54 protein-coding genes (1 of these 54 running past the window's edge) are annotated in these 57671 nt (G+C 36.0%); 39 read left to right on the top strand and 15 right to left on the bottom strand.

Annotated elements, in window-relative coordinates; translation table 11 throughout:
• The 3 genes in view from J3U09_RS09590 to galU are tightly spaced (at most 30 nt apart) and all read left to right on the top strand, a layout consistent with a single transcriptional unit that may run on beyond the window.
• Positions 1-341 carry the 3' portion of a hypothetical protein gene (locus tag J3U09_RS09590; protein WP_267358038.1) on the top strand. 157 nt of this gene lie to the left of the window's left edge, so 341 of the gene's 498 nt are visible here — the last part of the coding sequence; its start codon lies off the left edge, out of view; its stop codon occupies positions 339-341.
• 10 nt (positions 342-351) lie between these two features.
• Positions 352-849, top strand: a complete 498-nt coding sequence (locus tag J3U09_RS09585; protein WP_267358036.1) for a DUF2569 domain-containing protein — start codon at positions 352-354, stop codon at positions 847-849.
• Positions 850-879: 30 nt separating this feature from the next.
• Positions 880-1794 carry a UTP--glucose-1-phosphate uridylyltransferase GalU gene (gene galU / locus J3U09_RS09580; protein WP_267358034.1) on the top strand — a complete coding sequence of 305 codons (915 nt, stop codon included), beginning with the start codon at positions 880-882 and terminating at the stop codon, positions 1792-1794.
• Between the two features lie 80 nt (positions 1795-1874).
• Here the strand turns inward: galU and J3U09_RS09575 are convergent, their stop codons facing one another.
• From J3U09_RS09575 to orn, 5 genes are all read right to left on the bottom strand, one after another.
• On the bottom strand, positions 1875-3296 hold the full coding sequence (locus tag J3U09_RS09575) for a cation:dicarboxylate symporter family transporter (protein ID WP_267358032.1): 1422 nt from the start codon (positions 3294-3296) through the stop codon (positions 1875-1877).
• Between the two features lie 122 nt (positions 3297-3418).
• Positions 3419-4744, bottom strand: coding sequence for a CoA-disulfide reductase (locus J3U09_RS09570; protein WP_267358030.1), 1326 nt, complete (start codon positions 4742-4744; stop codon positions 3419-3421).
• Positions 4745-4898: 154 nt separating this feature from the next.
• A complete protein-coding gene (gene hemH, locus J3U09_RS09565; protein WP_267358028.1) occupies positions 4899-5876 on the bottom strand; it encodes a ferrochelatase in 978 nt (325 codons plus the stop codon).
• Positions 5873-7150, bottom strand: coding sequence for a lipid IV(A) 3-deoxy-D-manno-octulosonic acid transferase (gene waaA, locus J3U09_RS09560; RefSeq protein ID WP_267358026.1), 1278 nt, complete (start codon positions 7148-7150; stop codon positions 5873-5875). The genes hemH and waaA overlap by 4 nt, the downstream gene beginning before the upstream one ends.
• 2 nt (positions 7151-7152) lie before the next feature.
• Positions 7153-7707, bottom strand: a complete 555-nt coding sequence (gene orn / locus J3U09_RS09555; RefSeq protein WP_416379918.1) for an oligoribonuclease — start codon at positions 7705-7707, stop codon at positions 7153-7155.
• A gap of 81 nt (positions 7708-7788) precedes the next feature.
• On the opposite strand from orn, the gene rsgA reads away from it, so the two are divergent.
• Entirely contained in the window at positions 7789-8814 is a 1026-nt protein-coding gene (rsgA, locus tag J3U09_RS09550) for a small ribosomal subunit biogenesis GTPase RsgA (RefSeq protein WP_267332375.1), read from the top strand.
• A gap of 81 nt (positions 8815-8895) precedes the next feature.
• Here the strand turns inward: rsgA and J3U09_RS09545 are convergent, their stop codons facing one another.
• Both J3U09_RS09545 and dauA read right to left on the bottom strand, forming a co-directional pair.
• Positions 8896-9447: an HdeD family acid-resistance protein gene (locus J3U09_RS09545; protein WP_065561805.1), complete on the bottom strand. Its 552-nt coding sequence runs from the start codon at positions 9445-9447 to the stop codon at positions 8896-8898.
• Between the two features lie 176 nt (positions 9448-9623).
• Entirely contained in the window at positions 9624-11297 is a 1674-nt protein-coding gene (gene dauA, locus J3U09_RS09540; protein ID WP_267358024.1) for a C4-dicarboxylic acid transporter DauA, read from the bottom strand.
• Between the two features lie 185 nt (positions 11298-11482).
• Between dauA and J3U09_RS09535 the strand changes: the two genes are divergently transcribed.
• Complete coding sequence (locus J3U09_RS09535; RefSeq protein ID WP_267358022.1) at positions 11483-12850, top strand: histidine-type phosphatase; 1368 nt, start codon at positions 11483-11485, stop codon at positions 12848-12850.
• A gap of 3 nt (positions 12851-12853) precedes the next feature.
• On the opposite strand, the gene dtd is transcribed toward J3U09_RS09535, so the two are convergent.
• The 4 genes from dtd to rpsT form a co-directional block, all read right to left on the bottom strand.
• Positions 12854-13288: a D-aminoacyl-tRNA deacylase gene (dtd, locus tag J3U09_RS09530; protein ID WP_065561808.1), complete on the bottom strand. Its 435-nt coding sequence runs from the start codon at positions 13286-13288 to the stop codon at positions 12854-12856.
• A 17-nt stretch (positions 13289-13305) separates the two neighbouring features.
• Entirely contained in the window at positions 13306-14139 is an 834-nt protein-coding gene (locus J3U09_RS09525) for a virulence factor BrkB family protein (protein WP_065735210.1), read from the bottom strand.
• A gap of 12 nt (positions 14140-14151) precedes the next feature.
• Positions 14152-14736 (bottom strand): SPOR domain-containing protein, encoded by a 585-nt coding sequence (locus tag J3U09_RS09520; protein ID WP_267332370.1) that lies wholly within the window; start codon positions 14734-14736, stop codon positions 14152-14154.
• Between the two features lie 117 nt (positions 14737-14853).
• On the bottom strand, positions 14854-15117 hold the full coding sequence (gene rpsT, locus J3U09_RS09515; protein WP_025316521.1) for a 30S ribosomal protein S20: 264 nt from the start codon (positions 15115-15117) through the stop codon (positions 14854-14856).
• 229 nt (positions 15118-15346) lie between these two features.
• On the opposite strand from rpsT, the gene pgk reads away from it, so the two are divergent.
• From pgk to J3U09_RS09350, 33 genes are all read left to right on the top strand, one after another.
• Positions 15347-16510 (top strand): phosphoglycerate kinase, encoded by a 1164-nt coding sequence (gene pgk, locus J3U09_RS09510; RefSeq protein ID WP_065561811.1) that lies wholly within the window; start codon positions 15347-15349, stop codon positions 16508-16510.
• 73 nt (positions 16511-16583) lie between these two features.
• Positions 16584-17663, top strand: coding sequence for a class II fructose-bisphosphate aldolase (gene fbaA / locus J3U09_RS09505; protein WP_065561812.1), 1080 nt, complete (start codon positions 16584-16586; stop codon positions 17661-17663).
• Between the two features lie 169 nt (positions 17664-17832).
• A complete protein-coding gene (gene rplK / locus J3U09_RS09500) occupies positions 17833-18261 on the top strand; it encodes a 50S ribosomal protein L11 (RefSeq protein ID WP_034884321.1) in 429 nt (142 codons plus the stop codon).
• A gap of 3 nt (positions 18262-18264) precedes the next feature.
• On the top strand, positions 18265-18966 hold the full coding sequence (gene rplA, locus J3U09_RS09495) for a 50S ribosomal protein L1 (RefSeq protein WP_065561813.1): 702 nt from the start codon (positions 18265-18267) through the stop codon (positions 18964-18966).
• Between the two features lie 223 nt (positions 18967-19189).
• Positions 19190-19687: a 50S ribosomal protein L10 gene (gene rplJ, locus J3U09_RS09490; RefSeq protein WP_065561814.1), complete on the top strand. Its 498-nt coding sequence runs from the start codon at positions 19190-19192 to the stop codon at positions 19685-19687.
• Between the two features lie 58 nt (positions 19688-19745).
• Positions 19746-20114 (top strand): 50S ribosomal protein L7/L12, encoded by a 369-nt coding sequence (gene rplL, locus J3U09_RS09485; RefSeq protein WP_065561815.1) that lies wholly within the window; start codon positions 19746-19748, stop codon positions 20112-20114.
• A gap of 243 nt (positions 20115-20357) precedes the next feature.
• Entirely contained in the window at positions 20358-24386 is a 4029-nt protein-coding gene (rpoB, locus tag J3U09_RS09480; RefSeq protein ID WP_267331018.1) for a DNA-directed RNA polymerase subunit beta, read from the top strand.
• Positions 24387-24476: 90 nt separating this feature from the next.
• Positions 24477-28694 carry a DNA-directed RNA polymerase subunit beta' gene (gene rpoC, locus J3U09_RS09475; RefSeq protein ID WP_065561817.1) on the top strand — a complete coding sequence of 1406 codons (4218 nt, stop codon included), beginning with the start codon at positions 24477-24479 and terminating at the stop codon, positions 28692-28694.
• An 80-nt stretch (positions 28695-28774) separates the two neighbouring features.
• A complete protein-coding gene (locus tag J3U09_RS09470; RefSeq protein ID WP_065735208.1) occupies positions 28775-29086 on the top strand; it encodes an antibiotic biosynthesis monooxygenase family protein in 312 nt (103 codons plus the stop codon).
• A 436-nt stretch (positions 29087-29522) separates the two neighbouring features.
• A complete protein-coding gene (locus J3U09_RS09465) occupies positions 29523-30119 on the top strand; it encodes a LemA family protein (protein WP_065561819.1) in 597 nt (198 codons plus the stop codon).
• A 370-nt stretch (positions 30120-30489) separates the two neighbouring features.
• Positions 30490-31416, top strand: coding sequence for a TPM domain-containing protein (locus J3U09_RS09460; RefSeq protein WP_267358020.1), 927 nt, complete (start codon positions 30490-30492; stop codon positions 31414-31416).
• A 181-nt stretch (positions 31417-31597) separates the two neighbouring features.
• A complete protein-coding gene (locus tag J3U09_RS09455) occupies positions 31598-32506 on the top strand; it encodes a TPM domain-containing protein (RefSeq protein ID WP_267358018.1) in 909 nt (302 codons plus the stop codon).
• 321 nt (positions 32507-32827) lie between these two features.
• Positions 32828-33157 (top strand): PRD domain-containing protein, encoded by a 330-nt coding sequence (locus J3U09_RS09450; RefSeq protein ID WP_065561825.1) that lies wholly within the window; start codon positions 32828-32830, stop codon positions 33155-33157.
• 45 nt (positions 33158-33202) lie between these two features.
• Entirely contained in the window at positions 33203-33571 is a 369-nt protein-coding gene (locus J3U09_RS09445) for an SFCGS family glycine-rich protein (protein ID WP_065561826.1), read from the top strand.
• 13 nt (positions 33572-33584) lie between these two features.
• On the top strand, positions 33585-33881 hold the full coding sequence (locus J3U09_RS09440) for a DUF4312 family protein (protein ID WP_065561827.1): 297 nt from the start codon (positions 33585-33587) through the stop codon (positions 33879-33881).
• A gap of 15 nt (positions 33882-33896) precedes the next feature.
• Positions 33897-34649 (top strand): DUF4311 domain-containing protein, encoded by a 753-nt coding sequence (locus tag J3U09_RS09435; protein WP_065735203.1) that lies wholly within the window; start codon positions 33897-33899, stop codon positions 34647-34649.
• An 18-nt stretch (positions 34650-34667) separates the two neighbouring features.
• A complete protein-coding gene (locus tag J3U09_RS09430; protein ID WP_065561829.1) occupies positions 34668-35321 on the top strand; it encodes a DUF4310 family protein in 654 nt (217 codons plus the stop codon).
• A 49-nt stretch (positions 35322-35370) separates the two neighbouring features.
• A complete protein-coding gene (locus J3U09_RS09425) occupies positions 35371-36507 on the top strand; it encodes an amidohydrolase/deacetylase family metallohydrolase (RefSeq protein ID WP_267358017.1) in 1137 nt (378 codons plus the stop codon).
• Positions 36485-37624, top strand: coding sequence for a DgaE family pyridoxal phosphate-dependent ammonia lyase (locus tag J3U09_RS09420; RefSeq protein ID WP_267358015.1), 1140 nt, complete (start codon positions 36485-36487; stop codon positions 37622-37624). The genes J3U09_RS09425 and J3U09_RS09420 overlap by 23 nt, the downstream gene beginning before the upstream one ends.
• Positions 37624-38364 (top strand): 2-dehydro-3-deoxy-phosphogluconate aldolase, encoded by a 741-nt coding sequence (gene dagF / locus J3U09_RS09415; protein WP_267358013.1) that lies wholly within the window; start codon positions 37624-37626, stop codon positions 38362-38364. The genes J3U09_RS09420 and dagF overlap by 1 nt, the downstream gene beginning before the upstream one ends.
• 3 nt (positions 38365-38367) lie before the next feature.
• Positions 38368-40287 carry a BglG family transcription antiterminator gene (locus J3U09_RS09410; RefSeq protein ID WP_267358011.1) on the top strand — a complete coding sequence of 640 codons (1920 nt, stop codon included), beginning with the start codon at positions 38368-38370 and terminating at the stop codon, positions 40285-40287.
• A 296-nt stretch (positions 40288-40583) separates the two neighbouring features.
• Positions 40584-41093: a 23S rRNA accumulation protein YceD gene (gene yceD, locus J3U09_RS09405; protein WP_267358009.1), complete on the top strand. Its 510-nt coding sequence runs from the start codon at positions 40584-40586 to the stop codon at positions 41091-41093.
• A 4-nt stretch (positions 41094-41097) separates the two neighbouring features.
• Positions 41098-41265 (top strand): 50S ribosomal protein L32, encoded by a 168-nt coding sequence (rpmF, locus tag J3U09_RS09400; RefSeq protein WP_267358007.1) that lies wholly within the window; start codon positions 41098-41100, stop codon positions 41263-41265.
• 33 nt (positions 41266-41298) lie between these two features.
• A complete protein-coding gene (gene plsX, locus J3U09_RS09395; protein ID WP_081303428.1) occupies positions 41299-42345 on the top strand; it encodes a phosphate acyltransferase PlsX in 1047 nt (348 codons plus the stop codon).
• Positions 42346-42349: 4 nt separating this feature from the next.
• A complete protein-coding gene (locus J3U09_RS09390) occupies positions 42350-43303 on the top strand; it encodes a beta-ketoacyl-ACP synthase III (RefSeq protein WP_065561835.1) in 954 nt (317 codons plus the stop codon).
• Between the two features lie 35 nt (positions 43304-43338).
• Positions 43339-44274 (top strand): ACP S-malonyltransferase, encoded by a 936-nt coding sequence (fabD, locus tag J3U09_RS09385; RefSeq protein ID WP_065735198.1) that lies wholly within the window; start codon positions 43339-43341, stop codon positions 44272-44274.
• 18 nt (positions 44275-44292) lie between these two features.
• A complete protein-coding gene (gene fabG, locus J3U09_RS09380) occupies positions 44293-45027 on the top strand; it encodes a 3-oxoacyl-ACP reductase FabG (RefSeq protein WP_065561837.1) in 735 nt (244 codons plus the stop codon).
• A 150-nt stretch (positions 45028-45177) separates the two neighbouring features.
• The gene (gene acpP / locus J3U09_RS09375; RefSeq protein WP_025316503.1) at positions 45178-45411 is read left to right on the top strand and encodes an acyl carrier protein; all 234 of its coding nucleotides are present in this window, start codon (positions 45178-45180) and stop codon (positions 45409-45411) included.
• 153 nt (positions 45412-45564) lie between these two features.
• Positions 45565-46809, top strand: a complete 1245-nt coding sequence (gene fabF / locus J3U09_RS09370; RefSeq protein WP_065561839.1) for a beta-ketoacyl-ACP synthase II — start codon at positions 45565-45567, stop codon at positions 46807-46809.
• 231 nt (positions 46810-47040) lie between these two features.
• Positions 47041-48132 (top strand): glycerol dehydrogenase, encoded by a 1092-nt coding sequence (locus J3U09_RS09365; RefSeq protein ID WP_267358005.1) that lies wholly within the window; start codon positions 47041-47043, stop codon positions 48130-48132.
• 166 nt (positions 48133-48298) lie between these two features.
• Entirely contained in the window at positions 48299-51778 is a 3480-nt protein-coding gene (gene dnaE, locus J3U09_RS09360; protein ID WP_267358004.1) for a DNA polymerase III subunit alpha, read from the top strand.
• Between the two features lie 220 nt (positions 51779-51998).
• Positions 51999-52958: an acetyl-CoA carboxylase carboxyl transferase subunit alpha gene (gene accA / locus J3U09_RS09355; protein ID WP_065561842.1), complete on the top strand. Its 960-nt coding sequence runs from the start codon at positions 51999-52001 to the stop codon at positions 52956-52958.
• An 18-nt stretch (positions 52959-52976) separates the two neighbouring features.
• Complete coding sequence (locus J3U09_RS09350; RefSeq protein ID WP_416380065.1) at positions 52977-53348, top strand: diacylglycerol kinase; 372 nt, start codon at positions 52977-52979, stop codon at positions 53346-53348.
• A gap of 69 nt (positions 53349-53417) precedes the next feature.
• On the opposite strand, the gene J3U09_RS09345 is transcribed toward J3U09_RS09350, so the two are convergent.
• The 4 genes from J3U09_RS09345 to metK are packed head-to-tail and all read right to left on the bottom strand — an operon-like array spanning position 53418 to position 56524.
• Positions 53418-54260, bottom strand: coding sequence for a 23S rRNA (adenine(2030)-N(6))-methyltransferase RlmJ (locus J3U09_RS09345; RefSeq protein WP_267358001.1), 843 nt, complete (start codon positions 54258-54260; stop codon positions 53418-53420).
• Complete coding sequence (locus J3U09_RS09340) at positions 54254-54871, bottom strand: hypothetical protein (RefSeq protein ID WP_267337634.1); 618 nt, start codon at positions 54869-54871, stop codon at positions 54254-54256. Before J3U09_RS09340 ends, J3U09_RS09345 begins: the two co-directional genes overlap by 7 nt.
• 14 nt (positions 54872-54885) lie before the next feature.
• A complete protein-coding gene (locus tag J3U09_RS09335; protein ID WP_267357999.1) occupies positions 54886-55389 on the bottom strand; it encodes a SprT family zinc-dependent metalloprotease in 504 nt (167 codons plus the stop codon).
• On the bottom strand, positions 55373-56524 hold the full coding sequence (metK, locus tag J3U09_RS09330) for a methionine adenosyltransferase (protein ID WP_065561847.1): 1152 nt from the start codon (positions 56522-56524) through the stop codon (positions 55373-55375). The genes J3U09_RS09335 and metK overlap by 17 nt, the downstream gene beginning before the upstream one ends.
• A 205-nt stretch (positions 56525-56729) precedes the next feature.
• On the opposite strand from metK, the gene murI reads away from it, so the two are divergent.
• Positions 56730-57557, top strand: a complete 828-nt coding sequence (murI, locus tag J3U09_RS09325; protein WP_267357996.1) for a glutamate racemase — start codon at positions 56730-56732, stop codon at positions 57555-57557.
• Positions 57558-57671: the final 114 nt, after the last annotated feature.

The following is a 57671-nucleotide window of genomic DNA, read 5'->3' as shown; positions in this document are numbered from 1 at the left end:
ATATTTATCTTTCACAAAGTCGAGCTAGTCGACACTTACCCATGAGTTATGCTGGCTTAAAAGGCAAATTAACAGGTCAAACTTTTGAGCGAGATTATCCAAAAGAGACTTTTTGGCGTAGTACTAATATATTTGAAAAAGCATCAATGTATGATGATGGTTATGATGATCTTTACATTAGCGCCAAACAGAAAGAAGAACGCGATCGTAAAGCAAAGTTTGTTGTTAAAGAAGCTGTGTTAGAAACGTGTCAAATTGTTTATATTTCCATTGATTCTTTAGCTAAAGACAGTGATAATTCGTCATTAATTAAATTTAATGATTTATCTATTATTAATTAAGGATCTTTATATGACGGATAATCCAAAACTTAAGGGAATAGGTGGCTGGCTTATAGTTATTGCAATATTTATCATATTTTCGATTGTAGTAAATCTATTCGCTATCGGTTTTATTGTTATGATTTTCAAAGACCATTGGGGTGATTTTATCAATCCTGCTTCTGAATATTATATTCCTAATTTTAGTTGGGTTTTACCAGTGGAATTAGGTCTTAACGCGATTTTAATTCCTTTTGCCCTTTATTTGCTTTATCTTTTTTTTACTAAAAACTATAAATTTCCTTATTATATGATTGGTTATCTAGTAACTTCATGTACTTTTGTTCTTTTGGATCAATTTTTTTCTTATCATTATGTTAAACTTCCGATTGAAACAAGCGATATAGCTAAAATAGTAAGACAACTCATTTGGAGCGGTATTTGGGCTGCTTATATATTAAGATCAGAGCGAGTTGCAAATACCTTTGTTGAAGGACAATGTAAAAGTCATAACAATATAATTAATTAATTTATCATTTTATTATTTTAAGGAATTAAAATGCCATTAAATTTTGAATCATCTGTTAAAGGAAAAGTTAAAAAAGCAGTTATTCCTGTTGCTGGTCTTGGCACAAGAATGTTGCCTGCAACCAAAGCGATTCCTAAAGAGATGTTACCTGTGGTTGATAAACCACTTATTCAGTATGTTGTCAAAGAGTGTATTGCGGCAGGGATAACTGAAATTATTTTTGTAACGCACTCGTCTAAAAATTCTATAGAAAATCACTTTGACACCAGTTTTGAGCTTGAAGCTATGCTTGAGGCCCGAGTTAAACGTCAACTTTTGCAAGAAGTACAAGGGATTCTGCCAAAAAACGTGACGATTACTAGTGTTCGCCAGGGGTTAGCAAAAGGACTTGGTCATGCTGTGCTTTGTGCTTATCCTTTGGTTGGTGATGAGCCTTTTGCTGTAGTATTACCGGATGTGATTATTGACGAGTATGATAGTGATCTTGCTCAAGATAATTTAGCGGCGATGATTAATAATTATCATAACACTAAACATAGCCAAATCATGGTCGAACCTGTGCCAAAAGACCTTGTTTCATCTTATGGTATTGTTGACTGCCGTGGTGAAGAGTTATCAGCTGGTAATATAGCGCAAATGTATAGTGTAGTTGAAAAACCGTTAATTGAAGAAGCTCCATCTAACCAATCAGTTGTTGGGCGTTACGTTTTATCTGAAAAAATTTGGCCACTTTTAGCTAAAACGCCTTTAGGTGCTGGAGGTGAAATCCAATTGACTGATGCAATTGCGATGTTACTTGATGAAGATCGAGTGGATGCATACTGTATTAAAGGCCGAAGCCATGACTGTGGTAATAAATTGGGTTATGTACAAACTTTTGTACAATACGCAATGCGTCACAAAAGTTTGGGTGATGATGTTAAAGCATGGTTAAAAACCATTTAGTTTTGTTTTTCCGCTGATATAAAAAGACGCCAATTGGCGTCTTTTTGTTAATTAAATTAAACTGAAAATTATCTTTATTGTTAAACTTCAGACTGTTCATTATCCAAAGTCACATTAGGATCATTATAAATATCCATATTCATTAATTCAACTTCATGATCGGTTGCTATTGCAGCGGTCATTGCTCCAGATACATTAGCTAACGTTCTGGCCATATCAATGATTGGATCGACGGCTAAAACCATACCAATTAATGGGAAGTATTCAGCCATACCCATGCCTGAAAGTACAACAGTCGCTGCAACTGTTGCAGTGCCTGGAATACCTGCGATACCAATTGATCCGATAACTACCACAATGACTAGCATTATATAGAATTGAATATCAGTATTAATGCCTACCATATGAGCAACCATAACCGCGAGTAAGGCTGGGAAAAAGCCAGCGCAGCCATTCATTCCCATTGTACTTCCGAGTGAGCCAACTAGATTCGCTGTACCTGTATTGACGCCCATTCTGACGGTCAATGTTGAGATAGTCATCGGTAATGTACCAACAGATGAGCGGCTAGTGAAAGCAAGTAACCATGTGCCAAGTGCTTTTTTGATAAATACGATAGGTGAAATTCCATGAAGCATGACAATCACAATATGCACAACAAGCATTATTATGGTTGCAAGGTAAATCGCTAATACAAAGCTTGATACATCAATAATTGCTGGGATACCGTTTGAAATAATTGTACGAGCAAGTAAAGCAATCACCGCATAAGGCATATATTTAATAACCGTCATGGCAATTGACATGATAATTTTATAAAGCGCTTCAATAAAGGTTTTAAAAAGAGCAATAGGTTGTGGATTCTTTTTTTCCATTCGGTTTGCGGCAAGTCCCATCAATGCTGAAAAGATAACTAAGCCTACAATATTCTCTTTTACCATAGAGCCGATGATATTACTTGGAATAAGATTCACGAAAGTATCAATAATATTGGTATATTGTTTGGCGGTAGCCGTTTTGGTTGATGCTGAACTCAACTCACCTAATGATAGTAAATTTGCTAAAATAATACCGACAATACAAGCGATGGCTGTAGTGAATAGTAACCAAAAAATTCCTCTGAATGCTATTTTCGGCAAATTGTCTTTACCAGAAAAATCAATAATCACTTTTACAATTGAGACAAAAATTAATGGAATCACTAACATGCGTATGAAGGCAATAAAGGCACGACCAAACAAACCATACCATGTTGCTGTTTCTTGCATCCAAACAGTTGAACTTTCTGGAAAACCGGCTGCAGCTTGAATACCTAAACCAATAACAGCACCAAGCACCAATCCGACTAACATTCTAATGGAAAAATTAACTTTTTTGGTTTGCATCGGTCGCATGACGGCAAAAAAGCAAAGCAGTAATAAACCAATCCCGATTATAGTTTGATAATGGGTGATGGATAAGAACTTTTCGAAAAAAGTGCCCTGAAAAATGGCATCTGACATGTTTACCCCCTGCTTTTGGATAAAATTGAATTAATTTTTAATAATCTTTTATGGTTTGGATTAAAACCAAACCACATATTTTGAATTTTAATAATTTTGCAAATATTTGAAATATTTCAATACTATTTAGCAATGCCCCCAGCGATATTTAAAATATCCCATGGTCTTGAAAAAGGTGGTGCATATAAAAAGTCCATCATGGCTAATTCATCAATTTTCATATTAGCCCAAATAGCGGTGGCTAAACTATTCGTTCTTAATACAGCACCGCTGCCCCCAGCAATCTGTCCACCTAATAAAATACGAGTTTCGGCGTGATAAATAAGTTTAGCCGTGACGCTAGTTTGCCCTTCAACATAGTTACTATGATTTTTATCTTTAACTACTACTGTTTTGTATGGGATACTGGCTTTAATAGCTTGTTGTTCGGTTAGTCCTGTTCGACCGGCTTCGATATCAAATACTCTTAATGCTGATGTCCCAAGGGTTCCTGGGAATTGATTGTTACCGCCTGCTAAATTGTCACCAACAATTTTACCTAATTTGTTCGCCCCGGTCGCTAATGGAATATAAGTCATTGATTGGCTAACGCGATGATGAAGCGCGACACAGTCGCCTGCAGCATAAATATCAGCTATGTTAGTTTGTCCATAATTATCAACGACAATTGCACCATTACTAAGAGTTTCAATATTGAGATGTTTATAAACTTCGCTATTAGGCTTTACTCCTGTGGCAATAATGACAATGTCGGCGGGATATTTAGCTTTATCGGTGATAACATGAGTAACTTTTTGTTCACCTTCAAAGCCTTGTACTTGCTCTTGTAGATGTAAATCACAATGTTGTTTTAGATTTTCTTCAATTATCTCAGTAAGTTCTGGATCGAAGGCATCGGTCAAAACTCTATCATCTAATTGAATTAATTTTACGTTTTTATTCAATTTTACTAACGATTCAGTGATTTCTAGCCCGATATAGCCGGCACCAATGACCACGACATTACTATTTTGGTTTAAAGCTTTTTTTATTGCCAGACCATCATACATATCACGTAAAGTGAAAATATTTTCCAATTGTAGATTTTTTAAAGGTGGAATTATCGGTGTTGCCCCAACGGCAATGAGTAACTTATCATAATCGTCTTCAAAACAATTATTGTTTTTGATGTCTTTGATGGTGATTTTTTTTAATTGAGGATCAATAGCAATAACTTCATGTAATGTTTTGATTTCAATGCCATCTTTAGCAAATTGTTCTGGCGTTCTGGATATCATTTCATTTTCATCACCAAAATGATTGCCAATAAAATAAGGTAATCCACAAGCTCCAAATGAAACTATATCTGATTTTTCATAGATACAGATTGTCGCATTGGGGTCCCTTCTTTTGGCTTTTGCAGCAGCACTTGCTCCAGCTGCTTGAGCGCCAATGATGATTATTTTCATCGATAATTCTCCTTTGAGCGCAGATAATTTTTAACTATCATCCTAACACAGGTTATCATCTTGGTTAAATTAGTTGGTAATTTAGCTTTAATCTTAATCAATTTTACGTTCAGCTGATGTAATTTTGGATAGTTTATTATCGCTAGAATAAATATTAATTAGTCAAAAAAGTTGAGGAACGGGGTTTTTGAAGTATATTTTTGATTAATTCCACCTGTAATGGCGTATCGTTTAAGGCTGGAATGTAATAAAAATGTTTACCACCAGCATCTAAAAATATTTCTCTGTTTTGCTCATCAATTTCATAAAGTGTTTCAATGCAATCCGCTGAAAAACCCGGGCAGATAACATGGACATGTTTGGTCCCAGTTTTAGCTAGGTTTTCTAATATATCGCTGGTGTTTGGTTCAACCCATTTCCCTTTACCAAATTTTGATTGATAAGCCATTTTGATTGGTAAGTCGATACCATTATCTTGGCATTTTTTTATCAATAACTTGGTTGTTAACTGGCATCTTTGCACATAGTCATCTTGCCGTTTATCAATATAGCTTTGAGGTATGCCATGATAGGAAAGAAGCAATACATCAGGTTGTCCTTGCGTTGAAAAAGCTTGTTGCACTTGTGAATAAAGCGCATCGATATAACTTTCGTCATCTGCATAATCACGAATATAGTTAATCTTGAACGCACAATCACGAATAAGTTGCTTAATTTTATCTAATACCGCCTGAGTTGTAGTTGTAGAATATTGTGGAAATAACGGTAATAGTGTTACTTCTTCGCATGATTTTAAATTATTTAGTGCGGATTGTAAGCTCGGTTCACCATAGGTCATGGCTAATTCGCATTGTATATCCGGTAATGCTTGTTGTAATTGATTCATCAAGCGTTTACTGTAATGGAGTAATGGTGATTCCTCATTTATCCATATTTTTTGATAATGGTTAATGATGTAGGGAACGCGTTTAGGTAATACTAGGTATTTTAGTATTGGATACCAAATAAAAGCAGGAAGATCGACAACATGACGATCGAGTAAAAACTCTGTTAAGTAAGAGCGAATTGCCTCTGGCGTTGCAGCACTTGGCGTACCTAAATTAACAATTAATACTCCCTTTTTGTTTTTCATCGGTTATCCTTATATGGTTCAAGATAGTGATGGGTAACCTTAAGTAGGCGATTTAGTGCTCCTTGGTTTCTTTTTAATACTTGATATGCGTTTTCGCCCATTTGCTGACAACGATTGTCGTCATTCAATAAGCTGTTTACAGTTGAATAGAGTGAATCAGCTGTGCTGTCACATATCAACATACCATTAGCTTCAATTAACTGTTCACAAATCACTTTAAAGTTAAAAAAGTATTTACCGCTGATAATTGGAATATGGTGTAGTGCCGGTTCTAATGGATTGTGACCACCATGCTCAATTAAGCTACCACCAACAAAAGCGATATTAGCTAAGCCATAAAGTTCTAATAGTTCTCCCATGGTGTCGCCCAAAATCACTTGCGTCTGATTTGTTGGGATTTGCTTCGTGCTTCGTTTGATATAATTTAACTTATTATCGGAAATTAGTTCTTCAACAGTTTTAAAACGTTCTGGATGACGCGGAACTAAGATAAGTAATAAGTTAGAGTGATTTTTTAGTAGTCGTTGAAATGCTGATAAAATGATTTCATCTTCACCTGAATGTGTGCTCGCTGCTATAAGAACTGGTCGATTTAATTGCCATTGCTGTTTTAATTGCGCAAGACTTTGTTTATCAGTTAGTTCAATATCAAATTTAATACTACCGGTTACGGTTAAATGCTCTTTTGGCAAACCTAACGATAAAAATCGCTCTCCATCTTGTTCGTTTTGAGCGGCGACAGTGCTGATTTTAGTTAATAGTTTACTAATCGCTTTTCCTAATTTGTGATACCTATTGGCTGAACGTTCAGATAATCGCGCATTAGCAATAATTAATGGGATTTTTTTGTTATGGCATTGGCTAATTAAGTTTGGCCAAAGTTCGGTCTCCATGATTATGACTAATTTAGGTTTAACTGCTTTTAGAAAACGATGTATTGCACAGGGCAAATCATAAGGTAAATAGACATGGCTAACGCTATCTTTTAGTAGCGTCTTAACTTGTTTAGAGCCAGTAGGTGTCATTGTTGTAACGGTAATTGGTAACTGCGGATATTGTTTTTGAAGTGTTTTTATCAATGGAATTGCTGCGAGTGTTTCGCCGACAGATACCGCGTGAACTAAAATTCCACCTGATTTGACTTTATTTTTACAAAATCCATAGCGTTCTAACCAACGCTTACGATAATCTGGTGCTTTGCGACTGCGCCAAAGCAGTCTAAACCAGACAAGCGGTTGGATTAAATAAAGTAAAATCGTATATAAAATATTCATGATTACTCATTAGTTAGATTGAAAAAGTGTTCTCGGTAATAAAGTAATTCGGCGATTGAGTCGCGAATATCATCTAACGCTTGGTGAGAACTCTGTTTACTGATACCTTTTAATATTTCAGGTTTCCAGCGTCTGGCTAATTCTTTAATCGTACTGACATCTAAATAACGGTAATGAAAATACTTTTCTAGATTTGGCATATAATTGAACAGAAAACGTCGGTCTTGACCAATCGTATTACCACAGATTGGTGAACAGTTTTCGGGAACCCATTGTTTTAAAAACGCAAGAGTTTGTTGTTCAGCTTGTTGTTCGGTAACCGTACTTTGACGAACACGATCGATTAATCCTGACTTGCCATGCGTTTTTTGATTCCAATCATCCATAAGCGCAAGTTGTTCATCTGTTTGATGAATAGCAATGACTGGACCTTCAGCGAGAATATTTAAATTAGAATCAGTTACAATAGTTGCGATTTCGATAATGCGATCGCTATTTGGATTGAGGCCTGTCATCTCCAGATCAATCCATATCAGATTATTTGATAGAGTAGTCATAATTTGTGGTATAAATTTTCTTTTTAATGCTGAGTAGTGTAGCATAAGTACTAAACTGTTTGACCAAAAAAATTAGCAACCGTGGCAAAAAATCAACTTTCAAAAAATCAAAAAAGGCGTATGGCCGCTAAGCATCAACAACGTTTAGAAACTAAGATGGATGAAAATCTATCAAATTTCTCTGCGCCTCGTGATGGGGTGGTGGTAAGTAGGTTTGGCAAATCAGCGGATGTTGAAGATAATGCTGGGATTATTTATCGATGTAGTATTCGCCGTACTTTACCGTCATTAGTGACGGGGGATAAAGTATTGTGGCGTGAGAGTTTGGAACCGAATACTAATGGTATTATTGAAGCAGTTCATCCTCGTCATTCCGAGTTAGTACGGCCTGATTTTTATGATGGAGTTAAGCCTGTTGCAGCAAATGTCGATCAAATTGTTATTATTTCAGCCGTTTTACCTGAATTATCGTTTAATATCATCGATCGGTATTTAGTCGCTTGTGAGGCGACGAAAATTAAACCTATTATCGTATTGAATAAAATTGATTTACTTGATGAGCAAAAAAAACAAGAAATTGAGCAACAGTTTCTTATTTACACTAAAATTGGTTATCAGGTTTTATTTGTTTCATGTCAGTCACAACAAGGTATTGAACCTTTACAGAAGGTTTTAGATGGTAAAATTTCTATTTTAGTTGGTCAATCAGGTGTCGGTAAATCCAGTATCATCAATTTACTATTGCCTCACAACCAAGCTACGCTAACTGGTGAAGTATCTGAAATATCTGGGCTTGGCCAACATACCACAACTTCAACTCGGCTTTATCATTTACCTAATGGCGGGGATATCATTGATTCACCAGGAATTCGTGAGTTTGGTTTATGGCATTTAGAGCCAGAGCAAGTTATTGCTGGTTTTGTTGAATTTGATGATTATTTAGGAGGTTGCCAATTTCGTGATTGTAATCACTTAGATACACCGGGATGTTTACTCCAGAAAGCTGTTGCACAAGGCGCGATTGCACCATCAAGGTTAGATAATTATCATCGAATATTACAGTCAATGCGCGAAGTCAAAGCGAAAACCAATAAAAGTTATAAATAGTTGCTTTTGGTTAGAAGGTTTTATTTTTGAACTGTTGAGGCTTATTGCTCACAACATGACTTGTGAGCAATAAAATGAAATTTAAGATCTATGATTTTTTAGTGCAAAACCAATTGCAATATAAGCAAAGCCTTGGAAAACTAAATCTATACCTAAAAACATTCCTAATACCCAAACGCTATCATATGGCCAGCCTGCCATTAACATAAGTCCTAAAATGATGTTAATCACCCCAGAAAAGACGACCCATCCCCAACGAGGTATGTTGCGGTTGCTCATTGCAGCAAAAATTTGAGTAAATCCACTAATCGTCAATAATAAAGAAATTAATAATGTTAATGCGCTTGAGACCGCGATCGGTTGGAAAAACGACATAGCGCCAATGAAGATATATAAAATCCCCATGATTGCCCATAAAGCAGTTTGGCCAAATCCTTTGATGTTAAAAGAGTGGATTACTTGGATAATCCCTGCGATAAAAAGGAGTGAACCGATAAAATAAACAGAAAAAACGGTGGCTATGAATTGATACCCTAATGCCAAGCAACCGAGAATAATTAAAACTATACCAATAATAATAAACCAATTTGATTTTTGTTTAAAACTTTGAATAGTGTTTTCATTAGCTATCATATTTATTTCCTGTTGTTAATGTAATGTATTAAATGAACACCATCTTTCTGAGTTAATCTTGACTCATATGAAAAAGGGAAGTGTACATAGCTGATAAAAAATACTTAGTGAAAACTCGGACGATTTACTTTCACTAAGTATAATATTTAATCAATATAATAAAATCAATTTTGATATTAAATTTTATCTTTCAGTGCTTCATCTAAAGTTGAATAAAACATTAATTTATTTGATACAGGTACAATTCTCGCCCGAGCTAAGGTTTTTAATGGTTGGAATTGCAATTCGCAAATAGATAGATCAACTGACTCAGGTAATTCATCAATAAAATGGATAAGTGCATTTAAGCCTCCTGCATCTAGGATAGGTACCGCATCCCATTGTAAAACAATATGTTGATAACCATTGATTTTTTGGTATAACTCTAAAAAAGTCCGTTCAGCAGCCGCAAAGAATAATGGACCATTAATTCTTAGCACTAACGTCTTTTCATTGCTTTGGTTCAATTCGACCAAACGAGTCATACTAGCAATACGACGCATAAACAGTATTGAGGCTAATACAATTCCAAGCGTAATAGCGATTACCATGTCGAATAATACGGTAAGGGACATGCAAATAAGCATGATCATGATATCGTCTTTAGGTGCACATTTAATAATGTAGATAACGCGTTGAATGGCACTCATATTCCATGCAACAATTAATAATAATGCTGCCATAGCTGATAATGGAATAAATGATAAAAGTGGGGCAAAACAGATAAGTGCCAATAATACGATTAATGAATGCAATACGGCGGCAATTGGCGATGTTGCGCCCGCTTTGACATTTGCCGCTGAACGCGCAATAGCCGCTGTTGCTGAAATGCCACCAAAAAATGGCGCAATGATATTTCCTAAACCTTGGCCAATCAGTTCGCTATTTGAATGATGTTTGGTATGGGTCATTTCATCTAATACAACTGCGCATAGTAGTGATTCAATCGCACATAACATAGCCATCGTTAATGAGATTGGAATTAAAGCCGTTATTGTTGACCAATTCCATGTGAAACTTGCATGTTCCCATGGTAAGATAAATTCTGGTAAGACAGGCGGAATACCATGACCAACAGTGTTATCGGCTAATGTATAAGTGAATCGTGAACCGATTGTTTCGATTTGATAGCCAAATTGATTGAATACTAACATGGTTAGTATGCCAGCAATTAAAGCCGGTAAATGGCCAGATATTTTTACTCGAAATTTTGGCCACATGATTAAAACAATCAGTGTAACTAAACCAACAAAGGTATCTGCGATATTAATGGTTGGAAAAGCTTTAACTAGTTCAATAACTTTATTAACATAATTTTCTGGCATGTGTTCTAGCGTTAAGCCAAAAAAATCTTTTATCTGCATGGTGGCGATGGTTATTGCAATACCAGAAGTAAAACCTAGCACCACTGGTAGAGGAATGTATTCGATTAATCGACCTAAACGAATTACACCCATCAATATTAAAAAAATGCCTGAAAGTAGAGTGGCAATTAATAGACCTGATAAGCCAAATTGTATGGAAACAGGATATAGAATGACCACAAACGCTGCAGTTGGGCCTGAAACACTAAAACGTGATCCTCCAGTGAGAGCTATCACGAAGCCTGCTATAATTGCGGTATAAAGGCCATGTTGAGGGGCAACACCACTTGCAATAGCTAAAGCCATAGCAAGCGGGATAGCAATAATGCCAACCGTTATTCCGGCAATTAAATCTTTAAGAAAACGAGTTGTGTTGTAAGGAGTATTTATGCATGCAGATATAAACGCACAGCTTATTTTAATACCAGAAAGGCCATATAATTTCATTATGTTTTAAAGCAGTTAAATGAGTTATAAAAAGTAGCTAATAAGATAATCTTTTTTTAAAAAATTGAAAGAGTATTCTAAAAATAATTGTATGATTTTCAGTTAAATTATGTGATTAATGGTATAAAATGCTTTAAAAGCACGCTCTTGTTATTTTGCTCTTATATTATTAGGTAGGAGCCATTATGTCTTTTATAAAACAATCTTTTTTTATCCAATTTTTAATCTTAGTCATCAGTTTACTGATGTTTTCACCATTAAGTTTTGCAGAAATGATAACATCAGGTTCAAAGACCGCGTATCAGTATGATAAACAACAGACTCCTGCACCAGATGGATATCAAGCATTTTATATTGATCATATTGGTCGGCATGGTTCACGTTATATTAGTAAACCTAAATATGAAGATATTGCTTATAACGTATTAATTTTAGCTGATAAAAATAATCAATTAACCGAAATGGGAAAATCATTATTAAGGCAAATTATTCGTATTAAAGCATTGAATAAAAATCATTATGGTCAGCTTACTGATCTTGGTCGAAAAGATATTAGTTTAATTAGTCAACGCATGTTAGCCAATAACCCAACGGTTTTTAAAGGACAAAAAATCGAAGTGATATCATCAACCTCACCAAGAGCTAAAGAAACAGCAGAAATTTTTATTAAAACATTTAAAAATAACTATTCTGATATCAATATTTATCAACAACCAGAAGATCAACAAACACTATTACGTTTTTTTGAATATTCTCCGACTTATAAAGAATATAAAAAGAGTAAAAGTGTTAAAAATGCCTTAAAATCGCTAGAAAATTCGACTAAAACAGTAGAGATGAGTCAAAATGTTGCAAGTTTGATATTTACTCAAGGCTTTTGTAATGAGTTGAATATTGGGATTTCTTTACCTGAAAAATCTTCAATTAAAACAGCAGATTTTGTCATTGCAGTTTATCAACTTTACCAGGAGTTATTATCATTTTCTCCTGAAATTTTAGCTGATAATCATCTTGATTTTAGCCTATATTTCACTAAAAATCAGTTATTATGGTTTGACACGGTAGTCACTTCTAAAAATTTTTTACAAATTGGTCCAGCATTTGATTCGAATGGTATCCAGATTAAAATTGCTGCGCCATTATTGTTGGATATGTTAAAAACAGCTGATAAGGCAATAACTGATAAAAATATTGATGCTAATTTACGGTTTGCTCATGCTGAAACTATTTCGCCATTAGCAACATTGCTTGAACTTGAAGGCACTTATACTGCCGTTAACTCAGTCGCGGATTATCCATTCGTTTGGCAAGCAGAAAAAATTATTCCTATGGGCGCTAATATTCAATGGATTTTTTACCAAAGCAATCAACCCCATCAACCCATATTAATCAAAGTGATGTTAAATGAAAGAGAAGTGCATTTACCATTGAAAACCGATAATTATCCGTACTACCGTTGGGACGAGGTAAAACAGTTTTATGAAAATAAGCTGAGTAAACTAGGTTTTACTGATAATAACACATCTTTAGAATGGCTAAATAAAGTAAAATAATTTTTAAACTTGTAGCCAAAAAGTTACGGGTCCATCGTTAATAAGAGAAACCTGCATGTCAGCGGCAAATTGTCCAGTTTGTGTCTCAATTTGTTGCTGACATTGTCTAACAAAAAATTGATAAAGTTCATTAGCTTTATCGGGTGGAGCACCTTTTGTGAAACTTGGGCGCATACCTTTTTGAGTATCAGCGGCCAGGGTGAATTGAGAAACAACCAACAATTTTCCATTTATTTGCTGAACATTGAGATTCATTTTGTCATTAATATCACTGAAAATACGATAGCCGAGTACTTTTTCACTCAAGCGTATTGCTTTTTGCTCGTTGTCATCTTGTTCAACACCGAGTAAAACAAGTAATCCCTGATCGATTTGACCAATAATTTGATTATCAACAGAAACCGATGCTTGTTTTACACGTTGGATTAAGGCAATCATAATTTATATTATTCCAGTTAAGATTGGGGCTTTAATAGCGCTTTTTGTTGTTTATTATAGTCAGCGAGTGTTGCTGCAAATTCGGCGCCAAACAAAACAATACACCACGAGCAATAGATCCAAACCAACATAATCGGAATTGAGGAAACTACTCCATAAATGAGCTGATAAGTCGGAAAAGAAGTAACATATAGCGCAAAAGCACGTTTACCAATTTCGAATAATATTGCTGCAACTAATGCACCAATTGCTGCTTCTTTAAATGGAATTGATTCAGTTGGAATAATGCTGTAGAGCAACCAAAATCCAACAACCGATATGATAAATGGTAAAGTACTTAGTAGGAGATCACCACTAGCAGCGTTCGATAACCATTTTAAAGAAAATATATAAGAACTTACTGCAACACTTGAGCCGACTAAAATAGGACCTAATGTTAAAATTGTCCAATACATGGTTAAGTTATACATGAATGAACGTTTGCGTTTGGTTTGCCAGATACGGTTTAGTGCATTATTAATAGAATTAATAAGTAGTAGTGATGTTACTATTAAACCGATAATTCCAATAAATGTCATTTTTTTTGTATTGGCAATAAATTGTTCTAGGTAATTTTGAATGGTGTCACTTGCAGTAGGGACAAGATTGCTATAAATGAGCTGTTTTAAGGATTGGCTAACTTCATTAAACATAGGAAACGCAGAAAGTAAAGAAAACACAACAGTTATTAATGGGACTAATGCAAGTATTGTCGTATAAGCTAGTTCTGCCGAGGATGAGGTTAAACGATCATGATTTATACGAGACCATAACATTACCAAAAAGGTCTGTATATGCTTAAGTATATTCATAATATATCTTATTTAATTAGAAATAATACAGTTATTAATTCCATTCGTTTTTAAAGTGTTTAATGCTTTTTGCACATCACCTTTATTTGTATAAGGCCCAACGGTAACTCGATATAACTGCTGACTTAAAGATATGTTACCACTAATACCGGTCATTGCCAAAGATGCTTTTAATGTATCTGCATTAGTTTTATCTTTAAAAGCCCCACATTGTAGTAACCATTTATTATTATCATTACTTGATGATAAAGTCGATGTGGTCGTGGTGTTATTCATAAAGCTATCTAATATTTGTTGCCGTTCACTTGCTGTTTTATTTGAGTTACTACTAGCATTTGGTGTTTCCAATTCTTTAAGGTACGTCCAGCGTTCTTGTGGTTTTTCCGGCAGGGTTATCGCTGGTGATTCAGTTTTGACTTTTGGTTTTTCAACTGGTTTTTCAGAAGAATTGGTTGAAAGATAATATAGAATAGAAGAAAACAAAATAATAATGATGATTGCAAGGAATATCATTAAAGATGGGAATAATCGTGACTTATTTTTTTTAGCTTTTCCTTTTGATTGGCTCTTTTTTCTTACATAATCACGCTGAACCACAATACGCTCTCTTTTCTTTTATTCACATAAATTTAAATAATAGTATATAAATAAAAAAAGTGGCTTACACCACTTTTTTTCAATTTTCTTTAACTCTATTGTCAACAGATTAGAAAACTAAGCTAATGCTTTAATCTGTTTAATTAAATTCGCTTTATGACGTGCTGCTTTGTTTTTGTGGATTAGACCACGAGCCGCTTGACGGTCAACAACTGCTTGCATGTCTTTGAATGCTACTTCAGCTGTTTGTTTATCACCAGCTGCTACAGCTGCGTAAACTTTTTTAATATAAGTACGCATCATTGAACGGTTACTAGCATTATGTTTACGGCGTTTTTCGGACTGAACCGCACGCTTCTTAGCTGATTTGATATTAGCCAAAGTCAACTCCCAAGTTTAGATAAAAAATACATATTAATAAGGCGGGGAAATATGCCTGATTTTCTTTCTATTGTCAATGCTGTTACATAAAAAAATTTCCTATATAGTATAAATTACTAATTTCTACTAAATGTTTACTATATAACCGATAATGGATGTAACCTAAAAAGAAATTTTATGTTAGAATAGCAAAAATTTTATTGTTTTTATATTTAAAAGAGGAAGTCTCATGTCTATCATTAGAATGCAAGATCTTGATCTAAAAGGGAAACGTTTATTTATTCGCTCAGATCTTAATGTGCCGGTCAAAAATGGTAAGGTTACTTCTGATGCTCGAATTAAAGCATCATTACCGACTATTGAAGAAGCCATTAAAAAAGGCGCTAAAGTAATGGTTACTTCTCATATTGGCCGTCCAACTGAAGGCGAATATAACCCTGAGTTCTCTCTACAACCAGTGGTTGATTATTTAAAAGAACATGTTTCTTTCCCTGTTCGTCTAGTAAAAGATTATCTTAACGGTGTTGACGTTAAGGAAGGCGAACTAGTTGTTCTTGAAAACGTACGTTTTAATGTAGGCGAAGGTAAAGATGATGAAACTTTATCTAAAAAATATGCAGCACTTTGTGATATCTATGTAATGGATGCATTTGGTACTGCTCACCGTGCTCAAGCTTCAACTCATGGAGCTGGTAAATTTGCGCCAGTTGCTTGTGCCGGTCCATTATTAGCAGCTGAACTTGATGCTTTAGGTAAAGCGTTAGATAATCCAGCTCGTCCAATGGTTGCGATTGTTGCTGGTTCTAAAGTATCAACAAAATTGACTGTTCTTGATTCTTTATCAAAAATCGCTGACCAAATTATTGTTGGTGGTGGTATCGCAAATACATTCATCGCAGCTGAAGGCTATAATGTGGGTAAATCACTTTATGAAGCTGATTTAATTCCTGAAGCAAAAAAATTAATGGCTAATTGTCATATTCCAGTTCCTACTGATGTTCGTGTAGCAACAGAGTTTAGTGAAACTGCGACAGCTACTGAAAAATCAGTTGCTGATGTAAAAGAGAATGAACAAATTCTTGATTTAGGTGATAAATCAGCTGAAGCATTAGCAGACATTATCAAAAAAGCCAAAACTATATTATGGAATGGCCCTGTTGGCGTATTTGAGTTCCCTAATTTCCGTCGTGGTACCGAGATTGTTGCTAAAGCAATTGCTGACAGCCAAGGTTTCTCAATCGCAGGTGGTGGTGATACATTAGCTGCAATTGATTTATTTGGTATTGAAGATAAAATCTCTTATATTTCAACTGGTGGTGGTGCCTTCCTAGAGTTTGTAGAAGGTAAAAAACTTCCTGCTGTTGCAATGCTAGAAGAGAGAGCAAAAGCGTAATAATTTTCTATATGAAGGATGAGCCAATCACTCATCCTTTAATTTTTATATAAATAAATCTATAGGTATTAAAATGGCTACAAAGATTTCTGATGTCGTTAAACCTGGTGTTGTAACCGGTGATGATGTTCAAAAAGTGTTTCAAGTTGCTCGTGAAAATAATTTTGCATTACCAGCTGTTAACTGTGTTGACACTAATACAATTAATGCAGTAATCGAAACTGCGGCTAAAGTTGGTTCTGCTGTTATCGTTCAATTCTCTAATGGTGGTGCTCAATTCATCGCAGGTAAAGGATTGAAATTAGATGGGCAAGAAACTGCTGTTTTAGGTGCAATTTCTGGCGCTAAACATGTTCACCTTATGGCTGAAAAATATGGTGTGCCAGTTATCGTTCATACCGACCACTGTGCTAAAAAACTTCTTCCATGGGTTGATGGATTACTTGACGCAGGTGAAGCTCACTTTGCTAAAACGGGTAAACCTCTATTCTCTTCTCACATGATCGATCTTTCAGAAGAATCTTTAAAAGATAATATTGATATTTGTTGTCAATATCTTGCTCGTATGTCAGCAATGAAAATGACATTAGAATTAGAGCTTGGTTGTACTGGTGGTGAAGAAGATGGTGTTGACAATAGCCATATGGATAGTTCAGCACTTTATACTCAACCTGAAGATGTTGCTTATGCTTATGAGCGTTTAAGTGCAATTAGCCCACGTTTCACTATCGCAGCTTCATTCGGTAACGTTCATGGTGTTTATAAACCAGGTAATGTTAAATTAACGCCAAAAATTTTAGATAACTCTCAAAAATATGTATCTGAGAAATTCAATTTACCAGCTAAATCATTGAACTTTGTGTTCCATGGTGGTTCTGGCTCTACTCCTGAAGAAATTGCAGAAGCAGTAAGTTACGGTGTTGTTAAAATGAACATCGATACTGATACGCAATGGGCAAACTGGGCTGGTGTTTTAGAATATTACAAAGCAAATGAAGCTTATCTTCAAGGTCAATTAGGTAACCCTGAAGGCGTTGATGCTCCAAATAAAAAATATTATGATCCACGCGTATGGTTACGTAAAGGTCAAGAATCTTTAGTTGCCCGTTTAGAACTTGCATTTAAAGAACTTAATGCGATCGACGTACTTTAATATCATTCATTATTATATAAAAGCAGGGCTATTCCTGCTTTTATTTTATCCGCTAATAAAAAGTCTTGCATTTTTGTATTAGTTGTAGGATAATTTCGCCCTCATTTAACTTAGGGGAGCTGTCTATTGATTAATAGAAGCGTTTGCACCCGAGAAAAAGGAAACTAAAATGGCAAAAAAAGTACAAGCCTACATCAAGTTGCAAGTTGCAGCTGGTGCAGCAAATCCTAGTCCACCAGTTGGTCCAGCACTTGGTCAACATGGTGTTAACATCATGGAATTCTGTAAAGCATTTAACGCTAAAACAGAAAGCATGGAAAAAGGTCTACCTATTCCTGTTGTTATTACAGTATATTCTGACCGTTCATTTACTTTTGTAACTAAGACTCCTCCTGCGGCTGTATTATTAAAGAAAGCAGCTAAAATAAAGTCTGGTTCTGGTGAGCCTAATAAGAAAAAAGTAGGTAAAGTAACAAGCGCTCAAATTCGTGAAATTGCTGAATTGAAAGCTGCTGATATGAATGGTGCAACTATTGAAACGATGATGCGTTCTATTGAAGGTACTGCTCGTTCAATGGGCTTGGAAGTGGAGGGTTAATTCATGGCTAAATTATCTAAGAAAGCTAAACTTATCCGCGAAAAAGTAAACGCGACTAAACAATATGAAATCAATGAAGCAATCGCTTTATTAAAAGAATTTGCTACTGCTAAATTTACTGAAAGCGTTGATGTTGCAGTTAATTTAGGTATTGATTCACGTAAATCAGATCAAAATGTGCGTGGTGCTATCGTTCTTCCTCACGGTACCGGACGTAGTGTACGTGTTGCTGTATTTACTCAAGGTGCAAACGCTGATGCCGCTAAAGAAGCTGGTGCTGAATTAGTTGGTATGGATGATCTAGCGGATCAAATCAAAAAAGGCGAAATGGACTTTGATGTTGTTATTGCATCTCCAGACGCTATGCGTGTTGTTGGTCAATTAGGTCAAATTTTAGGGCCACGTGGTTTAATGCCAAACCCTAAAGTTGGTACTGTAACACCTAACGTTGCTGAAGCAGTGAAAAACGCTAAAGCTGGTCAAATCCGTTACCGTAATGATAAAAATGGTATTATCCATACTACTATCGGTAAAGCTGATTTCGATGCAGATAAGCTTAAAGAGAATTTAGAAGCATTACTTGTTGCATTAAAACGTGCAAAACCAGCATCTTCAAAAGGTGTATTTGTGAAGAAAGTTAGTCTTTCTACTACAATGGGCGCTGGTGTTGCTATCGACCAAGCAACTTTAAATGCATCTGTTTAATTAATTGTTAAACAAAGAATCGGTTGGTGTCTGGCCTTAACCAGACCCCGTCCAAGACCGTAGGTGTAATTGATATTTAATTACTTAATCTTCCTACGTAGACGGTGACAGAACCTGATAAGATATAATACAGGCATTCTGCTCATCGTGATTGTGCTAATTACATTTGTAGTTAGTTTAAATAATTCTAGGCTTTGCCTAGTTTAATCCAGGAGCAATACCAATGGCACTAAATCTTCAAAATAAACAAGAAATTGTTGCTGAAGTTAATGAAATCGCCAAAGGTGCGCTATCTGCAGTTGTAGCTGACTCTCGTGGCGTAACTGTAGAAAACATGACTGCATTACGTAAATCTGCTCGTGAAGCTGGTGTTTATATGCGTGTTGTTCGTAACACCTTATTACGCCGTGTTGTTGAGGGAACTCAATACGAGTGCTTAAAAGATTCGTTTGTTGGTCCAACTCTAATTGCATTTTCAAATGAGCACCCAGGTGCTGCTGCGCGTATTTTTAAAGCGTTTGCAAAAGAAAATGATAATTTTGAGATTAAAGCCGCAGCCTTTGAAGGTGAGTTAATTACTGCAGCGAACATTGATCGCTTAGCAACATTACCTACTTATGAAGAAGCATTAGCTCGCTTGATGTCAACCATGAAAGAAGCCGCAGCTGGCAAATTGGTTCGTACTCTTGCAGCGGTTCGCGATCAAAAACAAGCTGCTTAATAGCGCTGTGATTGTGAATTTTATTAATTAAAAAAATGTAAATTTGGGAAACTATATTATGTCTATCACTAAAGAACAAATTTTAGATGCAGTTGCAGAAATGTCTGTAATGGATGTTGTTGAACTTGTATCAATGATGGAAGAAAAATTTGGCGTTTCTGCAGCAGCAGCTGTAGCAGTTGCAGCAGCTGGTCCAGCTGAATCAGCTGAAGAAAAATCTGAATTTGATGTAATCTTAAAAGATGTTGGCGCTAACAAAGTAGCTGTTATCAAAGCAGTTCGTGGTGCAACAGGCTTAGGCTTAAAAGAAGCAAAAGACCTTGTTGAATCAGCTCCAGCAACAGTTAAAGAAGGTGTTAGCAAAGCTGACGCAGATGAACTTAAAAAGGCACTTGAAGAATCTGGTGCAGTTGTCGAACTTAAGTAAGTTTATCAATAGCAAGCTAAACGGCTGGGGGTTTTATACCTCCAGCCTTTTTGCGCTGTAATAAGTCAAATAATTTTATTTGAAGATTATCAATAAAAAGTAATAAAGAAATAATATATTTATTAAGCCTAATCAATTGATATTTATAGATATTTTCGATGAGGTGTCAGGCGTTATCATTTCGTAGTACCCTGATGAATATTTAATCATGCTAAAATAGCAGATAAGCAAGTTGAGGAACTAATGGTTTACTCTTATACCGAGAAAAAACGAATTCGTAAGAATTTTGGTAAGCGTCCACAAGTCTTGGATATACCGTATCTTCTTTCTATTCAACTTGATTCGTTCCAGAAGTTTATTGAGCAAGACCCAGAAGGTCAATATGGCTTAGAAGCCGCATTCCGTTCAATATTTCCGATAAAAAGTTATAGTGGTAGCGCTGAGTTACAATACGTAAGCTTTAAAATGGGCGAACCTGTGTTTGATGTAAAAGAATGTCAAATCAGAGGGATCACTTACTCAGCACCATTGCGCGTTAAATTACGTTTAGTTATTTATGATAAAGATGCGCCAGAAGGAACAGTTAAAGATATTAAAGAGCAAGACGTCTATATGGGCGAAATCCCTTTAATGACGGACAATGGTACTTTTGTGATTAACGGTACTGAACGTGTTATCGTTTCACAATTACATCGTAGTCCAGGTGTGTTCTTTGACAGTGATAAAGGTAAAACGCACTCTTCTGGTAAAGTTTTATATAATGCTCGGATTATTCCTTATCGTGGCTCTTGGCTTGATTTCGAATTTGATCCAAAAGATAATCTTTTTGCTCGTATCGACCGTCGTCGTAAACTTCCAGCAACAATTATTTTACGTGCGTTAGGTTATGAAACTGAAGAAATTTTAGATATGTTCTTCGAAAAAACTATTTTCGAAGTAGGCAAATCAAAATTAAAAATGGAACTTGTGCCAGAGCGTTTACGTGGTGAAACAGCGCTATTTGATATCGAATCTAAAGGCAAAGTTTACGCAGAAAAAGGTCGTCGTATTACAGCTCGTCATATTCGTGAGCTTGAAAAAGATAAAGTAACTAAAATCGACGTTCCAGTTGAATATATTGTAAATAAAGTTTTAGCAAAAAATTATGTTGATGAAGAAACTGGTGAGGTTATTGCTTTTGCCAATACACCAATTTCTTTAGAACTATTACTTGAATTAACCAATGCTGGTTATAAGAAAATTGAAACATTATTCACTAATGATTTAGATCATGGACCATTTATTTCTGAAACATTAAATGTTGATTCAACACGTGATCGATTAGGTGCATTAGTTGAAATTTATCGAATGATGCGTCCAGGCGAGCCACCAACAAAAGAAGCAGCCGAAGCGTTATTTGATAATCTATTCTTCTCCGACGAACGTTATGACTTATCAGCGGTAGGTCGTATGAAGTTCAATCGTTCTTTAGGACGAGACGATATTGAAGGCGAAAGTGTTTTAACAAAAGCTGATATCGTTGATGTAATGAAGAAATTAATCAGCATCCGTAATGGTCATGGTGAAGTTGATGATATCGATCACTTAGGCAATCGTCGTATCCGTAGTGTTGGTGAAATGGCTGAAAACCAATTCCGTATTGGTTTAGTTCGTGTTGAACGAGCTGTAAAAGAGCGTCTATCTTTAGGTGATCTTGATTCATTAATGCCACAAGATATGATCAATGCTAAACCAATTTCAGCGGCAATTCGTGAGTTCTTTGGTTCTAGCCAATTATCTCAGTTTATGGATCAAAACAATCCATTATCTGAAATTACTCACAAACGTCGTATTTCTGCATTAGGTCCAGGTGGTTTAACTCGTGAACGTGCAGGCTTTGAAGTGCGTGACGTACATCCTACACATTATGGTCGTGTATGTCCGATTGAAACGCCGGAAGGTCCAAACATCGGTTTGATTAACTCATTAGCGGTTTATTCACGTACCAATGAGTATGGATTCTTAGAAACGCCATATCGTCGAGTGATTGACGGTGTTGTGACTGATGAGATTAACTATTTATCAGCAATCGATGAAAGTGAGTTTGTTATAGCTCAGGCTAACTCAAATCTTGATGACGATGGTCGCTTTAAAGAAGATTTAGTGACTTGCCGTTTAAATGGTGAATCTGGTTTATATAGCCCGGAACAAGTTCATTATATGGACGTATCAACACAACAAATCGTTTCTGTTGGTGCTTCATTAATCCCATTCCTTGAGCATGATGATGCGAACCGTGCCTTGATGGGTGCGAACATGCAACGTCAAGCTGTACCAACATTAAAAGCAGAAAAACCTTTTGTTGGTACTGGTATGGAACGTGCGGTTGCGGTTGACTCAGGTGTAACTGCGGTTGCTCGTCGTGGCGGTACAGTACAATATGTTGATGCTTCACGTATTGTTATTAACGTTAACGATGATGAAATGTATGCCGGTGAAACAGGTATTGATATTTACAACTTAACTAAATATACCCGTTCTAACCAAAATACTTGTATTAACCAAATTCCATGCGTGGAATTAGGTGAAAAAGTTGAGCGTGGCGATGTACTTGCAGACGGCCCATCAACGGATTTAGGTGAGTTAGCACTTGGTCAAAATATGCGCGTGGCATTTATGCCATGGAACGGTTATAACTTTGAGGATTCTATTTTAGTCTCTGAAAAAGTGGTACAAGATGATCGTTTCACTTCGATTCATATTCAAGAACTATCTTGTGTATCTCGTGATACTAAACTTGGTGCTGAAGAAATTACTGCTGATATTCCAAATGTGGGTGAAGCAGCACTTTCTAAACTTGATGAGTCTGGTATTGTTTATATCGGCGCTGAAGTAAAAGGTGGTGATATTCTTGTTGGTAAAGTAACGCCTAAAGGCGAAACGCAATTAACACCAGAAGAGAAATTACTACGTGCTATTTTCGGTGAAAAAGCATCTGATGTTAAAGATACTTCATTACGTGTACCAAATGGTGTTTCAGGTACGGTTATTGATGTGCAAGTCTTCACTCGTGATGGTGTACAAAAAGACAAACGTGCACTTGAAATTGAAGAGATGCAACTCAAGCAAGTAAGAAAAGACTTAACTGAAGAACTTAAAATTTTAGAAGCAGCATTGTTTGCTCGTATCCGTGATGTATTAATTTCTGGTGGTATTAAAGCAGACAAATTAGATGCTTTACCACGTGAAAAATGGTTAACCATTGGTATTTCTAATGAAAGTAAGCAAGCTCAATTAGAACAACTTGCTGAACAACATGATGAAATCAAAGCTGAATTTAATAAGAAGCTTGAAGCTAAACGAATGAAGATTACTCAAGGTGATGATTTACAACCTGGAGTTCTCAAAATTGTTAAAGTTTACTTAGCAGTTAAACGTCAAATTCAGCCTGGTGATAAGATGGCGGGGCGCCATGGTAACAAAGGGGTTATCTCTAAAATCAACCCAATTGAAGATATGCCATATGATGATAAAGGACGTCCAGTTGATATCGTATTGAATCCACTTGGTGTTCCGTCTCGTATGAACATCGGTCAGATTTTAGAAACTCACTTAGGTATGGCGGCAAAAGGTATTGGTCAGAAGATCGATGCAATGCTAAAAGAACAGCAAGAGTTAGCTAAATTACGTGATTTCATTCAGAAAGCTTATGACCTTGGTTTAGGGGCAGCACAGAAAGTTAATGTTGCTGAATTTACTGACCAAGAAGTGATGACATTGGCACAAAACTTACGTAATGGTATGCCTCTTGCAACGCCAGTCTTTGATGGTGCAAAAGAGCAAGAAATCAAAGCATTACTTGAACTTGGTGATTTGCCAACGTCAGGTCAAATTACATTGTTTGATGGTCGTACAGGTGAGCAATTTGAACGTCCAGTAACTGTAGGTTACATGTATATGCTGAAATTGAATCACTTAGTTGATGATAAGATGCATGCGCGTTCTACAGGTTCATATAGTCTGGTTACACAACAACCATTGGGTGGTAAAGCTCAATTTGGTGGTCAACGTTTCGGTGAGATGGAAGTATGGGCACTTGAAGCATATGGTGCTGCTTATACTCTACAAGAAATGTTAACTGTTAAATCAGATGATGTGAATGGTCGTACTAAGATGTATAAAAATATTGTAGATGGTGATCATCGTATGGAGCCTGCGATTCCAGAATCATTTAATGTATTATTAAAAGAGATTCGTTCGTTAGGTATTAATATCGAGTTAGATGAAGAGTAATCTTAACTAACTGAAATGATTTCTATTTATAGGGATAACTTATCAGCAATGATAAGTTATCTAATTGGTTTAACTCCATAGGAGTCAATTGTGAAAGACTTACTAAAGTTTCTAAAAGCACAAACTAAAACTGAAGATTTTGATGCTATCAAGATAGGCCTTGCCTCTCCTGATATGATTCGTTCATGGTCTTTTGGTGAAGTTAAAAAACCTGAAACAATTAACTATCGTACGTTCAAACCGGAACGTGACGGATTGTTTTGTGCTCGTATTTTTGGACCAGTAAAAGATTATGAATGTTTATGTGGAAAATATAAACGTTTAAAACACCGTGGTGTGATCTGTGAAAAATGTGGTGTTGAAGTTACTCAAGCCAAAGTACGTCGTGAGCGTATGGGGCATATTGAGCTCGCATCACCTACTGCACATATCTGGTTTTTAAAATCATTACCATCACGTATTGGTCTATTATTAGATATGCCACTTCGTGACATTGAACGTGTGCTTTATTTTGAATCATTTATGGTTCTTGACGGCGGAATGACAAACTTAGAACGCGGTCAAATTTTAACAGAAGAACAATATTTAGATGCGTTAGAAGAGTTTGGTGATGAATTCGATGCTCGTATGGGTGCCGAAGCAATTCAAGAATTACTACGTAATATCGATGTGCAAGCTGAATGTGAAGCACTACGTGATGAGCTTGAAACTACCAATTCTGAAACTAAGCGTAAAAAACTGACTAAACGTATTAAGATTATTGAAGCATTCATTCAATCAGAAAATAAACCAGAATGGATGATCTTAAACGTATTACCTGTGTTGCCACCCGATTTACGTCCATTAGTACCACTAGATGGCGGACGTTTTGCAACATCAGATTTGAACGATCTATATCGTCGAGTGATTAACCGTAATAATCGTTTAAAACGTTTATTAGATTTGGCAGCGCCAGATATTATCGTACGTAACGAAAAACGTATGTTACAAGAATCTGTTGACGCATTATTAGATAATGGTCGCCGTGGTCGTGCTATTACCGGTTCAAACAAACGTCCATTAAAATCACTTGCCGATATGATTAAAGGTAAGCAAGGTCGTTTCCGTCAAAACTTATTAGGTAAACGTGTTGACTACTCAGGTCGTTCAGTAATCACTGTAGGTCCATACTTACGATTACATCAATGTGGTTTACCGAAGAAAATGGCACTTGAATTATTCAAACCATTTATTTACGGTAAATTAGAGCGTCGTGGTTATGCAACTACCATTAAAGCAGCCAAGAAAATGGTTGAACGTGAAGATGCAATTGTTTGGGATATCTTAGATGAAGTTATTCGTGAGCATCCGGTATTACTAAACCGTGCACCAACACTTCACCGATTAGGTATTCAGGCATTTGAACCTATCCTAATTGAAGGTAAAGCGATCCAATTACATCCATTAGTTTGTGCGGCATTCAATGCTGACTTCGATGGTGACCAAATGGCGGTTCACGTACCATTAACGTTAGAAGCGCAATTAGAAGCGCGTGCGTTAATGATGTCAACCAACAACATTCTTTCGCCTGCGAGTGGTGAGCCTATCATTGTTCCTTCTCAGGACGTGGTATTAGGTCTTTACTACATGACTCGTGATAAAGTTAATGCGAAAGGTGAAGGCATGATTTTAACCGGACCTAAAGAAGCAGAAAAACTGTATCGCTTAGGTCTTGTTGAGCTACATGCTAAAGTTAAAGTACGTATTACTGAAAGCCACCGTAATAGTATTGGTGAGTGGGAAGATACAACTTCTGTGGTTGATACTACAGTTGGTCGTGCTATCTTATGGTTAATTATGCCTAAAGGTATGAGCTTCTCTGTCATCAATCAACCACTTGGTAAAAAGGCGATTTCACGAATTTTAAATATTTGTTATCGCCAATTAGGCATGAAAGAAACTGTTATCTTGGCTGACCAAGTAATGTATACCGGATTTGCTTATGCAGCACGTTCTGGTGTATCGGTTGGTATTGATGATATGGAAATTCCAGCTAAAAAATTACAAATCATCAATGAAGCTGAAATTGAAGTTGCTGAAATTCAAGAACAGTTCCAATCAGGTTTAGTTACCGCTGGTGAACGCTATAACAAAGTTATCGATATCTGGGCAGCAGCCAATGAACGTGTTGCTAAAGCGATGATGGATAACTTATCAACTGAAAAAGTGATCAATCATGAAGGTAAAGAAGAAGTTCAATCTTCATTTAACAGCATCTATATGATGGCCGACTCTGGTGCGCGGGGTTCTGCAGCTCAGATCCGTCAGTTAGCTGGTATGCGTGGCTTGATGGCAAAACCGGATGGTTCAATCATCGAAACACCAATTACGGCAAACTTCCGTGAAGGGTTAAACGTTCTTCAGTACTTTATCTCGACCCATGGTGCGCGTAAAGGTCTTGCCGATACCGCATTAAAAACTGCGAACTCAGGTTACTTAACTCGCCGTTTAGTTGACGTAGCTCAAGATCTAGTCGTTATTGAAGATGACTGTGGTACGTTAGAAGGCGTAGTGATGACACCAGTTATCGAAGGTGGAGATGTTAAAGAGCCACTTCGTGAACGTGTATTAGGTCGTGTAACCGCGGAAGATGTATTGAAACCAGGTAGTGCGGATATTTTAATTCCTCGTAATACACTACTTGATGAAAACTATTGTGATTTACTTGAAGAAGAATCTGTAGATAGCGTTAAAGTTCGTTCAGTTGTTTCGTGTGATACTGACTTTGGTGTTTGTGCGAAATGTTATGGTCGTGACTTAGCCCGTGGTCACCTAGTAAATAAAGGTGAAGCAATCGGTGTTATCGCTGCTCAATCAATCGGTGAGCCAGGTACACAGTTAACCATGCGTACGTTCCATATCGGTGGTGCGGCATCACGAGCAGCAGCAGAATCAAGTGTTCAAGTTAAAAACAAAGGTAGCATCAAATTATCTAATGCTAAATTTGTAACTAACCCAGATAAGAAACTGGTTATTACATCTCGTAATGCTGAATTAACGATTATCGATGAATTAGGTCGAATGAAAGAAACTTATAAAGTTCCTTATGGTTCGATTCTAACTAAAGGTAATGGTGCAGCGGTTGATGCCGGTGAAACAGTTGCTAACTGGGATCCACATACCATGCCAGTTATCTCTGAAGCGAAAGGCTTTGTTAAATTTGTTGATATGGTTGATGGTCAAACTATCACCCGTCAAACCGACGAATTAACAGGTTTATCATCAATTGTTATTTTAGATGTCGCTGAACGAACAGGTGTTGGTAAAGATTTACGTCCAGCAATCAAGATTGTTGATGCTAAAGGTAAAGATATTTATGTTGCAGGTACAGAGATGCTTGCTCAATATTTCTTACCAGGTAAAGCATTAGTACAATTAGAAGATGGTGCTGAAATCAATGTGGGTGATACACTTGCACGTATTCCACAAGCATCGGTTGGTACTAAAGATATTACCGGTGGTTTACCACGCGTTGCTGACTTATTTGAAGCACGTAAACCTAAAGAGCCAGCAATTCTTGCTGAAATCGATGGTATTATCTCGTTTGGTAAAGAAACCAAAGGTAAACGTCGCTTAATTATCACTCCACTAGATGGTAGTGATCCATATGAAGAGATGATTCCAAAATGGCGTCAACTCAACGTATTTGAAGGCGAACAAGTTGGACGTGGTGATGTGATTTCTGACGGTCCAGAATCTGCACATGACATTTTACGTTTACGTGGTGTTAATGCAGTGACACGTTACATCGTTAACGAAGTTCAAGAAGTTTATCGCTTACAAGGTGTAAAAATCAATGATAAACATATTGAAGTTATTGTTCGTCAGATGTTACGTAAAGCGACAGTTATTCATCCGGGTGGTTCTCGTTTACTTGACGGCGAACAACTTGAAGTTTCACGCTTGAAGATTATTAATCGTGAGCTTGAGGCACAAGGTAAAGAGCCAATTGTTTACTTGCATGATCTGCTTGGTATTACTAAAGCATCACTTACTACTGAATCATTTATTTCTGCGGCATCGTTCCAAGAAACGACTCGCGTCTTAACTGAAGCAGCAGTTGCTGGTAAAAATGATGAGCTTCGTGGCTTGAAAGAAAACGTTATTGTTGGTCGCTTAATTCCAGCTGGTACTGGTTATGCTTATCATAAAGAACGTTTGCGTAAACGTACAATGCCTATTGATGATGAAATTCAACCAACTGTTTCAGCTGAAGAAGCAACAGCTAACTTAGCAGAATTACTCAATTCTGCAGAAGAAAATCAATAGTCAGTAGGACTAAGTTATTAAAATAGCACGTGTAAGCACGTGCTATTTTTTTATGTGTATTTAAAAAAAGGAGTTTTGATATGTATATTGTCATGAACCGATTTAAAGTAAAACGAGGTAGTGAAGAGGCTTTTATTGAAATATGGCGTAATCGAGATACCCATTTAAAAGAAATGAAAGGCTTTAATCGTTTTTATTTTTTGAAGGGGAAAACCGAGGAAAATTATACGTTATTTTCATCATTTGCTGAGTGGGAATCAAAAGCCGATTTCGACGCTTGGGTAAACTCAGAACAATTCAAACATACTCATCGTAATACCGGAAATAGACCAAATAATAACGATATTTACTATGAGCCAGCACAGTTAGAATGCTTTGAAAGTGTATTATAAATAATTATCAAATAATAAACCGCTTATTATAAATTGGTAAAATCTACCTAAATCATCATTAATAAAAGTTTTATGATCAAGAATAAAAATAAGCGGTATATTTTTTATGCGTAAATTAGGATTATACATAGCATGCATTATAAAAATGGCTATAATAATATTGAGTAAATTATCTTAAACGGTGTGGATTAAGCCGACATTAATTTGCAATATAGCCAATTCAATATAAGTGAGTCCACAGATTGATAACTTACATTCCTTGTTTTTTTCAGAGCTTGTTCTTTTTATCGAAATATCGGTATAAATTTGTTAGTGAGATTTAAACTTGAGGTATAAATAAGTGTTTAAAAATCGCAGATAGCTTATTTTAATTCTATTTTTTGATGTATTCATTTGTTAAGCTATCCATAAATTCAACTATTTATAGGAATATACAATGAAATCAAAATTTCTATTATGTGTTTTGGTATTAATTATTGTTGGAGCATTTTTTTGTTTTAGTCGATACAATGATATCCAAACCCGTGACGAAGGTGTAGCAGCTGCATGGTCAGAAGTTGTCAATCAATATAAGCGTCGGGCTGATTTAACTCCAAGTTTAGTTAATACGGTTAAAGGTTATACTACACACGAAAAAGAAGTATTAACTCAAGTGACCGAAGCAAGAAGTAAAGTTGGCTCAATTCAAATTAATGCTGATCAGCTAACTGATCCGGCTTTATTTGCTAAATTCCAACAAGCGCAATCAGAATTAAGTACTGCCTTAAGTCACTTAATTGCTGTCAGTGAAAACTATCCAGATCTTAAAGCCAGTTCACTTTTTCAGGATCTTATGAGCCAGTTAGAAGGCACTGAAAATCGCATCGCAGTTGCCCGAGGACGATATATACAAGCAGTTCAATCGTTTAATATTTATATCCGAAAAATACCAAATAAGTGGATTGCTGGCTTTATAGGTGTAGAACCTAAACAGCAATTTACGGTTGATAATGAAAAAGAAATTTCAAATGCGCCCGCAGTTAACTTTCAATAAATATAATTGTCAAAAAATATTGAGCGTTAAGTTTTCTGTTAATCAACAGTTGGTATCGAACAACTGAAATTCTCTTCCTTTAAGATCGAGTTATGACCATACCTTAACTCGATCACATAGAAATATTGTACAATAAAGCTCTATTGAGTTACCCCAATATAAGACAAATAGTGCCAAATTTCTATGGCAGCAAAACACGATAAAAAAAGCAACTGTTAATAGCAAAATTGTTATCTGGCTATATAATAGTCATTTCTACCTATTGATGTCTTATACTACTTAAACCTAAAATAGAGTCAATTAGCTTTTGATATGCGTTTTTTAAAAGTAATAATATTATTCTATTGCAGGTCATTTTGGTCAAAATATAATGAAAAAATATGTTTTCTTTAGTATGTTGTTAATGCTTAGTTGGTTTAGTTATGGTTTGACTGAAATTCCTGCTTTTAATAACCATATTATCGATACAACCAATACTTTAAGTGCATCGCAAGTCAAGTCTTTAGAATCATGCCTAATTCAATTTGAACACTCGAAAACTGATGGGGCGCAAATAGCGGTTTTGATGATCGCAAAACTCGACAACGAAACCATAGAGCAGTACGCGCAGAGAGTTTTTAACCAATGGAAAATTGGAAGAAAAGGGCTGGATAATGGTATTTTATTGTTAGTAGTAAAAGACGACCGACAGATGCGTATTGAAGTGGGGTATGGGCTTGAAGGCATTGTAACTGATTTAGTTGCTAGCCACATCATTCGGGAACAGTTAGCCCCACAATTTAAGCAAAATAATTATTATCAAGGTATTAATGATGCAATTTCGGTATTAAAAGATGTCACAATAGGTAATGAAATTCATCCAGATAAACAAACCCAGAATAATCATAGAATTGGGTTAAGTGAAATGTTAGATATGTTGTTTAACTGGATTATTCAACAAAGCTGGAAAGTGTTTTCCTTTTTTGTTTGTTTAGCCTTCACGGTTAAATTCGAAAAAAATGTATTTAAACGCATTATCATCACATCACTATCAAATAGTTTATTTATCCTAATTGTAACTTGGTGTGTTCATGGTTTTGGTTACTTATATCTAATCGATGTCGTTTTTATTTTTGGTATAAATTATGTAGTTGCTAACTTGTTATTCATCGCTATCAGTTTTAAAAACGGCACTAGAAGAAGTCGTAGCGGGAGTGGCAGTAGTAGCCGATCTTCATATAGCCATTCGAGTAGTAGTTCCCGATCCGGCGGAGGCGGCGGCCGCAGTGGTGGTGGCGGTGCATCTGGTCGTTGGTAATGAGATGAACAAAGATAATACTCATTAAGTTTTAATAGTAAGATTATGATTCGGCTATATACTAGTTCTAGTTAACCAATGATATCTTGTCTAAACGCTTTATTAAATGGATCGCAATTAAATGTTTGTTGTAAAAAGTAAAATTTTATTTAGCGTTGTTAATCATAAGGCAAAAAATACAATGAAAAGATATTTTCTAAGTAGTTTATTGTTAATATTCAGTTGGTTTTGTTATGGGCTAACTGACATCCCGGAATTTGCACATCGTGTTATCGACACGACTCATACTTTAACCGATTCTCAAAAAGAGTCATTAGAATCAAGCCTAATTGGCTTTGAAAAGCCTCGAACAGATGGTGCCCAGATAGCAGTTTTAATGATTCCCAAACTGGATGATGAAACGGTAGAACAATACGCAGATAGAGTCTTTATTCAATGGAAAATCGGTCGAAAAGGACAAGACAATGGTATTTTATTGCTTATTGTAAAAGACGATAAACTCATGCGAATTGAGGTTGGCTATGGGCTTGAAGGAACTATTACCGACTTAGTGGCCAGTAAAATCATTCGTGAGCAATTAGCACCACAATTTCGACAAAATAACTATTATCAGGGTATTGATAATGCCTTATCTGTGCTGAAACAAAAAATCGATAATCCTGCCCCGAATTGTGAAGATAATGAACAAGGCCTTAGGATTGAACAGTTATTTACAGAAAACTTCGCTTATTATGCGCTGGTGTCATTCGTTATTTGTTTTATACTTGCCAAATTATTGTATCGTAAAGATAAAACCAAACAATGTTTTCGTACTGGTTTATTTAACGCATTATCTGTTGCTGGATACACTCTTTGGCATGTGGAATATATACTTGAGATAGCATTTTTTCTGTTTGTTATAATGTTTGTCGTATTTTTTTTCAGCCTTCTGGTTAGCAACTTTTTAACTCCTGGAGCTGGCGGAGGAGGAAATAGTCACGGAGGAAGTGACGATTTTGGTGATTCTAGCGGTGGTTTTAGCGATAGCGGCGACTTTAGCGGCGGCGGTGGAGGTTCTAGCGGTGGAGGTGGTGCCTCCGGTAGCTGGTAATTTTTAATAAAACGATCTTGGTTATATATCTTCTCCACAAAATTCAGCTTTAACATAAAAACCCAGGTCACCATAAAAAAAGTTGAGGAACGGGGTTTTTTAATATTAATTTAGGGTGTTAATGACGTTTTTAATCGTTTTTAATGATTAAGTTTAAAATCAATTTACTCAATTACTTGTCCAACACGACAATCCTTGTTAGTTACAGAGCTCACTCATCATGACAATAAATTTCCTTTTGCAATAGGAAAAAGTCTCTCTCCACATTGATTGTTATTTCATTTAGGCTAAGTCATCTTATAAATAAACAAGAGAATAATAATGACTATGCCACAATTCCGAATGGTCGAAGATGATTTAGATCCCGAAGTTGTTACTGAGCAAACGATAAAAATCATTAATCATTGGTTAGCTGAGCATCAAATCACTCAAAATGATGTGCAAAAAGCGATGCTGTTATCACATGTTAAAGCGATGGTAGAAAGAGCAAAAACTTTAGAAAAACTCCCCGAAGTCGATCCCACTATATTTGATGAATTATCAGAGCAAGCTTTAGCTCTTTCGCGTAAAACAGTAGAACTATTCAATAATCTTCCAATGGAAGAGGTTTATTTATTGGCTGTTCATTATGAGGTGGCCATGGCCAACTAAACAAGTTACTAGATATAAAAAACGATAATTAATAGGAGAACAATTATGGCTGAAGTAGTCATCGTAATCGGCGATAGAATGGGAAAAGGACAAAAAATTGCAGAAGGAATCAATTCTATTGATGGATGTCGCGCAATTGTTATACCAGGTATGGCCGCCGATATGAAATTAGGTGATGTGATGAATCAAGAAAATGCGGATTTAGGGCTTTCGTTTTGTGGAAGTGGTGGCGCGGGTGCGATAACAGCCCAAAATAAGTATGGTTATTCACAACGACATGGTATGCGTTCGATTGAAGAAGGTGAAACTGCGATTAATGATGGTTGTAAAGTGCTTGGTTTTGGTTTTATGGATACGGTAGAGCTTGGTCAGCGTATCGCCCAAGCATTTTTAAAAAAATACCCTCGTTCTTAAATAGGTTTGAAATATGAAAAAAACTGAGCAGATACAAGTAAGAGTAACCGGGCAAGGGGATTCAAAGCAGCGTGCATTTGCCATAGCCTTAAGTCAAGTGCAGAAACAGGTGCTTAAAAATACGAATAATGTAATGTTACGAATTGAACCCCTAGATATTAGTGTTGTTTCTGCTACAGAAAAGATAACTACAGAACGTTTTTTATTTATCTTTTTACCTAGAAAAAAAGCATTTTATGACATCACTCTTGATGTATCAGTAAATGTTACGTTTATCGATCTAAGCGATATTAAATTTATCTCTAAATAACGTAAAAGGAAAGTCATGGAAATTCTAATTATAGCGTTAAAGTCTATTGTAATTGGTGGACTGTGTGGATTTGGAGTAGGAGCGGGTGCGGCTCGAATGTTTCATGCTCCAACCTATCAAGGTATGGGGGCATTTCGTACCCTAGGTGAGCTCAATTCATGTGAGGGTGATCCAGCTGCTCACTTTTCATTTGGTTTAGGATTCTTTTTTAATGCATGGGCTTCATCAGTTGCTGCGGGTTCATTCACGCAAGATGTTGATCATCGTATTATCCCAAACTGGGGCGCTGCATTATTGATGATAAAGAACCGAAATTTAGCTCAAACGCTACATGATCCTAAGAAAATGGCGTTTGCTTGCGCATTTATCGGTGTGATTGTTGTGTTATTTTTAAATACAACGACATCAGTTATTCCTGATTCATTAAAAATTACTGCAACAAAAGTCCTAGTTCCAGCTGCGAATTTGCTTGTGGCTACAGTGATGCCAGTTATTTTCTGGTTAGCTGCCTTAGATGCTGGTCGAAGAAGTGGTTTTTGGGGGACATTGTTTGGTGGCCTTGCCCAATTAATTATGGGTAATGCAGTGCCAGGATTAGTTCTGGGAATCTTGATTGGCAAAGGTGTAGATGACAGTGGTTGGAATCGAGTAATGAAAATCATGCTTGTTGCAGTAATCATCTTATTTGTCATGAGCGGATATTTCCGTGGTTTTGATATGAAGATGATAAATTCATTTCGAGATGGTTTGTCTTATTGGTTTAAATAATATAGGGAACAACACATTATGAATACTCAAACAACCATTAATAAAAGTTTTTGGTATGCAGATTGGTCTTTCCCTATTCTTTGTGGATTACTCTCTGCTGGTATTTTTGCTGGGACGCATACTTTCTATGTATATGGTATTGGCGCTTTTAATGAAATTGCCTTTGTTGCAATGCTTAAATCAGGAATGACAACGGGCGACTATGGCGCTGTAGCAGCTTTTGGGGCGAGCTTTTTATTTGCACGTGTTATTGAAGGATCGCTAGTTGGTATCCTTGATATCGGCGGTGCACTACAAACCGGTATTGGTTTAGGGGTACCTGCGCTGTTATTGGCTGGTGGCTATACATTGCCAATTGAGAATTTTTTTGTGGCATTAGTAACAGGTTTAATTCTCGGTTTAGCAATAGGCTTAATTATCATCCTGATACGTAAATTTACCGTTAACAGTGGCGGTGGCTCAACCTTTGGGGCTGATGTCATGATGGGCGCGGGGAATGCTTCAGGTAGATTTCTTGGTCCAATGATTATTTTATCAGCTATGGTTGCTTCTATTCCAATCGGTATAGGTTCACTGCTTGGTGCACTACTATTTTATGTGTGGAAAAAGCCTATTACGGGTGGTGCAATCTTGGGTGCCATGATCTTTGGTGGTATCTTCCCAATTATATAACGTCATGTTCCCCTCTATTTATAACATGGTGGAGGGGTTGGATTAAATTATGTATGACTTAATTATAAAAAATGCCAAACTTATTAATGATTCAGTAACTGATATCGCTATTAACCATGGCAAAATTGTTGAAATTGGCAAGGATATAACAGCCCCATCTGAACGGGTGTTGGATCTAAAAAGTCAACACTATATCAGTGCTGGTTGGATCGATTCTCACACTCACTGCTTTGCGCGCTCACCTATATATCATGATGAACCCGATCTAATTGGTGTTAAGGCTGGGGTGACGACAGTTGTTGACGCCGGCAGTGTTGGTGCCCTAGATATTGATGAGTTTTATGATTTAGCTATGCAAGCTAAAACTCATGTTTATTCTTTTTTAAATATCTCAAAAATTGGCTTAATAAGGCAAAATGAGCTTGCTGATATGCAAGATGTTGATGTTGCGTTATTTGACAAATCACTCGCTAAATATCCTCATTTTATTATTGGAATAAAAGTTAGGATGAGCCGTAGCGTTGTTGGTGACAATGGTATTTTACCATTAATCAAAGCGAAAGAGATGCAGAAAAAGACTGGTTTACCACTGATGATTCATGTTGGTAATAATCCTCCTGAACTTGATGAAATTGCAGATTTATTAACTAAAGGCGACATTATTACTCACTGTTTTAATGGTAAACCAAATCAAATATTCGATAAACAAAATAATCTGCGAGATTCAATTAAACGCGCTATTGAGCGTGGCGTCATTTTAGATATTGGTCATGGCGGTGAAAGTTTTAGTTTTGCTGTTGCCGAGCGCGCTAAATGTTTAGATGTTTATCCTAACACTATCAGTTCTGATATTTATTCTAAAAATCGCTTACAAGGCCCAGTATTTAGCTTGGCTAATGTCATGAGTAAATTTATTTGTTTAGGATATAGCAAAACTAGAATTATAGATAGTGTGACGAAAAATGCAGCACAAATATTACATTTAAAAAACAAAGGAGAAATAGCAATTGGCTATGATGCTGATTTGACTATTTTTGATGTAAGAAAGCAGACTGTTTTGTTTACTGATTCAGAAGGTGATGTGCGTGAATGTCATGAGCAGTTTGTTCCTTTGGCTTCTATCGTTAATAATATTATTGAAATAATACAAGAAGGTAGTAAAAATGAGCTCAGAATCTCAAACTGAAAAAGAAATATACAGTAAATACCATTTGAAAAAAGTGATTAATGCTTCCGGGCGAATGACTATTTTAGGTGTATCAACCCCTAGAGCAGAAGTGGTAGATACCGTATCTCATGGTTTGAATGAATATTTTGAAATAAAAGATCTTGTTGATAAAACAGGTCAATACATTGCTAAATTACTTAATGTAGAAAATGCTGTAGTTGTGTCCTGTGCTTCTGCTGGAATTGCGCAAGCTGTCGCGGGTTTAATTGTTAAAGATGATCGTGATCTGCTATTTAATCTCCATAGTTCAGATAAATATGTACCTCGTGAAATTATAGTTCCCAAAGGACATAACGTTAATTTTGGTGCTCCTATCGGTACGATGGTGTCTTTGGGTGGTGGGATTGTCGTTGAGGCGGGGTATGCGAATGAGTGTAAACCAGAGCATATTGAATCACTAATTAATCCTGATACTGCAGCTATTTTATATGTTAAATCACATCATTGCGTGCAAAAAAGTATGTTATCCGTAGCTCAAACCGCCACGATTGCCAAAAAATATAATATTCCATTAATTGTTGATGCTGCTGCAGAAGAGGATTTGCAAGCCTATTATCAACAAGGTGCGGATGTAGTTATCTATAGTGGTGCAAAAGCAATTGAAGGGCCGACTAGTGGATTAGTCATTGGTCGTCATCAAGCAATTGAGTGGCTTAAACTTCAGTCTCAAGGTATTGGAAGACCAATGAAAGTGGGGAAAGAAGGTATTTTAGGTTTAACAAAGGCTATTGAATTATATATTAATGATCCAAAACAAGAAACTGGACAAGAAATGGTTTCTAAAATGACACCATTTATTGAAAAATTAAATTCAATTGATGGCATATCAGCAAAAGTTGTTTGGGATGGTGCAGGGCGCGATATTGCTCGAGCCGAAATATCATTTGATTCAAAAGTTATTGGTAAAACCGCAATTGAAATGATTGAGCTGATGAAGCAAGGTGAAGTTGCAGTCTATTTTAGGGAATATAAGGCCAATGAAGGCAAAGTAGATGCAGATGTTCGCAGTGTCACTGCCGAACAGCTTGATATTATCTATAACAAAATTAAAAAAATTATCCAAGGAGTAAAATAATGCAATTAACACCAAATTATTTTAATGACCGTGTTTGTTTGAATGTACTAGCCAATTCAATTGATAATGCGCGTGCTATTTATGAAGCTGCTCAAACTTATGTTGTTGTTGGCGTCTTATCAAAAAACTATCCAGATAATGAGCAAGCAATCATTGATATGAAAAAATATGCTTTAGCCATTGATAATGCAATTTCAGTTGGCCTTGGCGCGGGTGATCCAAATCAATCTAACATGGTGTCTGAAATATCAGCCGTTCTTCAGCCTCAACATGTCAATCAAGTTTTTACTGGAGTAGGAACAAGTCGCGCTTTATTAGGGCAAAAAGAAACCGTAATCAATGGACTTGTATCACCAACAGGTAAAGTGGGCTTAGTTAATATCGCAACCGGATCATTAAGTTCAAAATCACCCGCTGCAATCGTACCTGTTGAAACCGCTATTGCGTTATTAAAAGATATGGGAGGGAGCTCTATAAAATATTTTCCTATGGGTGGTTTAAAACATGTAGATGAATATGAATATGTAGCTAAATGCTGTGCTGAATTTGATTTTTATTTAGAACCTACAGGGGGAATAGATTTAGACAATTATGAAGCCATTTTGAAAATTGCTTTAGATGCAGGTGTAAAAAAAGTGATTCCACATATTTATACGTCAATTATTGATAAAGAAACTGGTGCGACAAGAACTGAAGATGTTAAACAACTTTTAGCTATTACGCAAAAATTAGCAGGATGAGTAATGGCATCTAAATTGCTATTCCCTTATCAACGATTAGCTTATATTTTTGATACGATAAAAAATGAATTGCTACCTCAAAAAGAGCTAGCAAATCGTTTTTCAGTATCGATAAGAACTATTCGTTCGGATATTTCTGCTTTAAATGATGTGTTACAAACTTATGGTGCGCAGGTTGATTATATTAAAAATATTGGTTATCGCCTTGTAATAGTTGATTCTAACCTTTATGCAACAATACCCATCGTTCAGCAAATGGAACGGGTTCCTCGCACTAATAAAGAACGCGTTTCCGCCTTACTTATTGCATTTTTAACACAATCTAAATCTGTAAAATTGGATGATATTGCTGGTGAATGGTTTTTAAGCCGTAATACATTGCAAAATGATGTTATTGAAGTTAAGCAGTATTTAGATAAATACCATTTATCACTCGATAATCGTCCTTATTCTGGTATGCGATTAGTCGGAGAGGAATCAGCTATCCGAGCTTGTTTAACTGATATTCTATGGCAACACCATATAACGGGCGATACTATCAATGTTAATCGTTTAATACAGGCAATATTGCCTGATATTGATTTAGAGTATCTTGAAAGCCTATTACAAGACCAGTTTGAACGTTTTGAATTGAAATTAACTTCGGAAGGGCAAGGGTATTTGCTCTATTGTTGTGCAGTCTCGATAACTAGAATTACGCAAGGTCATGAATTATTGGACTATCAAGTGGATCATATTGATTCTACAGTAATTGGAGCTGCACGAGAGGTCTCTGAAGGCTTTTCTTATTTTTTAGGCAGTGCACTTTCAGATGCTGAATTTAATTATTTATGTGTGCAGATTATGTCGCGCACTATTATGCAATCACCTAATCAAGCTAAAAGTCTAGAGTTATTTGAACATATCTTGTCTTATATCAATGATTCTTATCACTATAATTTGAAAGATGACATGAAACTTCGCCAAGATATGTTAATCCATATTTCATCGATGCTATCTCGGATCAAGTATAAAATTCATACTTCCAATCCATTACTACATGAAATTAAGCAATATTACCCTTTTGCCTATGATATTACTTTATCAGCATTAGCGAATATTCATAAATTTACTGATGTTAAAATGACTGAAGATGAAATTAGTTATTTAGCAATTCATATAGGCGTCGCATTAGAGCGTAACTATAGTGCTGGATATGAAAGATTAGTGCAAATTTTACTCGTTAGTGAATTAGGTAATGCCACCTTGCGTATGATTGAATCAAAGATTAAACGAGATTTCCCTCATATTTTAATTAAACGAACGCTTTCTTATCGAGAATACGAGCAGTTAACTCATATTGAGGAAGATTTTGTTGTCTCTACCGTTCGCTTGACCGAAAAAGATAAGCAAATAGTAAAAATAGCGCCATTTCCAACACCTTATCAACTTGAACAATTAGGGCGATTATCTATGGTAGATCGCACAATGCCATATATTATTGAGCGCTTTTTTAATGAAAAGTTTTTCCTAATTATTGATAAGCCAATGACACAAAATGAACTGTTTCAGATAATTTGTCAGCGCCTTGAGAAATCAGGATATGTTGGATCAGATTTTCATTCATCGGTGGTGGAGCGAGAGAATATTGTATCAACCTTAATTGGTGAAAATATTGCTATTCCCCATTCAGTAGGGTTGTTGGCTAAAAAGACAGTGGTAACAACTATTTTGGCTCCTCAAGGTATTGAATGGAATAAAAATGAGATTGCGCATGTCATTTTCTTATTAGCAATCAGTAAAGATGAATATGAAGATGCGATGCGAATCTATAATTTAGTGGTTAATTTTGTTAAAGAAAGATCAACTAAGCGGTTACTAAATAGTCGAAATTTCGATGATTTTCAAGCCATAGTAAAAGACAGTTTTGGGCGGCTATCATAATTAATTTGCTTTAAATTTGAAATTGGGAAAGCGATTTCTATTAAGTGAATAGAATTTCAATGATCAAATAAATAACGATTTTGGATATTAAAAAACCCCGCTCCTCAACTTTTTTTTCTTATACTAATGTCAGGAAATAAAAATGATAAATATTAAAGGAATAATTAATAATGAAAACAAATTATCTTGTGCTTACCCATTGACGAAACAGTGATTTAAAGGTAATATGCGCGCCTTATGGCTTTGTGTGGTTTTTAGCTGCACTTAATAATTTTTAAGGTAGACATGCATATCTTATGCAAAATAAATTACCATTAACAATTGACCCAATCAAAGCAGCACAAAAAAGACTTGATTATGTTGGATATTATCCAGCAAAAAGTGCAACGAGGATTGAAAGTCCAAAAAGTGATATCGAATGTCATCTATCTTTTGATTATGATGAACAAAGACTTTGCGTTATCACCATTGATGCAAAAATGACGCTTGAGTTGATTTGTCAGCGTTGTTTTAAACCTTTTATCACTGAAGTCCATGTGATGAATAAATTCAGCCCTGTTAAGAGCGATGCTCAAGCAGAGGCATTACCGGAACATTATGAACCCGTTTTAGTTAACGAGTTTGGTGAAGTAGATATATTAGCGTTAATTGAGGACGAAATTATTCTCTCATTACCAATTGCGCCGGTGCATGATAGTAAACACTGCGAAGTGTCAGAGGCAGATATGATATTTGGTGAAATTCCAGCGGAGAATGAAAAACCAAATCCATTTGCAATTTTAGTTAGTTTAAAGAATAAGGGGTAAATCCATGGCTGTTCAACAGAATCGTAAAACTCGTGCAAAACGTGGTATGCGTCGTTCTCATGATGCATTAACTGTTGCTAATATCTCAGTTGATGAATCAGGTAAAACACATTTACGTCATCACGTAACCGCTGATGGTTATTATCGCGGTCGTAAAGTGATTACTAAATAATTATTTAGTAACTAGAAATCTTCAGGTGACATTTTGGATAATCTAACCATTGCGTTAGATGCTATGAGCGGGGACTTCGGTCCTCGTATTGTTGTTCCTGCTGCAATTCAAGCATTACACCATTATCCAAACCTTTCTATCTTTCTTGTCGGTGATTTAAAGGAAGTTGGCTTTTTTTTGTCTAAAGAAAATGCAAAGCTGGTTACTCAATATCAAGAAAATGGTCGTTTGATGTTAACTGAATCTACTGCGATCATCGCTAACGATATGAAACCATCATATGCAATTAGGCATAGCCAAGGTTCCTCAATGAGGATTGCATTAGAGTTAGTGAAAAGTAGTAAGGCTCAGGCTTGTGTCAGTTCCGGTAATACTGGTGCGTTGATGGGGCTATCTAAGTTGTTGTTGCATTCTTTAACTGGTATCGATCGCCCGGCATTAGTTGCCACCATTCCTGCGTTAAATAACCAAAATACTGTTGTGCTTGATTTAGGTGCTAATGCAGAATGCGATAGTGATATGCTAGTGCAGTTTGCCATAATGGGCGAAATACTAGCAAAATCAGTCCTTCATATTAAAAATCCGCGCGTTGCTCTGCTTAATATTGGTGAAGAAGATATTAAGGGGCTAGATAAAATTCGTGCTGCGGCGTCTATTTTGAAAGCCAATGATCAAATTAATTATATCGGTTATTTAGAAGGCAATGAGCTGTTGACCGGTAAAACTGATGTGCTTGTTTGTGATGGTTTTGTTGGTAATGTGACGCTCAAAACAGTAGAAGGATTAATCAAAATTTTCATGTCATCATTTAAAATGCTATTAGGGCAAAACTCATTAATTATGAAATTTTTGAGTAAATGGCTTCAACGAAAAATAGTAAAAAATTTTGGTTATTTAGATCCTGGACGATATAATGGTGCCTGTTTACTTGGACTTCAAAGTATTGTGATTAAAAGTCACGGTAGTGCCAATCAAAAATCATTTTTTGCAGCAATTGAGCAAGCTATTTTAGCTATCGAAACGAATATACCTGAGAAGATTGCCAATAGTCTTTCTTCTGCACTACCTAAGAGCGAATAATTAGATGTATACAAAGATATTAGGAACAGGAAGCTATCTTCCAAAACAAATAAGAACCAATGCCGATCTTGAAAAGATGGTCGATACTAGTGATGAATGGATAACTACCCGTACTGGTATTAAAGAAAGACGCATTGCTGCACCCGATGAAACCGTTACTAGTATGGCTTATGAAGCGGCGATTAATGCGATTGAAATGGCGAAAATCGATAAACAAGAGATTGGTTTGATTATTGTTGCAACAGCAACATCGGTTAATGCTTTTCCAAGTTCAGCTACTGAATTACAGGCCAAATTGGATCTGGGTGATGTAATTGCATTTGATGTATCAGCTGCTTGTTCAGGATTTATTTATGCGCTTGATATTGCGGATAAATATGTGAAGAGTGGTGCAATTAAATATGCCTTAGTGGTTGGCTCAGATATGTTAACTCGTGGTGTTGATCCAAGTGATCGCGGGACAATTATTATTTTTGGTGATGGTGCAGGAGCTGTTGTAGTGGGTGCTTCACAAGAACCAGGAATTATTGCTTCTCATCTTCATGCTGATGGTCGTTATGGTGAATTGTTAAAATATCCATATGTCGATCGTCGTTCACTTAATGATCCAGTTTATATGACAATGCATGGCAATGAAGTATTTAAAATTGCAGTCAAAGAACTTTCAAATTTAGTCGATGAGCTATTATCCGAGAATGCATTTAATAAATCAGATTTAGATTGGTTAGTTCCTCATCAAGCTAATTTACGAATTATTTCAGCTACGGCTAAACGTCTTGATATGGATATGAGTAAGGTTATTGTGACGCTTGATAAACAAGGTAATACTTCTGCTGCATCGGTACCTTGCGCTTTAGATGCAGGTGTGCGAGATGGCCGTATTAAACGAGGGCAGTTAATATTGTTAGAAGCTTTCGGCGGTGGTTTCGTTTGGGGCTCTGCACTCGTTAAATTTTAATTTATAACTTATTTTAAGTAATCAAGGATTTCAAAATGACCAAATTTGCAATGGTATTTCCAGGACAAGGCTCACAAGCTGTAGGTATGTTAAAAGATCTTGCTGAAAACTATCCAATTGTGAAGTCAACTTTTGATGAAGCTTCACAAGTGCTAGGTTATGATTTATGGGCTTTAGTGCAAGATGGTCCTGCTGAGGAATTAAATAAAACTTGGCAAACTCAACCAGCATTACTTGCTTCATCTGTTGCTATTTACCGTGTTTGGCAAAGTATTAATGGTGCTCAACCAGAATTTATGGCAGGCCATAGTTTAGGCGAATACTCAGCATTGGTATGTGCTGGCGTAATTGATTTTAAAGATGCAATTAAATTAGTTGAGCTACGTGGAAAACTAATGCAAGAAGCTGTACCAAGTGGTACAGGGGCAATGTTTGCTATCATTGGTTTAGATAACGATTCGATCCGTAAAGCTTGTGACGAAGCAGCTCAAGGTCAAGTCGTTGCACCAGTTAATTTTAATTCACCAGGTCAAGTTGTTATTGCGGGTAACAAAGAAGCGGTTGAACGAGCAGGTGCTCTGTGTAAAGAGGCTGGCGCTAAACGAGCATTACCACTGGCAGTTAGCGTGCCTTCACATTGTGCTTTGATGAAACCAGCCGCTGATAAATTAGCGGTAGCATTAAATAATATCACATTCAATGCCCCTAAATTTGCAGTAATTAATAATGTTGATGTTAAAGTTGAAACATCAGCAGACAAAATCAAAACAGCATTAATCGCTCAGCTATATAGCCCTGTTCGTTGGACTGAAACAGTAGAGGATATGGCAAAACAAGGTGTAACAATGTTAGTTGAAATCGGACCAGGCAAAGTTTTAACTGGTTTAACTAAACGAATCGTTGATTCATTATCGGCTTATGCTGTTAATGATAAAGCATCATTAGATGTTGCGATAGAAAATACTAAATAGAAGGTAAAAGGGGTAGTTATGAACCTATCAGGAAAGATTGCTTTAGTTACTGGCGCAAGCCGTGGGATCGGGAAGGCAATTGCAGAAAAATTAGTTGCTTGTGGCGCAACCGTTATTGGAACTGCAACAACCGAAAAAGGTGCTCAAGCCATAAGTGAATATTTAGGCACTAAAGGTAAAGGTTTAGCACTAAATGTGACCGATGAAGGATCTATTGAATCAGTTATTAATACAATTAAAACGGAATTTGGTGATATTGATATTCTCGTTAATAATGCAGGTATCACTCGTGATAATTTATTAATGAGAATGAAAGAAGATGAGTGGCAAGATATTTTAGATACTAATTTAACGTCTGTATTCCGCTTATCAAAAGCATTAATGCGTACTATGATGAAAAAACGTTATGGTAGAATTATTACTATAGGATCTGTTGTTGGTACTATGGGTAATGCAGGCCAAGCTAACTATGCGGCTGCAAAAGCTGGATTGATTGGGTTTAGTAAATCATTAGCTCGTGAAGTTGCATCTCGAGGTATTACGGTTAATGTGGTAGCACCAGGGTTCATTGCAACTGATATGACAGAAGCATTGACTGATGAACAAAAGGCGTTAACATTAGCACAAGTGCCAGCAGGGCGTTTAGGTGAACCCGCTGAAATTGCTAATGCAGTCGCGTTTCTTGCTTCTGATGAGGCATCTTATATTACGGGTGAAACTTTACATGTCAATGGCGGCATGTATATGGTGTAATTGATCAGAATAGTGTAAAATGAGTCAATAATTTCACGTTTTGAACAAAAAATAAGCAATTGGGTTGAAAAATGATTGGCATCTTTTTCAACATTTTATAAACTTACATTCACCGCCACTTTCGGCGATATTTATAGGAAAAAAAAGAGTATGAGCACTATTGAAGAGCGAGTTAAGAAAATTATTGTTGAGCAACTTGGTGTTAAAGAGGATGAAGTTAAAAATGAATCTTCTTTCGTTGAAGATCTTGGCGCTGACTCTCTTGATACAGTTGAATTAGTTATGGCTTTAGAAGAAGAATTTGATACTGAAATTCCTGATGAAGAAGCTGAAAAAATTACAACTGTACAATCAGCAATTGATTATATTACTGCAAATCAATAAGGTTAGCAGAGTTTTCATAATAGGCGGTCAAATGATCGCCTAGTTTGTATTTATATCTCTATTTTTATAGAGTGGATTCCAATTCAATTTTGAAAACTCATAAAAAATTTTCAATGATTCAAATTTCATTTCAATCCTTTTCTGGAGGGCAATGTGTCTAAACGCAGAGTTGTTGTTACTGGAATGGGCATGATATCTCCAGTAGGTAATACAGTTGATTCTACTTGGCAAGCTTTATTAGCAGGTCAAAGTGGTGTAGAACTTATAGAACACTTTGATACAGCCCCTTTTGCAACGCGCTTCGCAGCGATGGTTAAAAACTTTGATGGCGAAGATTATAATATTTCACGTAAAGATGCTCGTAAAATGGATTATTTCATCCAATACGGTATTGCAGCAGGTATGCAAGCAATGCAAGATGCGGGTATTGAAATTACGGAAGAAAATGCAGAGCGAATCGGTTGTGCTATCGGTTCAGGTATTGGTGGACTAGGATTAATTGAAGAAAATCATAGTGCATTAGTTAATGGTGGACCACGTAAAATTAGTCCTTTCTTTGTACCATCGACTATAGTAAATATGATCGCTGGCCACTTATCAATTATTTACGGATTAAAAGGTCCAAGTATTACTATTGCTACCGCTTGTTCTTCTGGCGTACATAATATTGGTCATGCAGCGCGTATGATTGCATATGGTGATGCCGATGCGATGTTAGCTGGTGGTGGTGAAAAAGCGAGTACTCCTCTTGGTATCGGTGGTTTTGGGGCTGCGCGTGCATTGTCAACTAATAATGACAACCCAAAAGCTGCAAGTCGACCATGGGATAAAGATCGTGATGGTTTTGTGCTTGGTGACGGTGCAGGTATCATGTTCCTAGAAGAATATGAACATGCTAAAAAGCGTGGTGCTAAGATTTATGCTGAAGTAGTTGGTTTTGGTATGAGTGGTGATGCTTATCATATGACTTCACCTCCAGCGGATGGAAGCGGAGCGGCATTAGCTATGAAATGTGCGATTCGTGATGCAGGAATAACACCTGAACATATTGGTTATATTAATGCTCATGGTACATCAACTCCTGCTGGTGACAAAGCTGAGACTCAAGCAGTTAAAAGCATTTTTAAAGAAAATGCCAACAAAGTAATGGTAAGTTCAACTAAATCAATGATTGGGCACTTATTAGGTGCAGCTGGTGCGGTTGAGTCTATTTTTACTGTACTTGCATTACGTGATCAGGCTGTTCCTCCAACAATTAATTTAGATAATCCTGATGAGGGATGTGATCTTGATTATGTTCCACACACAGCTCGTCAAGTGAAAAACTTAGAATATGCTCTTTGTAATTCATTTGGCTTTGGTGGTACTAACGGTTCAGTCTTATTCAAGAAGATTTAATCTCCATTTTTCCCATCACGATTTGGTGATGGGAAGTAACTATTTCCTTTTTTCATTTTTCAATAATACATTTCACAATAAAAAATGTGGCATACACCTCATTTTTTAAAATATTTAGTAGTATATTAATAATAAAAGCGTATGTTTTAATCTAATAATATAGATAGAAATATTTCTTAAAATAATAAGATTTATCTATGCAGGATTTTTTATTTTTTAGGAGCTGTTATTATGATTACTACTGCACTTTTTCCAAATCGTTACATTCAAGGTTTTAATGCAATTGAAAATAGCCTAGGCCAAGAGTTAGCAAGGCTTGGAAAAAAAGCATTATTACTTGAAAGTCCATCTGCACATAAAAACTTATCTAAAACTATCGAAAAATCACTATCAGGTAATATTGAAAGTATCGTCGATATTTTTAATCGAGAATGTAGCGATGAAGAGATTGCAAGGATAATTGAGTTAGCTAAATCTCAAAATATTGATGCGATTGTGGGTATAGGTGGGGGGAAGGTTATTGATACAGCGAAAGCGGTTGCAGCAACTATTAACTACCCTTGTGTTGTGGTCCCTACGCTTGCCTCTACAGATGCACCTTGTAGTGCTTTATCAGTAATTTATACGCCAACTGGTGAATTTAAAAGATATTTTGTGTTACCTAGAAATCCTGATGTAGTATTAGTTGATTCAAAAGTTATCGCTAATGCTCCTGTAAGATTTTTAGTTGCCGGTATGGGAGATGCTTTAGCAACATGGTTTGAGGCCGAAGATTGTAGACAATCAAAAGCTGGGAATATGACTGGAAGACCAGGTCCAATGACTGCATTTGCGTTATCAAAATTTTGTTTTGAAATATTACTTAACTATGGTGTTCAGGCTAAAAATTCTTGTGAACAAAAAGTCGTAACTCCAGCCCTAGAACATGTAATTGAAGCTAATACACTTCTTTCAGGATTGGGGTTTGAAAGTGGTGGGCTTTCAGCTGCCCATGCCATTCATAATGGATTTACAGCATTAGAAGCAACGCATAATTATTGGCATGGTGAAAAAGTAGCATTTGGTACGCTTGCTATGTTAATGCTAATCGATAGCGATCCTGAAATGATCGAGACTGTTTATCATTTTTGTGAGTCAGTTGGATTGCCAACTACGCTAGCAGAAATTGGATTAGCTAATGTTAGCGATGATGATTTGATGCAAGTGGCAATTTTAGCTTGTGCTGAAGGTGAATCAATTCATAATTCTCCTGCAGAAATTTCTCCAGAAACAGTATTTGCTGCGATAAAAGCAGCTAATGCTGAAGGTTTACGGCGCAAATAACTTTTTATAATTTTTAAGACTAATTTGATTAACTTCCGTTCTTTATAACGGAAGTTTTATTTATTGTTTTATTAGTCGATTATTTTGATAAATAAAGCAATAAGAATATTCGTCTGGTTTGTGCTATAATTGTGGCTAATTTTTTGTGTAATTACTTTTGGTAAATATGACCGAACCTAAGTTTATTCATCTTCATTTGCATAGCGATTTTTCAATGGTTGATGGTATCGCTAAAGTTGGTGCTTTAGTCAATGAAGTAAGTAAATTGCAAATGCCTGCTTTTGCAATTACTGATTTTACCAATCTCTGTGGGCTAGTTAAGTTCTATGGATCAGCCATGGGAAAAGGCATTAAACCCATTATTGGTGCTGACTTAGCAATTAAAAGTTCACAACTAAGTGATGATATTTATCGATTAACAATATTAGCCGCTAATAATACAGGCTATCAAAATCTTACCTTATTAATTTCAAAAGCTTATCAGCGAGGCTATATTGGTGATATGCCTGTTGTTGATCAAGAATGGCTAACTATCCATCGAGAAGGTTTAATCATATTAGCTGGTCGTGAAAGTGATATTGGTATTGGTGTTATTCGCGATAATCAAGCGATTATTGATGAGGCGATCACTTACTATTTAGAAAATTTTAATCAACATTTCTATTTTGAATTAGTCCGTACAAATCGCGCCAATGAAGAGTTATTTATTCATAGCGCAATTAAACTCGCTGAACAATATTCCTTACCGGTTGTGGCGACTAATGATGTGCGCTTCTTATCATCTTCTGATTTTGAAGCGCATGAAATTCGAGTAGCTATCCACGATGGTAATACACTTGAAGATCCAAGTAGGCCGAAAAACTATTCATCCGAGCAATACTTACGATCGGAACAAGAAATGTGCAAATTGTTTTCCGATATTCCAGAGGCATTGGAAAATAGTGTTGAAATAGCTAAACGATGTAATGTGACTATTCGACTCGGCGAATATTTTTTACCACAGTTTCCTACGGGTGATATGTCAACCGAAGATTTTTTGGTGCATAAATCACGTGAAGGTTTAGAAGAGCGGCTTGAGTTTCTTTTTCCTGATCTAGAAGTTCGAAAACAGCGACGTCCTGAGTATGATGAGCGGTTAGAAACTGAATTAAACGTAATAAACCAAATGGGCTTTCCTGGGTACTTTTTGATCGTCATGGAGTTTATTCAATGGTCAAAAGATAATGATATTCCTGTTGGCCCAGGACGTGGTTCAGGAGCCGGTTCTTTAGTTGCTTATGCTCTAAAGATAACTGATTTAGATCCATTAGCATTTGACCTACTTTTTGAACGTTTTCTAAATCCAGAACGGGTTTCAATGCCGGATTTCGATGTTGATTTTTGTATGGAAAAGCGTGATATGGTTATTGATCACGTTGCTGATATGTATGGTCGCGATGCAGTATCTCAAATTATTACATTTGGTACAATGGCTGCTAAAGCAGTTATTCGCGATGTAGGACGAGTTCTTGGTCATCCTTATGGATTTGTTGATCGTATTTCAAAATTAATTCCACTTGATCCGGGTATGACATTAGCTAAAGCATTTGAAGTTGAGCCTCAACTTCAAGAGCTTTATGATAACAACGAAGAAGTTAAGTCTCTCATTGATATCGCCAGACAATTAGAAGGGGTAACTCGAAATGCAGGTAAACATGCCGGTGGTGTAGTAATATCTCCGACTAAGATTACCGATTTTTCTCCTATTTATTGCGATCCCGAAGGTCATCACCCAGTAACACAATTTGATAAAAATGACGTTGAATACGCAGGGCTTGTTAAATTTGACTTTTTAGGGTTACGGACCTTAACCATTATTGATTGGGCTGTTAAAATGATTAATGAGCGCCGATTAAAAGATGGAAAACCACCAGTTGATATTACTCGCATACCACTTGATGATGAAGAATCGTTCCAATTATTATTAAAAGCTGAGACAACAGCTGTATTCCAACTGGAATCGCGCGGAATGAAAGACTTGATCAGACGTTTAAAACCTGACTGTTTTGAAGATATGATCGCTTTAGTTGCGCTATTTCGACCGGGTCCGTTGCAATCAGGCATGGTAGATAATTTTATTGACCGTAAACATGGTCGGGAGGAGGTATCATATCCTGATATAAATCATCAGCATGAATCACTTAAACCAATTTTAGAACCGACCTATGGTATCATCCTATATCAAGAACAAGTTATGCAGATTGCTCAGACGCTATCTGGTTATACACTTGGTGGCGCCGATTTGCTTCGAAGAGCAATGGGTAAGAAAAAACCAGAAGAGATGGCCAAACAACGTTCGGTCTTCAAAGAAGGCGCTGAGAAACAAGGTGTTGATGGTGAACTTTCCATGCATATCTTTGATTTGGTTGAGAAGTTTGCCGGATATGGTTTTAATAAATCTCACTCAGCTGCTTATGCACTCGTTTCATATCAAACATTATGGTTGAAAACGCATTACCCAGCCGAATTTATGGCAGCCGTAATGACTGCTGATATGGATAATACAGATAAAATTGTGGGTCTTGTTGATGAGTGTTTAAGAATGGGGCTGCAAGTAAATCCTCCTGATATTAACAGTGGTCTTTATCATTTCCATGTAAATGATAAAGGCGAAATTGTATATGGTATTGGTGCAATAAAAGGCGTTGGTGAGGGCCCAATTGAGGCTATTGTCGAAGCACGTAATAGTGGTGGTTATTTTAAAAATATCTTTGAGCTTTGTGCTCGAACAGATATGAAGAAAATCAATCGGCGCGTGTTAGAGAAATTAACTATGGCTGGAGCTTTTGATAAATTAGGTCCTCATAGAGCGGCTATTTTGCATAGTATCAATGACGCCATGCAAGCAGCAGATCAGTATGCTAGAGCTCAAACTATTGGGCAAGAAGATATGTTTGGTGTATTAGCTGAGGAGCCAGAACAAGTTGAAAATGCTTATGCTGCTGTTCCTGAATTACCCGAACAAGTATTACTTGAAGGTGAACGAGAAGCCTTAGGTTTATATTTAACCGGCCATCCAGTTACGCAATATTTAAAAGAACTTAATCGATATTCTGGTGGAGTTAGAATAAGTGAAGCGGCTCCAACTGGATGGGGGAAAATGGCAACATTTGCCGGTATTGTTGTTGATGCCAGAGTTCGAATAACTAAAAAAGGTAATAAGATTGGATTATTCACTTTAGACGATAGATCTGGACGAATTGATGGCTTGCTTTTTTCTGACGCATTAGAAAAGTTTGGTCATTTGTTAGTGAAAGATAAAATTTTAATCGTTTCAGGTCAAGTTAGTCATGATGATTTTAATGGCGGATTTAAGATGTCGGTTCGCGATATTGTCGACTTAAAAGATGCTAGGGCTAAGTATGTTAAAGGATTATCTTTAACCTTATCTGACGCTGAAGTTAACCGTCCAATTTTACAGCGATTACAACAAATTATAGAACCTTATCGACATGGTAGTGTCCCGATTAATCTCTATTATCATAGAGAAGATTCTGTAGTACGTCTTCAATTTGGTACAACTTGGCGGATTGTGCCTGAAGATGCGCTAATAATAGAGTTGAAAACTTTATTAGGAAATGAGCGAGTGGACTTTGAATTTGATTAATTAAAAAACAGATTTTTTTATTTAATGGTTGCAGTTAACCTATTAAAAGCTAGCTGTGCCATTTGGAATGTTGATGTTCATTAATAATAAATATTGGTGACTTCAATGATTATTACATAGTAAAATTGACTTAATTTTATTTTAATAAATAGTCAGTATACTAAATTTAGTAATGTATTTTAACTAAATACAATTAATACAAGAGGCAATCATAAGCGTTATGAATAATTTTTTGGAATTTGAAAAGCCGATAGCGGAATTAGAAGCAAAAATTAATTCCTTAAAGAATATTGATTCGCAACAAGTTGAATTGGATATCAATTTAGATAAAGAAATTAAACAGTTGAATCAAAAAAGTCGTGAGTTGACTAAGAAGATATTTTCAAATTTATCACCTTGGGATGTAGCTCAATTAGCCCGACATCCTAATCGCCCTTATACATTGGACTATATTAATGAAATTTTTACCGACTTTGATGAGCTGGCCGGTGATAGAGCTTACGCAGATGACAAAGCAATTGTTGGTGGAATAGCTCGTATTGATGACCGACCTGTTATGGTTATTGGTCACCAAAAAGGTCGTGAAACTAAACAAAAAATTTATCGTAATTTTGGTATGCCTGCTCCTGAAGGTTATCGTAAAGCATTGAGATTAATGCAAATGGCTGAGCGATTTAAATTACCTATCATTACCTTTATTGATACACCAGGTGCTTATCCTGGTATTGGCGCAGAGGAAAGGGGGCAAGCTGAGGCGATTGCTCGTAATTTACGTGAAATGTCTCGTTTAAATGTACCAACAATTTGTACTGTTATTGGTGAAGGTGGCTCTGGTGGAGCACTTGCAATAGGTGTGGCCGATAAAGTTAATATGCTCCAATATAGCACTTATTCTGTTATTTCTCCTGAAGGTTGTGCGTCTATTCTTTGGAAGAGCGCAGATAAAGCACCAGTGGCGGCTGAAGCAATGAATATGACTGCAGATAAATTGATAAAACTAAAACTTATTGATGCAGTTATCCCTGAACCTTTAGGTGGTGCTCATCGAGATTATAGTGCTGTTGCAGCCTCACTTAAAAAGCAATTATTATCTGATCTTGATGAATTAGGTAGTTTGGAGTTGCCTGTGCTTCTTGAAAGAAGGTTCCAGCGTCTGATGAATTATGGCTATGTAAGATAATTTTAAATTTGGGAAGTTATTGTGAAAAAAGCAACAGGACTACAACGTATTATCAATGCGACGAAGTACTCATTAAAGGGATTTAAATCAGCTATCATAAATGAAGCAGCGTTCCGACAAGAATTAATTTTGTTAATTCTTGCTTATATTATTGTAATGCTTATTGATTTTTCTATTTATGAGCGAATTTTATTAGTTGGTTCAATAGGCTTTGTGATGATAGTTGAACTCATTAATAGTGCCATTGAATGTGTGGTTGATAGAATTGGAAGTGAGCGACATGAATTATCTGGTCGAGCAAAGGATTATGGCTCCGCGGCTGTTTTTCTTTCATTACTTTTGACTTTAATATTATGGGTTTATCTCTTTGCTTGCCATTTCTTCCCTTAGTAGAGATTTTTGAAGTTTTAATAAAAAATGCGAGAAAATCTCGCATTTTTAACTTAAAAATAGCTTAAATTATTCACTAACAAGTTCTTTGATAAGATAATTTCCTGTTTTCTCTGTATCAAGAATGTTTTTTAACCAAGGCATAATTGTGTGCATTTGCTCATTTAACTTCCAAGGTGGATTAATCACAATCATACCTGAAGCTGTCATTCCCTTCTGATTATTATCGGGTTTTACTGCCAATTCGAATTGTGAAATTCTTTTAATACCTGAATTAATAATTTGCTCAATCATCTTTTGTGTTTGAGTTCTAGAGACAACTGGATACCAAATTAAATAAACCCCGGTTGCAAAACGTTTATATGCTTCAATTAATGCTTTTGGGATTTTTTGATAATCATCTTTTATCTCATATGATGGATCTATCAAAATAATACCACGTCGTGATTCAGGGGGTAATTTTGATTTGAGTTGTGCAAATCCATCTTCTTTAAATACTTTAGCTCGCTTATCTTTACTAAATTCTTGTCTTAATAAGGAATAGTCAGTTGGGTGAAGTTCAGTAAGATTAAATTTGTCTTGCTCTCTTAGTAATTGCTTAGCAATTAAAGGTGAGCCTAGATAATATTTTAAATTATCGAAAGGATTATAACGCTTCAGAACAGATAAATAGGTGTTAAGTAGTTCTGGCGTATCAGATTGTTGCCAAATTAAATTGATTCCTGATAAAAACTCTCCAGTTTTTTCAGCATGTTCACTTTGTAGTAAATAGCGACCAGCGCCAGAATGTGTATCTAAATATAAAAAAGGCTTTTCTTTTTCTTTCAATGCATTAATACATAACGTCAATACAATGTGTTTTAACACATCTGCATGATTTCCCGCGTGATAGCTATGACGATAGCTTAACATGGCTTGTTTAACCTCTCTTGTTCATTTTTTTGCATATAAAAAGTTATTAATGCAAGACTTAAAAGACAAGGTATTTCCATTAACTCTTCAATAAGATCTTTTCTTTCGTTACTTAGGACTAAAAATTGATGACCAATACGATGATGTTCAGCAATATCTGCAATTCCTAAAAAGAGAAATGCAAAAAAGATGTGCCAGACAGGAATTTTTTCAAATTTATAACGGCGAACAATCTCTTGACGGATTGTCGGTAAAAATATTGTTAAAAAAGGTATTCCAATTAAGATACCAGCAATTATTTTATAGTAGAAACGGGGTACCTCAGGGAAAAAGTCACGCCCCCAGCTGATTCCTCTGCCAAAAAGCATAAACCACCAGAAAATTGTCCAAACCCAAAATTTGTAAAGATTTACATGATTCTTGACCTTTTTAGCATATAAATATGTGTAACAGCACATAAATAATAAGAAAAGAGACTGTAAATGTTCGACCAAGCTAACTGTCAATTTTCCATACAATGGAATGAAAAAGTTACCTGCTATATATAAACAAAAGCTTAAAATAACAATAATCGTGGAACTTTTGTAAAAATGTGTATCAAAATTAGGCATGTTTTACTTCAAAATTAAATAGATATTTTAAGTTTTAGTATAGTACCGCATTTACGGCATTGATAACTAGTTTTATTCTTTCGAATTTTGTTATGTCGTATTGGTGATAAATAATGTTCTTGGCAATTACAAATATAGACATATTCGTTACGTTTAATATTAAAATTATGAGTAACTTTAGGTTCCTTTTTCATTATTTCAGACATGATATATTGCCATTCTTGTCCATGTGGTTTTACTTTTCCAAATTTTTGAAAGGTAATGAGATGTGCTAATTCATGAGGAACAACTTCATTAACAAATTTTTCTCCATTCTCATTAAGCATTATGCTATTGAGTTGAATTTCCCAGCGAGTTAAAAAAGCGCATCCAGCAACACTACCTTTAGGTTTATAACTGACTTTGGGTTCTTTATAATTAGTATTTAATATATTATTGGCTTGAGTTAAGTGAGTTCTTAAACAAGCCAATACTTGATTATGGAGATAAATTGGAATTCGTTTATAATCCTGCTGCATCTCTAAGAATGGCTGCTTTATCTGTTTTTTCCCAAGGGAATATATCTCGACCAAAATGGCCGTAAGTTGCAGTTTTTTGATAAATTGGTTGGATGAGATCTAGCATTTGAATTAATCCGTAAGGTCTTAAATCAAAAAATTCTTTAATTAGAGATATAATTTTATTATGCTCAATTTTTTCAGTACCGAAAGTATTGACATAAATTGATGTTGGGTTAGCAACACCAATTGCATAAGAAACTTGTAGTTCGCATTTATCTGCAAGTCCCGCTGCAACAATATTTTTAGCAACATATCTTGCTGCGTAGGCAGCGGAACGGTCTACTTTTGAAGGATCTTTTCCAGAAAACGCACCACCACCATGACGTGCTGCACCGCCATAGGTATCAACAATAATTTTTCGGCCGGTTAAACCACAATCTCCCATAGGACCACCAATTACAAAACGTCCTGTAGGATTGATAAAATATTTTGTTCTTGAAGTTAGCCATTCCGTTGGTAACGTTGGTTTAATGATTTCTTCCATGACGGCTTCATGTAGAGCTTTTTGTTCAATACCTTCTGAATGCTGGGTTGATAAAACCACAGTATCAACACCTTGGATTTTTCCGTTTTGATAAATTAAAGTAACTTGGCTTTTTGCATCAGGTCTTAACCAAGGGAGGGTGCCATTTTTTCTCACTTCAGCTTGGCGTTGCATAAGGTCATGGGCATAACTAATTGCTGCAGGCATTAAATTAGGCATTTCGTTTGTAGCATAACCAAACATGATACCTTGGTCACCAGCCCCTTGTTCCAAAGGATTCTGCCGATCAACACCTTGATTAATATCTGGTGATTGTTTACCAATAGCATTTAGAACAGCACAAGAATTAGCATCAAACCCCATTTCTGAGCTGGTATAACCAATATCATTAATCGTTTTTCTAGTTAATTCTTCAATATCTACCCAAGCAGAAGTTGTAATTTCTCCGCCAACTAATGCCATACCAGTCTTTACGTAAGTTTCACAAGCCACTCGAGCTTTAGGATCTTGCTCTAAGATAGCATCTAAAACTGCATCAGATATTTGATCGGCTATTTTATCAGGATGACCTTCTGATACAGATTCTGAAGTAAATAAAAATTCTGACATGTGTTACCTTCTTTAACTTATTTAGAGCAATGCTCTAAATATAATCGTATGAAATACTTATGTTTGGCAGTTTTACCATCTAGACGTCTATTTTAATGATTTATTCTGTAAAAAGCCAGTACTACCTTAAACAAAATTGCTTGCATAAAATTTTAATCAATTTAGGATATGGCTCGATTAATTTTTTAACCTTCGTTAACTGCATATGAATATTGTAAAAAAAACTCCAACAGTATTAGTTTTTGATTCGGGTATTGGTGGGTTATCTATTTATAATGAAATTTACAATAAAATACCCTATTTACGGTATATCTATGCCTTTGATAATGAGATGTTTCCTTATGGTGACAAATCCTCTGAATTTTTAATTAAACGAGTAAGTCATATAATAGATACAATTATAGAATCATATTCAATTGATTTAGCCGTCATTGCATGTAATACCGCAAGTACTATTTGTTTACCTAGTTTACGCTCAAAGTTTTCTTTTCCTATTGTCGGTGTTGTACCTGCAATTAAACCTGCAAGCATGATTACTAAAAATAAATGTATTGGGTTATTAGCGACGAAAGCTACAATTCAAAGAGCATATACAAGTAATTTAATTAAAGAGTTTGCTCCTGATTGTAATGTTAAATTGCTTGGTTTATCTGAATTAGCTTATATAGCAGAGAATAAATTACAAGGCATTGCTGTTGATATGCAGCAACTTGAGATGCTAATGCAGCCATGGCTCAATCTACCAGTCATTCCTGATACAATTGTGCTTGGTTGTACTCATTATCCATTTATTAAAGATGAACTTAAACTACTTTTCCCTAATACGACTTTTATTGATTCGGGAAATGCGATCGCTTCTCGAGTTTATTCATTACTTAATGAGCGATTTGATCTAAAGAATGTTACAGCACAATCTTCAACAGACAATATTGTCTTGAGCACATTATGTAACCAACAAGTTAAAAAATTGATGGAAAAATTATCTAAATATAATCTTGATAAATATCAGAGAATTAGTGTATTAGATGATTAAAGCTTATTCGAACGATTAATAAATTGCTGTTTTTCACTTGCCAAAAAAAAAGAAGTGCCTATAATGCGCATCCACTGACACGGCGTCAGCGAAAGCAGGCGATAATGAAGTTGG

The sequence above is a fragment of the Gilliamella sp. B2889 genome (assembly GCF_026536885.1).
In the GTDB taxonomy this organism is placed as follows: domain Bacteria; phylum Pseudomonadota; class Gammaproteobacteria; order Enterobacterales; family Orbaceae; genus Gilliamella; species Gilliamella apicola_E.
The sequence above is the reverse complement of the archived record's forward strand: the minus strand, read 5'-3'. Positions and strand labels throughout refer to the sequence as shown.

Coding starts and splice junctions, on each gene's coding strand:
- waaA (WP_267358026.1), bottom strand. CDS start 7,150: ATGAATATTTTATATACGATTTTACTTTATTTAATCCAACCGCTTGTC.
- acpP (WP_025316503.1), top strand. CDS start 45,178: ATGAGCACTATTGAAGAGCGAGTTAAGAAAATTATTGTTGAGCAACTT.
- rplA (WP_065561813.1), top strand. CDS start 18,265: ATGGCTAAATTATCTAAGAAAGCTAAACTTATCCGCGAAAAAGTAAAC.
- rplJ (WP_065561814.1), top strand. CDS start 19,190: ATGGCACTAAATCTTCAAAATAAACAAGAAATTGTTGCTGAAGTTAAT.
- rplL (WP_065561815.1), top strand. CDS start 19,746: ATGTCTATCACTAAAGAACAAATTTTAGATGCAGTTGCAGAAATGTCT.
- dauA (WP_267358024.1), bottom strand. CDS start 11,297: ATGAAATTATATGGCCTTTCTGGTATTAAAATAAGCTGTGCGTTTATA.
- orn (WP_416379918.1), bottom strand. CDS start 7,707: ATGACTACTCTATCAAATAATCTGATATGGATTGATCTGGAGATGACA.
- J3U09_RS09430 (WP_065561829.1), top strand. CDS start 34,668: ATGAATACTCAAACAACCATTAATAAAAGTTTTTGGTATGCAGATTGG.
- murI (WP_267357996.1), top strand. CDS start 56,730: ATGAATATTGTAAAAAAAACTCCAACAGTATTAGTTTTTGATTCGGGT.
- J3U09_RS09470 (WP_065735208.1), top strand. CDS start 28,775: ATGTATATTGTCATGAACCGATTTAAAGTAAAACGAGGTAGTGAAGAG.
- pgk (WP_065561811.1), top strand. CDS start 15,347: ATGTCTATCATTAGAATGCAAGATCTTGATCTAAAAGGGAAACGTTTA.
- accA (WP_065561842.1), top strand. CDS start 51,999: ATGAATAATTTTTTGGAATTTGAAAAGCCGATAGCGGAATTAGAAGCA.
- J3U09_RS09365 (WP_267358005.1), top strand. CDS start 47,041: ATGATTACTACTGCACTTTTTCCAAATCGTTACATTCAAGGTTTTAAT.
- J3U09_RS09455 (WP_267358018.1), top strand. CDS start 31,598: ATGAAAAGATATTTTCTAAGTAGTTTATTGTTAATATTCAGTTGGTTT.
- dnaE (WP_267358004.1), top strand. CDS start 48,299: ATGACCGAACCTAAGTTTATTCATCTTCATTTGCATAGCGATTTTTCA.
- galU (WP_267358034.1), top strand. CDS start 880: ATGCCATTAAATTTTGAATCATCTGTTAAAGGAAAAGTTAAAAAAGCA.
- rpmF (WP_267358007.1), top strand. CDS start 41,098: ATGGCTGTTCAACAGAATCGTAAAACTCGTGCAAAACGTGGTATGCGT.
- J3U09_RS09575 (WP_267358032.1), bottom strand. CDS start 3,296: ATGTCAGATGCCATTTTTCAGGGCACTTTTTTCGAAAAGTTCTTATCC.
- J3U09_RS09340 (WP_267337634.1), bottom strand. CDS start 54,871: ATGCCTAATTTTGATACACATTTTTACAAAAGTTCCACGATTATTGTT.
- J3U09_RS09390 (WP_065561835.1), top strand. CDS start 42,350: ATGTATACAAAGATATTAGGAACAGGAAGCTATCTTCCAAAACAAATA.
- J3U09_RS09335 (WP_267357999.1), bottom strand. CDS start 55,389: ATGCAGCAGGATTATAAACGAATTCCAATTTATCTCCATAATCAAGTA.
- metK (WP_065561847.1), bottom strand. CDS start 56,524: ATGTCAGAATTTTTATTTACTTCAGAATCTGTATCAGAAGGTCATCCT.
- dagF (WP_267358013.1), top strand. CDS start 37,624: ATGCAATTAACACCAAATTATTTTAATGACCGTGTTTGTTTGAATGTA.
- rpoB (WP_267331018.1), top strand. CDS start 20,358: ATGGTTTACTCTTATACCGAGAAAAAACGAATTCGTAAGAATTTTGGT.
- rplK (WP_034884321.1), top strand. CDS start 17,833: ATGGCAAAAAAAGTACAAGCCTACATCAAGTTGCAAGTTGCAGCTGGT.
- J3U09_RS09425 (WP_267358017.1), top strand. CDS start 35,371: ATGTATGACTTAATTATAAAAAATGCCAAACTTATTAATGATTCAGTA.
- J3U09_RS09420 (WP_267358015.1), top strand. CDS start 36,485: ATGAGCTCAGAATCTCAAACTGAAAAAGAAATATACAGTAAATACCAT.
- J3U09_RS09450 (WP_065561825.1), top strand. CDS start 32,828: ATGACTATGCCACAATTCCGAATGGTCGAAGATGATTTAGATCCCGAA.
- J3U09_RS09345 (WP_267358001.1), bottom strand. CDS start 54,260: ATGTTAAGCTATCGTCATAGCTATCACGCGGGAAATCATGCAGATGTG.
- J3U09_RS09545 (WP_065561805.1), bottom strand. CDS start 9,447: ATGATAGCTAATGAAAACACTATTCAAAGTTTTAAACAAAAATCAAAT.
- J3U09_RS09585 (WP_267358036.1), top strand. CDS start 352: ATGACGGATAATCCAAAACTTAAGGGAATAGGTGGCTGGCTTATAGTT.
- J3U09_RS09460 (WP_267358020.1), top strand. CDS start 30,490: ATGAAAAAATATGTTTTCTTTAGTATGTTGTTAATGCTTAGTTGGTTT.
- J3U09_RS09440 (WP_065561827.1), top strand. CDS start 33,585: ATGAAAAAAACTGAGCAGATACAAGTAAGAGTAACCGGGCAAGGGGAT.
- dtd (WP_065561808.1), bottom strand. CDS start 13,288: ATGATTGCCTTAATCCAACGTGTAAAACAAGCATCGGTTTCTGTTGAT.
- hemH (WP_267358028.1), bottom strand. CDS start 5,876: ATGAAAAACAAAAAGGGAGTATTAATTGTTAATTTAGGTACGCCAAGT.
- J3U09_RS09465 (WP_065561819.1), top strand. CDS start 29,523: ATGAAATCAAAATTTCTATTATGTGTTTTGGTATTAATTATTGTTGGA.
- fbaA (WP_065561812.1), top strand. CDS start 16,584: ATGGCTACAAAGATTTCTGATGTCGTTAAACCTGGTGTTGTAACCGGT.
- J3U09_RS09410 (WP_267358011.1), top strand. CDS start 38,368: ATGGCATCTAAATTGCTATTCCCTTATCAACGATTAGCTTATATTTTT.
- J3U09_RS09570 (WP_267358030.1), bottom strand. CDS start 4,744: ATGAAAATAATCATCATTGGCGCTCAAGCAGCTGGAGCAAGTGCTGCT.
- fabD (WP_065735198.1), top strand. CDS start 43,339: ATGACCAAATTTGCAATGGTATTTCCAGGACAAGGCTCACAAGCTGTA.
- J3U09_RS09525 (WP_065735210.1), bottom strand. CDS start 14,139: ATGAATATACTTAAGCATATACAGACCTTTTTGGTAATGTTATGGTCT.
- J3U09_RS09445 (WP_065561826.1), top strand. CDS start 33,203: ATGGCTGAAGTAGTCATCGTAATCGGCGATAGAATGGGAAAAGGACAA.
- fabG (WP_065561837.1), top strand. CDS start 44,293: ATGAACCTATCAGGAAAGATTGCTTTAGTTACTGGCGCAAGCCGTGGG.
- yceD (WP_267358009.1), top strand. CDS start 40,584: ATGCAAAATAAATTACCATTAACAATTGACCCAATCAAAGCAGCACAA.
- J3U09_RS09535 (WP_267358022.1), top strand. CDS start 11,483: ATGTCTTTTATAAAACAATCTTTTTTTATCCAATTTTTAATCTTAGTC.
- J3U09_RS09435 (WP_065735203.1), top strand. CDS start 33,897: ATGGAAATTCTAATTATAGCGTTAAAGTCTATTGTAATTGGTGGACTG.